At 64.9% G+C, this 54,133-nt stretch carries 68 protein-coding genes and 1 pseudogene (1 of these 69 cut by a window edge); 49 read left to right on the forward strand and 20 right to left on the reverse strand.

The window, feature by feature from the left end:
• Positions 1-308 precede the first annotated feature (308 nt).
• From AC2VON_RS21030 to AC2VON_RS21045, 4 genes are all read right to left on the reverse strand, one after another.
• Entirely contained in the window at positions 309-1,136 is an 828-nt protein-coding gene (locus AC2VON_RS21030) for a hypothetical protein (RefSeq protein WP_225337324.1), read from the reverse strand.
• 38 nt (positions 1,137-1,174) lie between these two features.
• Positions 1,175-1,534 (reverse strand): hypothetical protein, encoded by a 360-nt coding sequence (locus AC2VON_RS21035; RefSeq protein ID WP_036473420.1) that lies wholly within the window; start codon positions 1,532-1,534, stop codon positions 1,175-1,177.
• Positions 1,535-2,001: 467 nt separating this feature from the next.
• A complete protein-coding gene (locus AC2VON_RS21040) occupies positions 2,002-2,247 on the reverse strand; it encodes a hypothetical protein (RefSeq protein ID WP_036474016.1) in 246 nt (81 codons plus the stop codon).
• 92 nt (positions 2,248-2,339) lie between these two features.
• Positions 2,340-2,486 (reverse strand): hypothetical protein, encoded by a 147-nt coding sequence (locus AC2VON_RS21045; RefSeq protein WP_156959195.1) that lies wholly within the window; start codon positions 2,484-2,486, stop codon positions 2,340-2,342.
• A 17-nt stretch (positions 2,487-2,503) separates the two neighbouring features.
• On the opposite strand from AC2VON_RS21045, the gene AC2VON_RS21050 reads away from it, so the two are divergent.
• The 3 genes from AC2VON_RS21050 to AC2VON_RS21060 are packed head-to-tail and all read left to right on the forward strand — an operon-like array spanning position 2,504 to position 3,459.
• Positions 2,504-2,710, forward strand: a complete 207-nt coding sequence (locus tag AC2VON_RS21050) for a hypothetical protein (RefSeq protein WP_139813875.1) — start codon at positions 2,504-2,506, stop codon at positions 2,708-2,710.
• Between the two features lie 8 nt (positions 2,711-2,718).
• Positions 2,719-3,021 (forward strand): type II toxin-antitoxin system PemK/MazF family toxin, encoded by a 303-nt coding sequence (locus AC2VON_RS21055; RefSeq protein WP_225337325.1) that lies wholly within the window; start codon positions 2,719-2,721, stop codon positions 3,019-3,021.
• A gap of 24 nt (positions 3,022-3,045) precedes the next feature.
• Positions 3,046-3,459, forward strand: a complete 414-nt coding sequence (locus tag AC2VON_RS21060; protein ID WP_036473418.1) for a hypothetical protein — start codon at positions 3,046-3,048, stop codon at positions 3,457-3,459.
• On the opposite strand, the gene AC2VON_RS21065 is transcribed toward AC2VON_RS21060, so the two are convergent.
• Both AC2VON_RS21065 and AC2VON_RS21070 read right to left on the reverse strand, forming a co-directional pair.
• The gene (locus tag AC2VON_RS21065; protein WP_225337326.1) at positions 3,456-3,845 is read right to left on the reverse strand and encodes a nuclear transport factor 2 family protein; all 390 of its coding nucleotides are present in this window, start codon (positions 3,843-3,845) and stop codon (positions 3,456-3,458) included. The genes AC2VON_RS21060 and AC2VON_RS21065 overlap by 4 nt on opposite strands.
• Positions 3,842-4,612, reverse strand: a complete 771-nt coding sequence (locus AC2VON_RS21070; RefSeq protein ID WP_225337327.1) for a hypothetical protein — start codon at positions 4,610-4,612, stop codon at positions 3,842-3,844. Before AC2VON_RS21070 ends, AC2VON_RS21065 begins: the two co-directional genes overlap by 4 nt.
• 169 nt (positions 4,613-4,781) lie before the next feature.
• Between AC2VON_RS21070 and AC2VON_RS21075 the strand changes: the two genes are divergently transcribed.
• The 16 genes from AC2VON_RS21075 (at position 4,782) to AC2VON_RS21150 (ending at position 21,516) form a co-directional block, all read left to right on the forward strand.
• Positions 4,782-5,375, forward strand: a complete 594-nt coding sequence (locus tag AC2VON_RS21075) for a MarR family transcriptional regulator (RefSeq protein WP_036473413.1) — start codon at positions 4,782-4,784, stop codon at positions 5,373-5,375.
• Positions 5,372-5,833 carry a hypothetical protein gene (locus AC2VON_RS21080; RefSeq protein WP_036473412.1) on the forward strand — a complete coding sequence of 154 codons (462 nt, stop codon included), beginning with the start codon at positions 5,372-5,374 and terminating at the stop codon, positions 5,831-5,833. Before AC2VON_RS21075 ends, AC2VON_RS21080 begins: the two co-directional genes overlap by 4 nt.
• 68 nt (positions 5,834-5,901) lie before the next feature.
• On the forward strand, positions 5,902-6,255 hold the full coding sequence (locus AC2VON_RS21085) for a hypothetical protein (protein WP_051641671.1): 354 nt from the start codon (positions 5,902-5,904) through the stop codon (positions 6,253-6,255).
• A 15-nt stretch (positions 6,256-6,270) separates the two neighbouring features.
• Positions 6,271-6,870, forward strand: a complete 600-nt coding sequence (locus AC2VON_RS21090; protein WP_036473410.1) for a hypothetical protein — start codon at positions 6,271-6,273, stop codon at positions 6,868-6,870.
• 161 nt (positions 6,871-7,031) lie between these two features.
• A complete protein-coding gene (locus AC2VON_RS21095) occupies positions 7,032-7,538 on the forward strand; it encodes a hypothetical protein (protein ID WP_081284880.1) in 507 nt (168 codons plus the stop codon).
• A 15-nt stretch (positions 7,539-7,553) separates the two neighbouring features.
• Positions 7,554-9,974 carry a hypothetical protein gene (locus AC2VON_RS21100; protein WP_036473408.1) on the forward strand — a complete coding sequence of 807 codons (2,421 nt, stop codon included), beginning with the start codon at positions 7,554-7,556 and terminating at the stop codon, positions 9,972-9,974.
• Between the two features lie 188 nt (positions 9,975-10,162).
• The gene (locus tag AC2VON_RS21105; protein ID WP_142279400.1) at positions 10,163-10,597 is read left to right on the forward strand and encodes a hypothetical protein; all 435 of its coding nucleotides are present in this window, start codon (positions 10,163-10,165) and stop codon (positions 10,595-10,597) included.
• Between the two features lie 326 nt (positions 10,598-10,923).
• On the forward strand, positions 10,924-12,171 hold the full coding sequence (locus AC2VON_RS21110; RefSeq protein WP_139813873.1) for a hypothetical protein: 1,248 nt from the start codon (positions 10,924-10,926) through the stop codon (positions 12,169-12,171).
• Entirely contained in the window at positions 12,162-12,596 is a 435-nt protein-coding gene (locus AC2VON_RS21115; protein WP_225337328.1) for a type II toxin-antitoxin system VapC family toxin, read from the forward strand. The genes AC2VON_RS21110 and AC2VON_RS21115 overlap by 10 nt, the downstream gene beginning before the upstream one ends.
• Positions 12,597-12,793: 197 nt before the next feature.
• Positions 12,794-13,888 carry a biotin synthase BioB gene (bioB, locus tag AC2VON_RS21120; RefSeq protein ID WP_244904178.1) on the forward strand — a complete coding sequence of 365 codons (1,095 nt, stop codon included), beginning with the start codon at positions 12,794-12,796 and terminating at the stop codon, positions 13,886-13,888.
• Between the two features lie 37 nt (positions 13,889-13,925).
• Positions 13,926-15,587 carry an FAD-dependent monooxygenase gene (locus AC2VON_RS21125; protein WP_158085874.1) on the forward strand — a complete coding sequence of 554 codons (1,662 nt, stop codon included), beginning with the start codon at positions 13,926-13,928 and terminating at the stop codon, positions 15,585-15,587.
• 39 nt (positions 15,588-15,626) lie between these two features.
• Complete coding sequence (locus AC2VON_RS21130) at positions 15,627-17,090, forward strand: FAD-dependent monooxygenase (RefSeq protein WP_036473399.1); 1,464 nt, start codon at positions 15,627-15,629, stop codon at positions 17,088-17,090.
• 220 nt (positions 17,091-17,310) lie between these two features.
• Positions 17,311-18,507: a C2 family cysteine protease gene (locus tag AC2VON_RS21135; protein WP_051641670.1), complete on the forward strand. Its 1,197-nt coding sequence runs from the start codon at positions 17,311-17,313 to the stop codon at positions 18,505-18,507.
• The gene (locus AC2VON_RS21140; protein ID WP_084954312.1) at positions 18,504-19,034 is read left to right on the forward strand and encodes a hypothetical protein; all 531 of its coding nucleotides are present in this window, start codon (positions 18,504-18,506) and stop codon (positions 19,032-19,034) included. The genes AC2VON_RS21135 and AC2VON_RS21140 overlap by 4 nt, the downstream gene beginning before the upstream one ends.
• Positions 19,031-20,560, forward strand: a complete 1,530-nt coding sequence (locus tag AC2VON_RS21145; protein ID WP_036473396.1) for a hypothetical protein — start codon at positions 19,031-19,033, stop codon at positions 20,558-20,560. The genes AC2VON_RS21140 and AC2VON_RS21145 overlap by 4 nt, the downstream gene beginning before the upstream one ends.
• A gap of 80 nt (positions 20,561-20,640) precedes the next feature.
• Complete coding sequence (locus AC2VON_RS21150) at positions 20,641-21,516, forward strand: DUF1444 domain-containing protein (RefSeq protein ID WP_155766721.1); 876 nt, start codon at positions 20,641-20,643, stop codon at positions 21,514-21,516.
• 110 nt (positions 21,517-21,626) lie between these two features.
• Here the strand turns inward: AC2VON_RS21150 and AC2VON_RS21155 are convergent, their stop codons facing one another.
• Positions 21,627-21,938: a hypothetical protein gene (locus AC2VON_RS21155; protein WP_139813872.1), complete on the reverse strand. Its 312-nt coding sequence runs from the start codon at positions 21,936-21,938 to the stop codon at positions 21,627-21,629.
• Between the two features lie 153 nt (positions 21,939-22,091).
• On the opposite strand from AC2VON_RS21155, the gene AC2VON_RS21160 reads away from it, so the two are divergent.
• The 4 genes from AC2VON_RS21160 to AC2VON_RS21175 all read left to right on the forward strand — a co-directional run bounded on the left by AC2VON_RS21160 (position 22,092) and on the right by AC2VON_RS21175 (position 23,299).
• Positions 22,092-22,265: a hypothetical protein gene (locus tag AC2VON_RS21160; protein WP_486954650.1), complete on the forward strand. Its 174-nt coding sequence runs from the start codon at positions 22,092-22,094 to the stop codon at positions 22,263-22,265.
• 227 nt (positions 22,266-22,492) lie between these two features.
• Entirely contained in the window at positions 22,493-22,690 is a 198-nt protein-coding gene (locus AC2VON_RS21165) for a hypothetical protein (protein ID WP_036473391.1), read from the forward strand.
• 46 nt (positions 22,691-22,736) lie between these two features.
• On the forward strand, positions 22,737-22,979 hold the full coding sequence (locus tag AC2VON_RS21170) for a hypothetical protein (RefSeq protein ID WP_036473390.1): 243 nt from the start codon (positions 22,737-22,739) through the stop codon (positions 22,977-22,979).
• Positions 22,976-23,299, forward strand: coding sequence for a type II toxin-antitoxin system PemK/MazF family toxin (locus tag AC2VON_RS21175; RefSeq protein WP_036473389.1), 324 nt, complete (start codon positions 22,976-22,978; stop codon positions 23,297-23,299). The genes AC2VON_RS21170 and AC2VON_RS21175 overlap by 4 nt, the downstream gene beginning before the upstream one ends.
• Before the next feature lies 1 nt (position 23,300).
• Here the strand turns inward: AC2VON_RS21175 and AC2VON_RS21180 are convergent, their stop codons facing one another.
• Positions 23,301-23,615: a hypothetical protein gene (locus AC2VON_RS21180; RefSeq protein ID WP_036473388.1), complete on the reverse strand. Its 315-nt coding sequence runs from the start codon at positions 23,613-23,615 to the stop codon at positions 23,301-23,303.
• Here AC2VON_RS21180 and AC2VON_RS21185 point away from each other — a divergent pair.
• Positions 23,614-23,930, forward strand: a pseudogene (locus tag AC2VON_RS21185) (type II toxin-antitoxin system PemK/MazF family toxin). The gene AC2VON_RS21180 and the pseudogene AC2VON_RS21185 overlap by 2 nt on opposite strands.
• 100 nt (positions 23,931-24,030) lie before the next feature.
• A complete protein-coding gene (locus AC2VON_RS21190) occupies positions 24,031-24,849 on the forward strand; it encodes a type VII secretion target (protein WP_051641669.1) in 819 nt (272 codons plus the stop codon).
• A gap of 42 nt (positions 24,850-24,891) precedes the next feature.
• On the opposite strand, the gene AC2VON_RS21195 is transcribed toward AC2VON_RS21190, so the two are convergent.
• On the reverse strand, positions 24,892-25,359 hold the full coding sequence (locus AC2VON_RS21195) for a hypothetical protein (protein WP_051641668.1): 468 nt from the start codon (positions 25,357-25,359) through the stop codon (positions 24,892-24,894).
• 297 nt (positions 25,360-25,656) lie between these two features.
• On the opposite strand from AC2VON_RS21195, the gene AC2VON_RS21200 reads away from it, so the two are divergent.
• Together AC2VON_RS21200 and AC2VON_RS21205 are read left to right on the forward strand one after the other, a co-directional pair.
• Entirely contained in the window at positions 25,657-26,448 is a 792-nt protein-coding gene (locus tag AC2VON_RS21200; protein WP_139813871.1) for a hypothetical protein, read from the forward strand.
• On the forward strand, positions 26,445-27,002 hold the full coding sequence (locus AC2VON_RS21205; RefSeq protein WP_036473380.1) for a hypothetical protein: 558 nt from the start codon (positions 26,445-26,447) through the stop codon (positions 27,000-27,002). Before AC2VON_RS21200 ends, AC2VON_RS21205 begins: the two co-directional genes overlap by 4 nt.
• Before the next feature lie 146 nt (positions 27,003-27,148).
• On the opposite strand, the gene AC2VON_RS21210 is transcribed toward AC2VON_RS21205, so the two are convergent.
• The 5 genes from AC2VON_RS21210 to AC2VON_RS21230 all read right to left on the reverse strand — a co-directional run bounded on the left by AC2VON_RS21210 (position 27,149) and on the right by AC2VON_RS21230 (position 31,335).
• Positions 27,149-27,916, reverse strand: coding sequence for an HIRAN domain-containing protein (locus AC2VON_RS21210; protein ID WP_051641667.1), 768 nt, complete (start codon positions 27,914-27,916; stop codon positions 27,149-27,151).
• Entirely contained in the window at positions 27,906-28,856 is a 951-nt protein-coding gene (locus tag AC2VON_RS21215; RefSeq protein WP_036473378.1) for a HipA domain-containing protein, read from the reverse strand. Before AC2VON_RS21215 ends, AC2VON_RS21210 begins: the two co-directional genes overlap by 11 nt.
• A gap of 107 nt (positions 28,857-28,963) precedes the next feature.
• The gene (locus AC2VON_RS21220; protein ID WP_036473376.1) at positions 28,964-29,425 is read right to left on the reverse strand and encodes a MerR family transcriptional regulator; all 462 of its coding nucleotides are present in this window, start codon (positions 29,423-29,425) and stop codon (positions 28,964-28,966) included.
• A gap of 3 nt (positions 29,426-29,428) precedes the next feature.
• A complete protein-coding gene (locus tag AC2VON_RS21225; RefSeq protein ID WP_036473372.1) occupies positions 29,429-30,484 on the reverse strand; it encodes a hypothetical protein in 1,056 nt (351 codons plus the stop codon).
• A gap of 161 nt (positions 30,485-30,645) precedes the next feature.
• The gene (locus AC2VON_RS21230) at positions 30,646-31,335 is read right to left on the reverse strand and encodes an HNH endonuclease family protein (protein ID WP_051641665.1); all 690 of its coding nucleotides are present in this window, start codon (positions 31,333-31,335) and stop codon (positions 30,646-30,648) included.
• A gap of 342 nt (positions 31,336-31,677) precedes the next feature.
• On the opposite strand from AC2VON_RS21230, the gene AC2VON_RS21235 reads away from it, so the two are divergent.
• Both AC2VON_RS21235 and AC2VON_RS21240 read left to right on the forward strand, forming a co-directional pair.
• A complete protein-coding gene (locus AC2VON_RS21235; RefSeq protein WP_084954308.1) occupies positions 31,678-32,199 on the forward strand; it encodes a hypothetical protein in 522 nt (173 codons plus the stop codon).
• A 137-nt stretch (positions 32,200-32,336) separates the two neighbouring features.
• Entirely contained in the window at positions 32,337-32,522 is a 186-nt protein-coding gene (locus AC2VON_RS21240) for a hypothetical protein (RefSeq protein ID WP_036473362.1), read from the forward strand.
• Positions 32,523-32,548: 26 nt separating this feature from the next.
• Here AC2VON_RS21240 and AC2VON_RS21245 read toward each other — a convergent pair whose 3' ends face one another.
• Genes AC2VON_RS21245 through AC2VON_RS21255 form a run of 3 tightly spaced genes read right to left on the reverse strand, consistent with a single transcriptional unit; the run spans position 32,549 to position 35,852 of the window.
• Complete coding sequence (locus AC2VON_RS21245; RefSeq protein ID WP_051641664.1) at positions 32,549-34,429, reverse strand: ATP-binding protein; 1,881 nt, start codon at positions 34,427-34,429, stop codon at positions 32,549-32,551.
• A gap of 49 nt (positions 34,430-34,478) precedes the next feature.
• Entirely contained in the window at positions 34,479-35,129 is a 651-nt protein-coding gene (locus tag AC2VON_RS21250) for a phosphoribosylanthranilate isomerase (RefSeq protein ID WP_051641663.1), read from the reverse strand.
• A gap of 24 nt (positions 35,130-35,153) precedes the next feature.
• Complete coding sequence (locus AC2VON_RS21255) at positions 35,154-35,852, reverse strand: class I SAM-dependent methyltransferase (protein WP_176234870.1); 699 nt, start codon at positions 35,850-35,852, stop codon at positions 35,154-35,156.
• Positions 35,853-35,989: 137 nt separating this feature from the next.
• Between AC2VON_RS21255 and AC2VON_RS21260 the strand changes: the two genes are divergently transcribed.
• A complete protein-coding gene (locus AC2VON_RS21260) occupies positions 35,990-36,775 on the forward strand; it encodes a hypothetical protein (protein ID WP_036473359.1) in 786 nt (261 codons plus the stop codon).
• A gap of 800 nt (positions 36,776-37,575) precedes the next feature.
• Here the strand turns inward: AC2VON_RS21260 and AC2VON_RS21265 are convergent.
• Positions 37,576-38,022 carry a helix-turn-helix domain-containing protein gene (locus AC2VON_RS21265; protein WP_064939214.1) on the reverse strand — a complete coding sequence of 149 codons (447 nt, stop codon included), beginning with the start codon at positions 38,020-38,022 and terminating at the stop codon, positions 37,576-37,578.
• Positions 38,023-38,201: 179 nt separating this feature from the next.
• Here AC2VON_RS21265 and AC2VON_RS21270 point away from each other — a divergent pair, with 179 nt between their 5' ends.
• From AC2VON_RS21270 to AC2VON_RS21360, 19 genes are all read left to right on the forward strand, one after another.
• Complete coding sequence (locus tag AC2VON_RS21270) at positions 38,202-38,891, forward strand: hypothetical protein (RefSeq protein ID WP_245845398.1); 690 nt, start codon at positions 38,202-38,204, stop codon at positions 38,889-38,891.
• A gap of 288 nt (positions 38,892-39,179) precedes the next feature.
• Positions 39,180-39,449: a hypothetical protein gene (locus AC2VON_RS21275; RefSeq protein WP_240631779.1), complete on the forward strand. Its 270-nt coding sequence runs from the start codon at positions 39,180-39,182 to the stop codon at positions 39,447-39,449.
• Entirely contained in the window at positions 39,446-40,006 is a 561-nt protein-coding gene (locus AC2VON_RS21280; RefSeq protein ID WP_225337332.1) for a hypothetical protein, read from the forward strand. Before AC2VON_RS21275 ends, AC2VON_RS21280 begins: the two co-directional genes overlap by 4 nt.
• The gene (locus AC2VON_RS21285) at positions 40,003-40,332 is read left to right on the forward strand and encodes a WhiB family transcriptional regulator (protein WP_051641662.1); all 330 of its coding nucleotides are present in this window, start codon (positions 40,003-40,005) and stop codon (positions 40,330-40,332) included. The genes AC2VON_RS21280 and AC2VON_RS21285 overlap by 4 nt, the downstream gene beginning before the upstream one ends.
• Positions 40,329-40,958 carry a hypothetical protein gene (locus AC2VON_RS21290; RefSeq protein ID WP_036473348.1) on the forward strand — a complete coding sequence of 210 codons (630 nt, stop codon included), beginning with the start codon at positions 40,329-40,331 and terminating at the stop codon, positions 40,956-40,958. Before AC2VON_RS21285 ends, AC2VON_RS21290 begins: the two co-directional genes overlap by 4 nt.
• The gene (locus AC2VON_RS21295) at positions 40,955-41,413 is read left to right on the forward strand and encodes a WhiB family transcriptional regulator (RefSeq protein ID WP_225337334.1); all 459 of its coding nucleotides are present in this window, start codon (positions 40,955-40,957) and stop codon (positions 41,411-41,413) included. The genes AC2VON_RS21290 and AC2VON_RS21295 overlap by 4 nt, the downstream gene beginning before the upstream one ends.
• A 214-nt stretch (positions 41,414-41,627) precedes the next feature.
• A complete protein-coding gene (locus tag AC2VON_RS21300; RefSeq protein ID WP_036473344.1) occupies positions 41,628-42,503 on the forward strand; it encodes a DUF6551 family protein in 876 nt (291 codons plus the stop codon).
• 42 nt (positions 42,504-42,545) lie between these two features.
• Positions 42,546-43,178, forward strand: coding sequence for a DUF1643 domain-containing protein (locus AC2VON_RS21305; RefSeq protein WP_225337344.1), 633 nt, complete (start codon positions 42,546-42,548; stop codon positions 43,176-43,178).
• Positions 43,175-43,588 (forward strand): hypothetical protein, encoded by a 414-nt coding sequence (locus AC2VON_RS21310; RefSeq protein WP_051641661.1) that lies wholly within the window; start codon positions 43,175-43,177, stop codon positions 43,586-43,588. The genes AC2VON_RS21305 and AC2VON_RS21310 overlap by 4 nt, the downstream gene beginning before the upstream one ends.
• On the forward strand, positions 43,585-45,324 hold the full coding sequence (locus AC2VON_RS21315) for an SNF2-related protein (protein WP_051641660.1): 1,740 nt from the start codon (positions 43,585-43,587) through the stop codon (positions 45,322-45,324). Before AC2VON_RS21310 ends, AC2VON_RS21315 begins: the two co-directional genes overlap by 4 nt.
• The gene (locus AC2VON_RS21320) at positions 45,321-45,497 is read left to right on the forward strand and encodes a hypothetical protein (RefSeq protein WP_176234869.1); all 177 of its coding nucleotides are present in this window, start codon (positions 45,321-45,323) and stop codon (positions 45,495-45,497) included. Before AC2VON_RS21315 ends, AC2VON_RS21320 begins: the two co-directional genes overlap by 4 nt.
• Positions 45,494-46,231: a hypothetical protein gene (locus AC2VON_RS21325; protein ID WP_051641659.1), complete on the forward strand. Its 738-nt coding sequence runs from the start codon at positions 45,494-45,496 to the stop codon at positions 46,229-46,231. Before AC2VON_RS21320 ends, AC2VON_RS21325 begins: the two co-directional genes overlap by 4 nt.
• A 48-nt stretch (positions 46,232-46,279) precedes the next feature.
• Complete coding sequence (locus tag AC2VON_RS21330; protein WP_084954305.1) at positions 46,280-46,540, forward strand: hypothetical protein; 261 nt, start codon at positions 46,280-46,282, stop codon at positions 46,538-46,540.
• A gap of 758 nt (positions 46,541-47,298) precedes the next feature.
• On the forward strand, positions 47,299-48,540 hold the full coding sequence (locus AC2VON_RS21335) for an oxygenase MpaB family protein (protein WP_036473337.1): 1,242 nt from the start codon (positions 47,299-47,301) through the stop codon (positions 48,538-48,540).
• 11 nt (positions 48,541-48,551) lie between these two features.
• Positions 48,552-49,931: a replicative DNA helicase gene (gene dnaB, locus AC2VON_RS21340; RefSeq protein WP_051641719.1), complete on the forward strand. Its 1,380-nt coding sequence runs from the start codon at positions 48,552-48,554 to the stop codon at positions 49,929-49,931.
• A gap of 299 nt (positions 49,932-50,230) precedes the next feature.
• Entirely contained in the window at positions 50,231-51,160 is a 930-nt protein-coding gene (locus AC2VON_RS21345) for a DUF2637 domain-containing protein (RefSeq protein ID WP_036473331.1), read from the forward strand.
• A gap of 178 nt (positions 51,161-51,338) precedes the next feature.
• Positions 51,339-52,316, forward strand: coding sequence for a type VII secretion target (locus AC2VON_RS21350; RefSeq protein WP_081284056.1), 978 nt, complete (start codon positions 51,339-51,341; stop codon positions 52,314-52,316).
• Between the two features lie 10 nt (positions 52,317-52,326).
• Positions 52,327-52,632: a hypothetical protein gene (locus AC2VON_RS21355; protein WP_036474318.1), complete on the forward strand. Its 306-nt coding sequence runs from the start codon at positions 52,327-52,329 to the stop codon at positions 52,630-52,632.
• Positions 52,633-52,694: 62 nt separating this feature from the next.
• Entirely contained in the window at positions 52,695-53,093 is a 399-nt protein-coding gene (locus AC2VON_RS21360) for a hypothetical protein (protein WP_139830093.1), read from the forward strand.
• On the opposite strand, the gene AC2VON_RS21365 is transcribed toward AC2VON_RS21360, so the two are convergent.
• Positions 53,090-53,485 (reverse strand): hypothetical protein, encoded by a 396-nt coding sequence (locus AC2VON_RS21365; RefSeq protein WP_486954651.1) that lies wholly within the window; start codon positions 53,483-53,485, stop codon positions 53,090-53,092. The two genes, AC2VON_RS21360 and AC2VON_RS21365, sit on opposite strands and share 4 nt — an antisense overlap.
• A 114-nt stretch (positions 53,486-53,599) precedes the next feature.
• A protein-coding gene (locus tag AC2VON_RS21370; RefSeq protein ID WP_232232275.1) for a hypothetical protein crosses the window boundary here: on the reverse strand, positions 53,600-54,133 show its 3' portion. It continues 48 nt past the right edge of the window; only the last 534 of its 582 coding nucleotides appear in the window; its start codon lies beyond the right edge, outside the window — the gene reads right to left on this strand; it ends in the stop codon at positions 53,600-53,602.

Below are 54,133 nucleotides of genomic sequence, written 5' to 3' on the forward strand. Positions count from 1 at the left end.
GGCGAGTAAACATGTCAAAACCCGAAAATACTGAATGCACAAGCCAATCCGCGGCCAACCCGCACCCCGGCCTACCGGTATGCAAAATCGAGGTTAGCTGACAGCGGATCCAGCGCCGGCTACGACCGAGGCTCTTTTCCCCGCCCGCTAAACCGAACTGCCCTCAATCACGTTGAAGCGCAACGAAGCTGCTACAAGCCGGACGTTGGGATGGTGGTGACCCCACCATCACGCGGTGGTTGGTCAGCGACCCTTACGCTCGCGAGGCCCACGATTTATAGCCACGTATAGGCGCGTATAGCAATCGGCTATACCGCGCTGGGGGCCGGCCATCCGGGAGATGCCGGTTGGGTAGGAAAGTCGCCGCGAGGATATCGGCCGCCGCGTTTGAGATCGGGGTGTTGAGGCGCCTTGGCGATACAGGTGTTTTCGTCTTCGATGACATTTGGCCATTCGTCGCCGATCCCGGTCTGCGCGAAGTAGCCGCCTTGATGGCTGGTGATCCGCCAGCCGTTGAAGACGTCGGCCGACGGTGCGCGAGCCGGTCCCTGCTGGGGGAATTGGGGTGCCGGCTTTGCGGGAGCCGTCATGGTGATCCGCATGGATGTAATGCCTGAATGCGGTGGCGGCAGAGCGATGTTGGGTTCGTACCCGTCTCGGGCTAGTTGAGCTGTGCCAAACGTGTATTCGCAAGCCAGCACCGTCACGTCGCGGCCGGACGTCGTTACAGAGGAGATGTGCACCTGGTCAGTGCCCACCCACGGGTGTTCGCGTTCGTAGTGCTTCGGCCAGAGGTATTGCGTGCCGGTGGGATGGTCGATGGATTGGTTGGGATCGACGGACTGCTGGAAGCCGGGATACAGGTAGCGATTGTCTCCTGTGATGGAGGCGAGTAGGTAGGACTCGGCGTAGGCGCGTACCGCTACCACGGGCCCGGTCGTGACGTCGATGCCGGGTTCAGCGGTCCAGACCACCGTGAAGTCGTTCAGGGTTGTCGGCCAGCCGGAGGCGCGGGCCGTCGGCGTTGGACTTCCCTGAGCGTGACGCGTTGAATCGCAGCTCGCGGTGGCACAAAGGGTCGCGATGATGGTCGAGACCGCGGCGAACCTGGGCAACGCGCGATGGGTGGCGGTCATCCTTGGTCCTTGTCTGGCCCGCGCAACCGAGCCGTACATCAAAATTGGCTCGACGAGCGGGAGATGCGCCAGAATCCCGGATCGAGTTCTTCAGCCAGGTCTGCCAGCTCGTCGACGAACTGCGCGGCAGACGGACCCTCGATCACCAGCGTCACGTAGTCACTGCCTCCTCGAGAGGAGGTCATGTGTGCGCCTTCACGCCCGGCCCAGGCCGTAGCGGTGAGCTGCTCGACCCGCGCCACGTCATCACTGGTCTCCAAATCTCCTGTGGCAACAGACAAATAGTGCTTCCCGTGCGCCGCATCCTCTGCTTCGGCGACCAGCTCAGCCTGCCGAAGCTGTTCGAGATATGCCTCAACCGCGTTGCGCGGCCGCCCAGCGTTCCCATCCTGCCGCATCCCTGGATTATGCGGTCCACCGCTGACAAGGTGATGCAGCCTGCATCACGTGACGATTGAGGGAACAAATCCACCTATCTGGCTCGTACCTTCAGCGGGCCTCTTGCGATAGCTTCCGCTGGGCCGGGGCGAGGATATGCGTCTCTTTCTTCTCGGGCAGGTCGCCGGCGCAGGTGCTGATCCCTTCAATGGTGGGGGAGGGCTGCTCGTTGATCTGCCGCCTCACGGGGATCGCCAGCCGACCGGGCCACCGGTATATCCGCTGCTGTCGCTTCGCGGACTTACAGTCCCACCAACGAAAGGCGGAAGACACATGACTCACCTCGCGAGCGCACACCACACCGGTCACGGATTTTTCAACACGCTGGTACACGGATTCGCTTGGCGCACTGGCAGTGACGCGGCCGGCGCTCTCTTCCGCCTAGCGCCAGGACTCGTCATCCTCACGGTGGTCGCGGTGGTGATTTTCATCGGCGCGCGTTGGCTGCGTCGCCGCAACCTTTGACCGACTGAAGGTCGGTGCGAGCGCCTTGTCCTGGCCGCTGCCAGTTGTCGACGGTGTCTGGGAGCCAGCCTGGGTGGCGGATGTCGGCGCCGTCGGTCAGTTCTCCATCGGGCTGCGGGAGTCGGCCTTCGACGTGGTAGCGGCGCACGGTCCCGTGTGCGAGGCCGCGGCGGTTGGCGAAGCCACGCAGGGACAGCAGCTCGATCACACGCACGACTTTACAACACAATTGACCTTACAGCGTGTTCGCTGTAAGGTTCGTGGTATGCCCACCCCCACGGTGCCTTTCAAGGCCGGCGACTATCTCAGCGCCGGCGAAGCATGCCAGGACGCCGTCAGCCGGCTCGATGCCTTCGACGACGTCGCAAAGATCGTGGCCAGAAACGCCGTCGTCGAACTCATCAACCTCCAAAACGGCACCATCAACTGCCACCAGGTCGCGGTCATCGCCAGCATTACGCCAGTTGGCCAGCCTTCATGGCGAAGGCGACATCAAATCAGAAGCCGGCGCGCTTCGCGCGTTGCTCCACGCCGGCGCGGAAGCGGTGGGGGAGCGCGTGCTCGACGTCGGGTACGCCGAACTGGCGGCCGAGTTCAACAGTGAACCCGCCAGCGTTGAGCGGCGAACTGCGCGCAACCTGCACGTCCGTAGGAGCAGGGCCGAGCGGTGAATCGCGGGGTGCGGAGCAACGTATACCGCGTCGATTTTGGACACGGACCCGAATCCTGGGTGGTCCTGAGCAACAACTCTCGCAACAGGAACCTCGACACTGTGTTGGCGGCGCGGGTCACCACGACGACCATGAGTGAACGCCGCCTACCCACCGTTGTCTCGTTGACCGACGCTGACCCGCTCGACGGCTTTGTGCTTGTCGACGACATCGTGCAGCTCTATCACGACGAACTCATCGAATCGCTCGGCAGCCTTTCGCTACCGACAATGCGGGAGATCAGCGCAGGGCTGCGGATATCTCTGCCCTAGGGGATGGAATCGGAGGGGATCTGAATGCTCACCATGTCACTGGACCGGGATACCGCGATCGCGTTGATTGTCCGAGCGCGCCAGCTCCCGGCCGCGGACTTGGATGCCCTCGACGACCGCGAGTTGCAGGACCGACTCCGAAGTGTCGATATCCGCCGCATGCTTGCGATCACTGACGGCTCGACAGAGGAGCCCGCTGCACATACAGTGCGGCACAACGGAATCGGGCTCGACATGCAACTCACCCCGCCTGAGGCGCGAGTTGTCGCCGACGAGTTGGTGCTGGTTGGGGATAACCTGATCCGCAAAGCGCTCGCCCAGCTCGACCGCGGCGCGGTGCTCGATGAGCTGATGCGGGCGGCGAACGGCCTGCTGCAGCGCGGGAACGAACTCCTTCTTGCCGCGGAACGGGCTGAGAACGGGCAGGCGGCGCTCTAAGCGTCTATCGGTTTCGACGCCCAGTATTCGCGCAAGCTGGCGATCCGATCGCCGTCGAGCTCGAGGATGGCCACCTCTCGCATCAGTTTGCGGTGGCCTTTGACGAGGTCGTCGAATCGGGCTTCCCATTCCGCGATGACGGTGGATCCGTCGACGTACAAGGTGATGAGCCGCGCGTCGATGTTGGCCTGCTCGCGCGCAACTTTGGTTTCCCAGTACCGTCGAATCTCGGCGGTGGTGCGCATCGGCTCGTCGAGGACGCGTTCGTGATACGTCGCCCCGGGCGTGAAGATCGTGACGATCAGGTCGGGGTCTTGCGTTGTCCATGCGCGCAGATAGGTGTCGATGAGTTGGCGCACGTGCTGGTGGCGTGTGGGTGCGTTCACGGGTGCTCCGTTACCTGGGCGAGCGGGATTGGCCCGTCGAAACGTGTTCGGTCGCTGAGGATTTGGAAGATCGTTTTGGGTTCTGCCAGCTTCACGGTCGTTAGATCCACGCCCGCGCGGGATCCAGGATCTACTCGAGCCCATCGCCATCGCTCCGAAGTGACCTCGGTGTCGGTTAGGACTGCGGTGTAGTAGCCGTCCATTGACGTTTCGCCGGGCAAGACGGCCAGATGGATGGAGCCATAGAAGTAGCGGTCGTTGACATTGCGCCACTTTCCGATGATGTGGCGGCCGAAGACTTCGGCTTCGATGTCGTTGGCATAGCCGCGTTCGTGGTCTTCGAGTCGTGGGCTCGGTGGGTAGTTGGTCGCTGTTATGCCGCCTTTGGTGACGTCGACCTGTGATAGATCGGCGTGATGCAGCCCGTCGACCATGTAGCTCGTCACCCATAGGCCGGCGAGGTCGGTCGGTTCAATGCCGGGCCGGACACCGGTCAGCAAATCGCCCCGGTGCGGGGTGTCGGGGTGTCCAAACAGTTCTTTGGCGGACCAGCCGGGGAACATCCGCTCTAACACGGCGCAATGGTAGCCGCGTGGGAGATTCTGGATTTCGCCTCCGAGCCAGCGGTAGTACTGCGCCTTCGTGGGGGGTGCTGCTTGGCGTGAGACGCCCAATTCCTTTGCGGTCCGGTTGTATTCGGCGACGAACTCTGAATAGGCGTGCAGGTGGCGTTCCTCGAGGAGGGATTTCAGAGCTATCACACGCACGTTGATCAGCCTACCTATCAACGAGACTGAACGAGACGCAGAGAGACTTACCGCGCACTCCACGCGCCCCTTCGAAGGGCTAGACGCCTACGGCTTTAGGTCGTCTTTCCCTAGGCTATATGTCCATATTATATTGACTGTCGGTTTTATCCGGACATATGATCGGTTTATGCGTACTGCGGCGCCGGCGTTGCTTCCGGTCTTTCGGTCCCAGCACCAGGGCGAACTCCTGGCGCAGCTGCTGCTCAATCCCGACCGGGAGTACACGGTCACCGACCTCGCGCGCACACTTGGCGTTTCGAAGCAAACCGCCCAACAAGAGGTCGAACGCCTCGTCACCGCCCACGTGTTGCGCGATCGCCGCCAGGGCCGCAACCGACTGATCAGCGCCAACACCAGTCATCCTGCCTACACGCCACTGACCCAGCTCGCGCTGCTGACTTTCGGTCCGCACACGGTCATTGCCGAGGAATTCGGCGCCATCCCCGCTGTGGAGCAAGTCCTGATCTTCGGGTCCTGGGCCGCGCGCTACACCGGGCAGCCCGGGCCGCCGGCCAATGACATCGATGTCCTCGTCATCGGCCAACCCACGCGTACCGATCTGTTTGATGGGGCCGACCGCGCCCAGAAGCGCATCGGCATTCCGGTCAATCCCGAGCAGGCCACACCGGCGCAATGGGCCGACCCCAGCCAGTGGGCTCTACTTGCCGAGATTCAGCGGCGACCCTATGTCCAAGTCTTTCCCACACAGGACGCAGCATGAGCGGTTGGAAGACGGGCCGAGCGGAGATCTCTGCGCTGGTTGAGCGCGGGCACCTTGAGCGGGTCAGCGGGGACGCCGCCAACGGCGCTTACCTGCTTCAACAGGCTCGACAGCGGTTGGCCGGTGCACGCGCCGCCCTCGCTGCAGATCACATCGGGGCTTTTGAGCTGGCCTACGACGCTACCCGCCAGGCGCTCACCGCGCTCCTGGTGCAGCAGGGCCTGCGTCCGACGACTGCAGGGGGCCACATCGCTGTCGCCGATGCGGCCGAAGCACAGTTCGGCGCATCGTTTCGGGCGTTCAACCGAATGCGCAGAATCCGTAACCAGCTCGAATACCCACGCAGCACAACCGATCTCGATCTTCCTGCCGCAGACACCGACCATGCGCTCGCTGACGCCGAACAGATCATCGACGCCGCCGACAAACTTCTCCCCGAACTGGGGATGTGGCCATGACCTCGACAAGGCGCAGGTCAGCGTTCAAAGCGGTTTCCATTGTCGGCAGATGCTGGGACAATGCACCCATGGGGACCAAATCGAAGCTGCAGATCGACACCCAAGAGTTGGCGTCTGCGGGCGGTAAAGCAACGCAGACGCTGACCGGTAGCGCCGCGCCGACGTTCGCCCCGCCACCGCCTGCCGCCGCATCCAAACTCGACGCAGCATTGGTTGGCGTGATCGCGAAAACCGAAGCTGTACGCACGAACGTGGACACCCAAGACTCGCTGTGGGCCACCAAGCAGCAAGCGGCACTCACCCAGTCACCACCGGTGCTGGCCCAACAGGATCAGCACGCCGCCCAGGACTACAACCAGGTCCAGTTCCCGATGCCGGTCATGAAACCAGGCAGCGGACCCAACCTGCCAAAAGCTACTTAACCAGGAGTTTTCACCATGTCGATCGCCCCACCGGCCCAACCCGCGTGGCCGCCGCCCCCACCGCTGCAGCGGCTGCGCCGCTGGCCGGCGATCGCGGCAGCCGCAGGCGTCGGGGCAGTCATCGCCGGAGTCATCACCACACTGGTCACCATCGCCGCCACACCCCGCGTGGCCAATAACAGCACGCCAGCCCAGGCACCGACGGTCACCGTGACCGCCGCACCCCCAGCACCAACCGCTCCACTGCCGGCCGCTGAGGCCGACAAGAAGACCTGCCAAGCGTGGGCGATCACCGACGACCTGGTCACCACCGCGGCCTCGGGCCTCAACGTCATCCCGCAGAACATGCCGTTCACCGACCCCGCCGTACAGGCCAACCCCACCTGGAAGGCAGCAGTGGACCGCGCCAGCCAGCTCTACGGCCAGGCCGCCGAAACCCTGGCAGGCCAGATCGCGCCCGGCACCAGCCCAATGCTGGCTGGGTTCGCTGACAGCACCGTCAGCGCGCTACGCACCCTCGCGGTGGCCTACAAGACCTTCGACCCCACCTCAGGAAAAGTTGTCGACATGTTCACCGCCGGCCGTGACTCCCTCGATTGGGTGTGCGGACGATGACTCAGCACCACACCGTCGACATCGCTTTCCCGCCGCCGCTGCCTCCGCCGCCGGATCCAGGGAAGTGGCCGCCCCCGCCCGGGCCGCCGCCACCTCCTCCTCCTGGCGGGTCGCGGCGGAGCTGGCCCGCACTCGCCGCCGCAGCAGCGGCGGGCGCGGTTGTGGCCGCGATCATCGCCGCGGTGATCACCATGCAGGTCCGCGACACCACGCCGGCCGCCGCGCCGACGCACGCGCCCGTGACGAAGACCGTTCAGCCGCCGGCGCCGGCGTCCCCGGCGCCTCTGCCGAGCGCGCAAGCAGACCACCAGACCTGCTACCAAGGCTGGGACTCCGCCGACCACTACGCCAACATGGCGCACGATGCACTGCCGGTATTGCCGAAGGACGTCAAGATCGGCGACCCCGCGATCCAGTCCAATCCGGATTGGACAGCCGCCTTGCAAAAGTCTGGCAGCCTTTACCAGCAGGCTAGCGATGCCTTGCGCTCACAGATTGCGCCGGGCACGACGCCGGTTCTGCTTGAAGCGTCAAACACCGCAGTCAAAGCACTGCAGACGTTAGGAACCGCTATCGCCACCGGCTCGCCTGCCAATGGCAACGCGTTCGGCATCGCCGACGCCGCCGCCAAGGAAGTTGGCACTCTGTGCAATCGCTTGGCACCTTAGGCCGAAAGGACTGGAATGGCTTCTGGCGCTGGCGATCCCGCAAAACCTACTACTGAGCACTCGCAGGCGATCTTGGGGACGTCCTGGCCGTTGCAGATGGCCTCCGCGTGGTCGGCTTATGCGGAGAGCTTCATGGGCGCGGCAAACAAGTTATTCCCTGAACTCCATACGCAGCACGACATCCGCAGCATCGTCGCGCCGATGGAGGGCGCCTTTATCGATGCGGCCCGCAGACTCGTCGACGGTCGTCAGACGACGCTGGAGAATCGTATTGAGGGCTACCGTTACCTCGCCAAGAGAGCGTTGTGGGCCTCGGGCGAGATCCATGCCACGAAGGCCGATTTGGTCGAAATCGTCAATAAGGCCGAAGAGGACATCAAAGCCGCACGCGAGGCCGCCGAAAAGGCCAAGCAGGCGGCCGCGGCCGTCCCGGGTGCTGCTGCAGCGATCGACGCTCAGCTCAAGGCGGACATCGCTTCAATCGTTGCCGGCGCCGCGGGTCTGGCCCAGGCGCGCGATGCCGAGGGTGCAGGGAAGATAGCGACATTGGCGGCCGATGTCGGCAAGTGGGCGGTGCCGTACGGCAACCCAACACTGCCCGAATCCGGCGGCGTCCCCGGCGTCGGCGCTCCCGCGCCTGCCGCACCAGCTCTACCTGCGCCTCAAGGCGGTGGCCCTAAGGTCGAGTCCGTTCATAACGGCACCGGGCTAAAAGATAGCCCGGATACAACCCAGTTCAACAAGGGTGACACTCCGCAGTCCCAGCAGCAGAATCAGGTGCAGCAGACCGCCTTTCACAAGCCGGATGGAACTGATCAGAACGGGACTAACCCGAAGCAGGCACCGGCTGCTCCGCAGATGGGATCGGGCGGTAGCAATCCGAGTTCGGTGATCGGACAGATGATGAAACCGATCTCGTCGGGCGCCGGGGGAGGCGGATCGCCCGCGTCGATGGGATCGATGATGTCGCCCGGATCGGCAGGTGCTGGCAACGGTATGGGTAACCCGGGTGGGATGAATCCTGCTGGGACACAAGCCGGGCAGTTCCCCAACGCTACCGGCGCGGGCACTGGAGTCGGGACCGGCACCGGCGCGGGCGCGGGGGCCGGTCGTGCGCCGGGGTTGGCGGGTTTGGGGTCCGGTATTGCTGAGACATCGGCGCGGATGGCGACTGGAGCGGTCAGCGGTGTCGCGAATGGTCTTGGCGCGGCAGCCAATGTGGGTCACCAGGTCGCGCAGAATGTTGCCGCGGCGGCGGTGCCGGCTGCTACCACTGTCAGTTCGTCCGCGGTAACAACTCCTGCGGCTGCCGCACCCGGCGTTGGTGGTGCCCCGATGGCGATGATGCCGTCGGCCGCCGCGGGTGCGACACCGGTGACTCCGGTGAGTAGCACGGGGCCGGCCGGGCCTGTGACGCCGTCAACGCCCGCGGGCGGTCCGCCAGGGGGTAGTGGGCCGCCCCCGGCGGCGGGCGGCGCGCCGAATGGGGCGCAGGTGGCGCCGTTGGCGATGCCCCAGCAGCATGCCCGTATTCAGGCCATCGGTGCCGACGGTGCCAGCGGTGAGGTGTTGTTCCAGCAGGCCATGGACGCCGGCCATGACGTCATCGAGGCCATGCTGGCCCAGACCCTGGCCCAGGGCTATATCCAGACTCACTACGCGGTCTCGCTGATTTACGAACGCACCGGGGGAGTTACGGCGTGGCTGGCGACAAGCGAGGGCCCCTCGAGCATCCCGCTGGGGGTACGGGTGCCGCAGGATGTGCGGCTAGCGGTCACCGATCCGGTCGTGGGTCGCGAGCTGTGGGAGGCCAGCGCCGCCGTCGGCGGGATCAATCCCCTTGATGTGGTGGTGCGTCACGCCCAAGCCCGAGAGATGGCCGCTCCAGGTGCACGCGTGTTGGCGATCGCCTCATCACTGCCTATGCAGCAGATGACCGACTGGACCCATCAAGTCAATGCGCGGGCTGTCGAGGTCAACCCTCGCGACGTCTCGCCGACCACCAACCCAGGCGGGCATTTTGTGCATCGCTGCCAAGTCGCGATGCCGTGGGAGTGGCGGCAGGCCAACGCTTTTGATGAGCAACAGCGGTTGCAGATCGCGGCCCGGCACATGCACATGGCGGCCCTTTCTGGTCACCTGCACGGGGCTGCGAGCGAGAAGGTTATGCGGCTGTTCGAGGAACGCAAACCGATCGGGGACGAGTTATGGGCGCAGGTTCGCCAAGAGCGGTTCATGGCGCTGATCGAATACGAACAGGCCATAGGCGGCCAGGGCCATGGCGGATCAGAGCCAGCGTTGTCCTTGGCGACGGTGCGGGCCGCTGAAGTAATTGAGTCGTTGCGTCACTACGACACCGCGGAGGGGTGTGCGGACTTGTTGTATGCGACGCGGTTGGCCGGCGCCCCGTTGAGTCCCGCGGCCGCCGTCGCCTGAGCAGGGGCGTGTGGCGGGTGGAGTACGGCAGTGAGTGTTGGCAGAAGGCGGCAACCGTCACCTACGTCGAACGGCGCCGCAGCTGCGCGGAATCGATTCTCGATCGGTCGCGGCGGGGCGCGTTGGAGGTTGATTGGCGCGACCAACTCGTCGACGCGGCTTTGCTGCGCGTCGCCGCGGTTCCCATCATGCAAACCTACGTCGACATCGATGTGATGGTGGCGATGGAGGTGGCCGGCTGGCCCTGTCGGCCGTGGGAGCCGTATGCCGCCAACGGCGACTGGCGGCTCGCGCTCGAGACGTGGTATGAGGATCGGTTGGCCGTCGAGGAAGCTTACGAGGCGGCCGGGCGGACCGGGCTGATCAACCTTGCCCGTGCAAGAGAGAGCAGCTGGTGGCGCGACCAGCAGCGCGGCCGAGACTTCATTGGCGCGTGGTATCGCGCCGGACTTGCCGCCGGCGGCGAGCCGTGCGACTGGAGGAGCTGGTTCAAACAGCGGATCAGATTGCGTGAGGAGACCGATCCGCTGCGGATCCGCGGCCGCGATCGCAGCTTAGCGGGCGTCGACGCGAACAGCTGGATGGAGGTTCTTCCCGAATGTTGGACCCGCACTCAGCCTTGACGTCAGGCGGCGCTCGCCTTGCATGCCACGCCGATCCTGCTGCGGCAGTGTTGAATTCGCCGAGGAGTCGTTGAGTGCCGCCCACTTCATTGCTTGACGCGGCACTGCCGGCGACTCCGGTAGTCCCTGCGGTCGATGAGCGTTGGGTTGCACCACCAGCTAGCAGCGTGCGTCGACAGCAGACCGTCTCGACGCCGGCGGCCACAACGACGATGGCGGGCGCCCGCCACGCGTTCTGGCTCAACCCTGATGATCGCAACGCTCATCAGGCGCAATTCCGTGTCCGACGGCCCGATAACACCGCAGGCCCGAGCGTGCTGCTTTCAGTGACCGTTGAAAGCACGAAAACCGTTGTCACCCAGCGCGGATCTGATAAGTCCGGTTTCTTGTCGTTCGAGCTGCGTAGCGACACCGCGATGATGACGGGAACATTCACTTTCACACGGGCCGGCATCGTAGGGGCCAAAGTTGTTGACGCGCTACCGAGCATCGAGCTACTTCAGGACTTTCGGGCGCCGAACGTGTTACAGGTGTCCTGGGCGTCGGGGGAGTTCGTCGACTTCCAGGAGCTCCCGCCTTCGGACGAAATGTTCCCGGAATCGCTGATGGAGTACTTGCGCGCGTTGGCGAGCCTGCAGCCATACGCGGGTACGCCGGTGGTGATTCCCGACTTGAGCAGGGTGAGCCGCCGGGACGCGCGAGCTGTCAAAGACGCTGCCCGCCTAGTCGGAGGCGACACAGTCGAGGGCGAATGGGAAGCCTTCACTCTGGCGCCGGGAACAGCCATCGACCCCAGGGCGCACTACGAACTGATCATCGTTGAGCCGCTAATCGTGCCCGTCGGCACACACACCTACACGCTGGGCGCCATGCACACACACTTGCCGTCGGTACGGTTCGTCGTCGACGACGAACGCCTGCGGGCCCAGCCCTTCCTCAACGACACGATGCGGCGGACATTCGCGCCAGGGGAGCCGGTACCGAAGCGTTCCCATCGCCCCGTGAAAGGCAGACCGGTCGGCTTCATCGACCACCCCGAGGCGAGCGCGGCGTCGGCAGAAGCTGAGAGGCCTGAAACGTTGCCTGAGCGCGACAGCGTCGCGGTGCATGCGGCGCTGCGTACACGCGTCTTGGTCGATGCGCTGGCCGAACCGGTGTCACTGCGGCAGGCGTTGTGGCATGCCGTCGACGAAAGCCCCTTCGCGACACGGCAGCAAGCGTGGGCTGATGCCGCGGCGGCGGTGCGGTCGCTGGCCGCCGACGGCCTGATCACCCTCGCAGACGAGACCACCGGCGACGCGACGCCGCTGGCCGACGAACAGGAACACCTCAACGCCGTTTTGGACACAGTCACCGCGGAGGTTGAACAGGGCGGGCGGCCAGCGTGGACCGAGGGTCCCTGGCTCACCTTGACCGGCAACGGTCAACAGGCGGCCTCGCAGTTAGCGCCACATCCTGAGCGGCCCTCGGCGAGGCGCCGGCGGCGTTTGCATGCCGCGGCCGCCGGGCGCAGCGCGCGCAGTGATAGCTCCGAGCGTGTCGACGAAATCCTGGCCAATGAGGTGTGGAAATAACCGCGGTCATCGTCGACGCCGGGCCGTTGATCGCCTACGGCAACGCCGGCGATAAACATCACGAGACGTTCCTCGATTTTCTCGAAACCCATTCGGGCCCTTTCATTGTGCCCATGCTCGTCATCGCGGAAGTCACTCATGTTCTGTGTCGCGACCTAGGTGTAGTGGCCGAGCAGAAGTTCCTCAACGACCTCGATGAGGACGACTTCCAGGTGGAGCCCGTCGTCGATGAGGACTGGCCGCGGATCCGCGAACTGGTCGCCCAGTACCGAGGATTTCCGCTCGGCACGGTGGACGCATCGGTCGTTGCGACTGCTGAACGCCTCGAAATCACCCAGGTCGCGACCGTCGACCTAAGGCACTTTCGGAACGTGGAACCTCGCCACTGCCCAGCGTTCACGCTTCTGCCTTACGACGACACCTAGCCGTGTCCACACCCCCTTAATGTTACCTTAAGATACTCTTATTTTTCTTAAATTTGGTGTACGGTCGCTCGTCATGGGCTTGAGAGGCCAGCAACACGCCTTTGCGTTCGGGGCCGGTCAAACAACCCGTTTCGGGTCGACATCCCGCACGCCCGAGGGCCCACCGCGTTGATCGGCAACCAGAAAAGGAGAAGCCTATGCACGACTCAGCCGGGACGAATACGGACTTTGAGCAGCGGTTGTCAGTGATGACCGCCGCAGCGTTGCAGCGACGATGCGTGGTTCGTGACGACTTGCTCGCCGTGCTGGCAAGCAGTGACGATGACCTGCTCGATGTGATCGCCGCGGCGGCACGGGTGCGGCGCAAGTTTTTCGGTCGGCGGGTCAAGCTCAATTACCTGGTGAACATGAAATCCGGTATGTGCCCGGAGGATTGCGGGTACTGCTCGCAACGACGCGGCTCAAGCGCTGAGATCCTCAAGTACTCCTGGATCAACCCCGATGAGGCCGCCGGCCACGCGCGCTGCGCGATCGACGCCGGCGCCAAACGCATCTGCCTGGTCGCCGCCGGCCGCGGGCCCGCCGATCGCGATATCGAGCGCGTCGCCGACACGATCGCCGCGATTAAAAGCTCCGCCCCAGAAGTGGAGGTGTGCGCCTGCCTGGGATTACTGAAACAGGGGCAAGCCGAGCGGCTGCGTGGGGCCGGCGCCGACGCGTACAACCACAACCTGAACACCAGCGCAGAGAACTACGCGCGGATCTGCTCAACCCACACCTTCAACGATCGGGCCGCCACCGTCGCCGCTGCCAAATCCGCTGGTCTGTCGCCATGCTCAGGGGCCATCGTTGGAATGGGCGAATCCGACGACGACATCGTCGACGTCGCGCTGGCATTGCGCGAGCTCCAGCCGGATTCGGTGCCGGTGAACTTTCTGATCCCGTTTGAGGGCACCCCGCTGGGTGGGCATTGGGAATTGACCCCGCAACGCTGTCTGCGCATCCTGGCGATGTTCCGGTTCGCCTTCCCTGACGTCGAAGTGCGCATCGCCGGTGGACGCGAAATACATTTGCGCACACTGCAACCGCTGGCCTTGCACCTGGCCAATTCGATGTTCCTCGGCGATTACCTCACCAGCCAAGGACAGCCAGGCCAGGACGATCGGGCGATGATTGCCGAAGCCGGTTTCGTGATCGAAGGCCTCGAGGAACCCGCGCTGCCAGTCGAGCGCCACGACCTGGTCATCACCCGCCAGCGCGGTGCCGGCACCACCACTCCGGCCAACACCTAAGCCGTTGATGACTTCGCACAACGAGGTGAACTCAATCGTGTCGCACAAACCGGTGATCATCGTCGGTGGCGGCCCCGTCGGATTGGCCGCCGCCCTGGAACTCGCCAGGTTCTCGGTTCCCAGCGTTGTTGTCGAGCGCCATGATTCGACGTCGTGGCATCCCAAGGCGCGCAATCTGAATGCGCGGACGATGGAGATCGCCCGAGGGTGGGGAAGTGTGGTGTATCAACGGCTGCGCGGCATCGATACCCCGCCGGGCTGGAAGAGCCCGATGAGGTATATGGACACGATTGTCGGCCAGCAGGTGGGTCAGATCGAGACGGGAGGTTTCGAAGGGCCCGGGCCGGCGATCAGCCCGGTGCTGCCGATCATGTCGTCGCAGGATCTGACCGAAGCCATCCTGCGCGACGCGGCACGGGCCACGGGCATCGTCGACCTTCGGTTCGGTCACCAGGTCACCGACATTCTGTCCGGGTCACGCGAGCACGACGTCGAGGCGGCCGTGGCGGTGCGCGTCACCGCCACGGGAGACACCTACACCCTGGCCGGGGATGCGCTGGTGGCCGCCGACGGTGCCGACAGCACGGTACGTCGCCAGCTGGGCATCGCCTTGAACGGCGAGCAGGGCATCCATCATTTCGTCAACTGCTACTTCCGCGCCGATATCGAACACCACGTCGGAGACCGCCGGGGAGTCGTGTTTTTCGTCGCCAACCCCGACGCCGCCGGTCTGCTGCAACCACTGGACGCGCGCGGGCGCTGGCTGTGTCAGATCGGTGTGTCGCCTGACCAGTGGGTGCTCGAGCTCTGGGACGCCGAGCGGGTGAGGAGCTGGGTCCGCGGCGCGGTCGGGGTTCCAGATCTCGAGGTTGAGGTGAAAGGCGTTGGGCTGTGGCAGATGAACGCCGCGGTCGCCGATCGTTGGGTCCAAGGGCGCGTGGTGTTGTGTGGCGATGCCGCTCACCAGTTTCCGCCCACCGGGGGACTGGGCGTCAATACCGGCCTGCAGGGCATGCACAACGCCATGTGGAAGTTGGCCCTGTGCGTGCGTGGGCTGGCTGGGTGGTCGTTGCTCGAGACCTATGAGCACGAGCGGCGAGAACCCGCGATCACCACCATCGAACAGTGTTTGCAGAATCACGGCAATCTCGCGCGGCTTGCCGCGGCTTACTACTATCCGGCCAGCAGTGACCTAAGTGCCCAGGAGGCCGAGCGGGCCAGTCGACGCTTCGGTAATCATTTCGGCGTCGAGTTCGGCACCGCGTATCGCTCGACCGCCGTCATCTCCGATGGCACACCGGCTCCCGACGTCGACGACGACTACAGCGACTACGCGCCCTGCGCGACACCGGGCTGCCGGGCCCCACATGTCTGGCTCGGCGCCGAGTCTGAACCGGTCTCCACACTCGATCTCTTTGGCGCCGGGTTCACGGTGCTTACCGGTCCAGGCGGGACGATCTGGCGAAAAGCAGCCGCGGTTGCAGCTCGAGAGCTCGGCGTGCCTATCGCCAGCTACGCGATCGGCGATCCGGGATTGGCCGACCACACCAACACGTTCTTCGACCTTTATGGAATCGGCTGCGACGGGGCGGTCCTCGTGCGTCCCGACGGGTATGTCGCCTGGCGCAGCTCGGCCGGCTGCTGCGACGGCGCGCCGCTCATTCAAGCCGTCGAACAGATCCTGGATCGCCGCACGTAACTGGACTTTCCGGGGACCAGCGAACACGAAAGGTTGCATGTGGCAGACCATGCGGTAGTTGTTGCCGGCGCGGGCCCGACCGGGCTGATGCTGGCCGGTGAGTTGGCGCTGGCAGGAATCGACGTTGCGATCGTCGAGCGCCGCGGCAACAGCGATGAGTTGATCGGCTCGCGCGCGGGCGGGATGACGTCGCGCACGATTGAGGTTCTCGATCAGCGCGGGATTGCTGATCGATTCCTGTCGCAAGGATGGACGGGCCAGATCGGGCACTACTCAGGGATTTCGATCGACATCAGCGACTTGCCCACCCGGCATAACTATGGGTTGGGGCTGCCGCAGTACCGCATCGAGGGCATCCTGGCCGACTGGGTGAGCGAGTTGGGGGTGCCGATCTATCGCGGCCGCGAGGTGAAAAGTTTCACCCAAGACGACGCTCGTGTCGACGTCGAGATCTGCGACGGCCCGCCGCTACGGGCCGCATATCTTGTCGGGTGCGACGGAGGACGCAGCGTCATCCGCAAAGTCGCCGGCATCGAATTCCCGGGGTGGGATCCATCGATGAGTTGCCTGCTCGCTGATGTCGAGATGGACGATCACCCGCCGTGGGGCATGCACCGACACGGCGGATTTCATTCATTCTTCAAACTCGAGGATGGCGGGCCGGTTCGGGTCATGGTCGCCGAACCGCATCTCGAGCAAACCGGTGAGCCTACCTTGCGTGAACTCAGGGATGCGCTTATCGCCGTTCGCGGAACCGATTACGGAATACGCAGTGCCATCTGGGTTTCCCGGTTCACCGATGTGACGCGACAAGCGGCGTACTACCGGGACAGGCGCGTGCTTTTAGCCGGCGACGCCGCGCACGTGCACTTCCCGGTCGGCGGGCAAGGCCTCAACACCGGTATCCAGGACGCGGCGAACCTGGGCTGGAAGCTGGCCCAGGTCATCAACACGACCTCGCCGGAACGCCTGCTGGACACCTACCAAGACGAGCGGCACCCGGTCGCCGCTGGTGTGCTACGCAACACCATGGCCCAAACCGCGCTCATCGCCCCCGGCGAACGTCTCGACGCGTTGCGCGACACCGTATCTGAGCTGCTGAACATGGACGAGCCGCGCAAGCGAATCGCCGCGATGATGACTGGTCTCGACATTCAGTACGACCTCGGCAACGGACACCCACTACTCGGGCACCGGATGCCTGATCTCGACCTCCTCACCCCCACTGGTCCACTGCGACTATTCACACTTCTCCACGACGCCCGTGCGGTGCTGCTCAACCTCGGCACGCCTTGGGATTTCGACATCTCTTCGTGGGCACATCGGGTGAAAGCCATCGACGCCGAGTACGCCGGGCCGTGGGAAATTCCCGTTCTGGGCGAAGTAACAGCCCCCGAAGCCGTATTGGTTCGACCCGATGGATACATCGCCTGGGTGGGAGATGGCACCGATACGGGCCTGCACGCGGCCCTGACTACGCGGCTCGGGCTCAAGGAAAATTGAGAGTCAATCGATGGTGGGCGGCATAACTGCTTCGCCGGCCCCCGGGTCATAACCGGGGAAGACTTCATTTCTGCGAGAACTCGGGGGAGTCGCGCGGCGATCTGTAGTGGCGGGGTCTCCGCCAGCGCCGAGCCGGACCGGCGCAGCCGTTCAGCGCGCGATGTCGCTGTCGTCGGCGACAATCAACGGCAGTCGAAACAACAGGTAGGAGGACGGGGTCGTGGGTGCACTCGATGCCAACCCAGCTGACCTGTTGCGGTTCGCCGACGCCTATTCCGAGCTGGCCACGCGTGCGGCACAGATTTCCCCGCAGGCAGCCCAGGAGGTGCAGCGCATCGCCGACACCCACGGCCTGATGGGTTATCCCACCGCGGTCGGGATCGCTGCGGGACTCGCGAAGGCGGAAGGTCCGCTGCAGGCGAAGGTCGACGACTTCGACGCGTATGCGCAGCGGTTGACTGAACACGCCGCCACCTACACCACCGCCGACGGCAGCGGGACCGCGAAACTCGACGGTCTTGACTTCGATCCCAGCAACCCTCCACCCAACGGACACACCGGCGATGTCCATGAAGCGGGCTTCGGAGAGCGCGGGCCCGGCATCGACGGAGGACCGGTTCCCCTGGACACCGGTGGTGGCATCGAGTTTCACCGGCGCTGGACCGATAAAGATCTGTTCCCTCACCCGCCCTCGGCGGCCGACATCAAGCAGGACAGCGTTGGTGACTGCTACTTTGACGCCACGATCGGGGCGATCGCGGAGGCCAACCCTCAGTGGATCAAAGACCGGGTCCATTTCGACGAGGACAACAACTCCTTTGATGTGACGTTGTGGAACGGCCATGCGTGGCAACACATTACGGTCACCCAAGACGACATCCAGACCGATATCGACCATCACGGAGCCAGTTGGTTGGATAACGGGCAGCCCAATGCGCCGTTGTGGCCCAGCGTGATGGAGTCGGCGTACGCGAAAATGCAATGCCCTGGCGATGACCTCGGACATGCACTCGATTACGGGATCGGGCGCGGCGGCTCAGCCCCAGATGCGTTGCAGGCGTTGACCGGTAACCGCGGGGTGAGTATCGACCCGCGGGAGGTGTGGTGGACCAATCAGCACATCGATCAGTCGATTTCAGGGGCGCTGGCAAGTCATCAACCGGTGACGATCTCGACCACCCCCACCGGTGGCCCACTGCTGAACACTCACGTCTACATCGTCGAAGGCATCAGCGGCAGCGGCAGCGACGCCCAGCTGACGCTGCGTAACCCCTGGGGAAACAACCCCAACGATCCGGGGAACCCTCTGATTCAGGTTCGGCTTGGCGATGTCATCGGCTCCGGACCGACCGGCAAGTTCGGCGGGCTAGGAACCCATCCAACGTTCAATGTCAACATTGGAGAACTGGGGAAATGAACCGTTCAACAAAGCTATGGGCTTTGGCGGCAACCACATTGGTCATCATCGCGGCCGCAGCATATATCGGGGCGCAGTATGTGTTCGCGCACAAGCCGTCCTCGCTGGCCAGCCTGCCCGAGTATCCGTTCGTCGGCTCCGCCTACCCACTCGATGCCGTGCCCGGGCCCGAGCGTGCCCGTGCCGAAGCGGCGTTGCGTCAATTCGCCGCCGGTGTTGAGCCCGGCTACCGGCCGACCGCGGAACGGTTTCTGGCGAGCAAGGGCGACTTCATCTGGGACGCAGTGCGTAACAGCGTTGGCGGCTACCTGTCCGCAACGAGCTTGCGGGTTCACAACGCGGGGCAAACCAGGCCCAATGGTGAGGACCTTGCATTCGTGGTGTGGTCGCGCACCAACCGGTTACAGCGGTGGTTTAACCCCACCCAGATCCTGGCCGTCGGCTCTCAAGACGCCCTGCAGCCCGCAGCGCCCGGCGACCAAGTCCACGTCTACGCCTACTTCGACCTCACACCGGAGCGCGCATGAGCATCGACCAAGATCGGATTGACCAGGACGACGCCTACTGGCTTCGCATGATGGGCACCCGGTGGTCACAGCCGGAGCTGTCTGCCGGCGACGTCGCCGAGCTACTCGATATCGGTGACCCCGCAGACTTGCCGCGGCGCGCACCCCGGCTGCCCAGCCCGCAGCGTGAGCCTGGCGGTGCTCAACGGTGGTCGCACGCAACGATTTACAACTACATTCTGCTGCACCAACCAGAACTGCGGGACCGGGTCCCTCGGCTGTATCCGTTCACCGCGGCACTGGCCCCGGCCGCGTTCCTGTTCGGTCAGGTTGTCGACGGGATGGCCGTGCACGCGTGGCAGCCCGGCGATGGACGGGGCCCGATCGCGGTGGCCTATGCCGGACACGAGCAGCACGAAAACGAGCTCTATCCGCTCGCCGCACCGTTGTTGGCGCGCCTGCCGTGGGCCACGGCGGTCTACCTACCGGAAATGTCGACCCACAGGGCCAACGACGGCGGTTCAGCGCCCTACGTCGCCGTGGCAGACCGCCATCATCGCGTGGCCACCTGCGGCTGGTTCGAGGTGGCCGGGCTCCTACGGGTCGACCTCCCGTGGTGGCCGCCGGCGTTGCGGAACGTCGACGCGATCGCGGCCTGGCAGCCGGGTGCCCCGGTACAGCGCATCCGAGCCCGGGTGGGAGATGGCCCGGATCCGCGACGGCTGGCAGCTCTTGTCACCACCGACACGACGGAATACGTGAGCTCTCTGGTGGGCCGTGCGATCGAGTACCTCAACCGGGACGCGGCATCGGGATGCATCGGTGATCAGGATCGCCAGCAGATACCCGCCCGGCCCGGTCTGCTGCATGCCGCGGTAGCCGATGTCGACCTCAGCCGCCCGGCAGTGCAGATCACCAAGGCGGAGGTGGCGGTGCTGCTGCACCAAGTCTGCGACGATCCCGCGATCGCCGAGGACATGCTCAAGCTGCTTGTGGGTCATAGCCCGATCTCCGACGTTCTTGCGATCCCCATCGCTTCCAATCCGTTGGCACAGGAATGGATCACCCGCCTCGAGCCTGCTGATGGCCGCGAGCTCGGGTTCTGGCGGGCGCGGGCCAACCGCGCCGCCGCGGCGGACATGATGACCTACCGGGACCCGTTCAATCCCCACTGCTGGGTCATGGCGAGCCGGGACACCATCTACTCGACGGTGGGGCGATCGGTCCCGGCGACTGGCCAACTGACCGAATTGTTCTACGAGCGCGACGGCGGTATGTTCCGCGACTCACGGGGCGCGGTGTGGCCTTTGCCCGCAACAGGTTTCGGAGTGACAGACACCGGGCCTAGCGGCGGCAGAGCAGGCAAGCAGACGTTGGTGCAGATCCTGACGAACTTGATTCTGGACGCCAGCGGCGACATCACACGCTACGAGGTGCCCTACAGTCCCACCTCGCCGTTGGCGCAGCTGGTCGCTGGCACGAAGCCGCCGTTGGTGATCAGACCGGGCGACCCGGTCCTGGCGATCGAGAATTGGGGACGACACTGATGCTGCCTGAGCCACCGCAAACCTGGGAGGAAGCCAGGCCGTTGTTGCGGTCCATCTTGCGGCCGTCAACCTACGCCAGCTTGCGCCGACCTGGTGAGGCGGTCGCGTGGCGGCAGCCGGTGTCGGCGTTCGCACATGAGTTGGTGGCGCTGGACTTCCCGCAGGCGCGCCTCATCGTCACCGTCGCGAACACCAAGCAGTGGGGTGTGAGTTGGCGGGAGGCTTTCGCCGCCGGCCGAGACAATGTTGCAGCGCTTCACCCGGTGAGCACCGAGGTGTCGTGCACCGAGGCGCCGGCCTTCTACGACGTCGAGCAGGCGACCTACATCAGCTCGGCGATTCTGACGCCCGGGTGGCTGGCAGGGTTCGGCCGGCCTGAGGGTCCGCGCCCGGTGGCGTTTGTGCCCAGCGAAGACGTCTTGATCATCGGCAGCGACGACCCTGATGAGGGGGCGAAGTTCTTCGAGGTCGCCGAGAAGATGTATTGCGAGGCCGAAAGACCGGTCTCCCCAGAGGGATTCACCGTCCACGGCGGGCGGCTGGTCCCCTTCGACAAGGCCGGTCCGCATCCGTTAAGACGGTTGGCAGTGCGGGCGCGCACGTGCGCGGCGTTTCGCCAATACGAGGAACAGACCGAGTTCTTGAAGCAGGCCTACGAGGATGACCTGGTCGCGGTGTATGTGGCGGCCGCGCAAGTCATCGAAACCGGGCACGGCCTGGCCTCGGCCACCGTGTGGGGTGAAGGCGTGACCTACGACTTACCCGAGGTCGACTACATCGTGTTCATCGACAACAACCACGAGCAGTTCCTGGTGCCCTTCTCGGTGGTCGTCGACGTGGTCGGGATCGCGCCAACCTCGGCGGTGTTCCCGCGGCGCTATCGGGTCTCCGGGTGGCCCGAACCAGCACTGATGGAGTACCTGCGCCTGCACGCCGTGCCGCTGAATGCGCCCTGAGCGCCGCGTCGGCCGACGACGGTTCTACCGGCCACGGTCACCGATAGGTGATCCGGGAAGCCCGGGCGGCTGGTGGGTCAGCGCGCCGTGCGGTCGTCCGAGTAACGGCATCAGAAGTGGCGGCGAACCACTGCCCAAAATCCAGTTAAACCAAGCAAGCACACCGACACCGCGCTAAACAATGCGCCGAAAAAAATTCCGGCAACGATCTCACCGGCCGCGTAGCCGACCATACCTCCGGTCGCACAACGGATCACAGAAGCTACGACAGTGCTGACGCCAAGCAGTCCCGCAGTCAGCCATAGCCCATAGACGACACCACGCCGTCGCTGGCCCTCCGACGTCGCAGCCGCACGGTAAATAAACGAACCGAGCAACATACACACCGCCGAAGAAGCCATCAGAAGCTCAAAGACAGTCATGCCAAGCATCATCCTCTCGCGGTACGACATTCATCCTCGAAGGCGGCCGGCGACGCAGCACGCTGTGGTTGATGCCGCGCATCGGGCTAGGTGGGCGCCCGCGGGGCCGGTAGCATCGAATCCGCTGGTCGAGTCGTCAAGGAGGTGTGCCCCGTGGAACGTAGAACGCCGAAGAAGGTCGTGGTCTCGAAGGCTGCGGTGAAACGCTCTGCGATGCGCGCTGTGAAGGCGTCGGCCAAGTTGGAGGGACGGGTCGTTCCGGCCGGCCACCAACGATCGGCCGCAGCGCAGGCCTACCTCGCAAAGCAGCAGCCGCCGACGCGCTGATGCCCCTTCCGCTCATCGAGGGCCTGGGCGCGGCGCTGGAGGATCTGCGACGCCTATCCAGAAGACGCTGGCTCCGGTGTGGGTAGCCACACCTGGGGTCTGAGCGGGTGGATTCCGACTAAAATTCGTCCGGATCGTTCCGACGGAAACGGTCGCTCGGGTCGGTACTTCGTAGGTAGGTGCCTAAGAAGGGGCACCGTTGATCTCATGGAAGGACCACACAGCCGATGACCGAGCATCAGGACACCACCCCCGAACCGACATCCGAACGGCGTGGCCGGGTGGGCGCGATCACCCGCGCGGCTATGGCCGTGGCCGTCGGCATCGGCTACGGGTATTGCACCCACGATGTCGGCCAGGCCCTCACCGCTACCGGTGTGGCGCTGAGCTTGCTGCGCGAGACCTTCGGGCGGCCGTCGCGGTGAGCGCGGACTCCTGCCTGGTGTCCCGCGTGCGTGCCACACTTATGCCATGCCCGGCAATCGCACCAGGGTGAGCACAACGGTGGACGCCGATCTGCTCGCCAGCGCGCGCACACTGCGGGCCGGCGCCAAGGACCACGCCTTGTTCGATGAGGCCCTGGGGGCGCTCCTGGCCGCCAACCGGGCCGCCGAGGTCGACGCGAGCTACGCCGCCTACGACGAGCACCCGGCCGACGAGCCCGACCAGTGGGGCGAGGTCGCCGACTGGCGCCGGTCTGCGGGTCGAATATGACCCTGCCGGCGCGCGGTGAGCTGTGGTGGTGCGAGATCCCCGGCTCGGGCGCGCGGCCTGTCGTGGTGCTGTCCCGTGATGCGGCGATTCCGAAGTTGCGGCGTGTGCTCGTGGCGCCATGCACGACGACGGTGCGGGGACTGGCCAGCGAGGTGGTGCTCGACCCGAGTGGCGATCCGGTGCCCCAGCGTGCGGCGGTGAATCTGGATCTGGTGGAAAGTGTGCCGGTGGCGGCGCTGGGGACGCGGCTGGGTCGGCTAGCGGATTCGAGGATGGCGGCGGTGTGCGCCGCGTTGATCGTGGCGGTGGGCGGCCGTTGATTCAGCGGCGCCGGCGGCGTTCGGTGTCGAGGTCGACGACGTGCTGATGCTCGATGCCCCCGGCTGCGGTGGCGGTCTGGTGTTCGGCGACGGCGGCGGCGATGCGGTCAGCCATCTTGCTGATCATGTCGTCGGTGATGTAGACCTTGGCAGCCTGGCGGCCGATGCGCACGAGGCGGGCGACGTGGTCGAGGTCGTCAGAGATGTCCTGGCGGGCGGTGTCCTCGCTGACGGTGAGTCCGTGCCGGTCGGCGAGCAGGGAGACCAGCAGCGCGGCGCGGTCGTCGAGCCAGGGGGAGCGGCGTGCTTTCGTCATCGTGGCTGAACCGTACCGGCCGAGGGCGGCGCCGCGCGCCGTTCGGGTACTAGCAGTGCTCGCGCGTGATGGAGGCCATCGCACGGTTGCAGCGGGTCCTGGTGGCGCCGTGCACGACGACGGTGCGCGGGCTGTGCCAGCGAAGTGGTGTTGCAGCCCGAGGATGAGCCCGTGTCCCGTCCCGGGGCGGTGAACCTGGATCTGGTCGACTGCGTTCCCGTCGTCGCGCTGCATGCCCGCCTGGGGCGACTGGCTGAGGAGCCGATGCGGACGGTGTGCGCGGCGCTGGCTGTCGCTGTGGACTGGCGGGCTTGAGAAAAGGACGCTGCAATCGGCGCGCAAGTGTCGCCTGGTGTCACAGTTATCGGGGAGAATCGGGGCTAGTTGTTGGATTGATCCAGGTAGGAGACGTGGTGTGGCTGAGTTAGACGCCAATCCGGCTGATTTGGTGCGCTTCGCTGACGCCTATTCGCAGTTGGCGCACCGTGCGGCGCAGATTTCGCCGCAGGCCGCCGACGAGGTGCAGAAGGTGATCGACACCCACGGACCGATGGGCTATCCCACCGCGGTCGGGATCGCGGCCGGTCTGGCCAAGGCTGAAGGGCCGGTGCAGGCCAAGGTTGCTGATTTCAACACCTACGCCCAGCGGCTCACTGAGCACGCCGACACCTACACCCGGGTCGACGGCCAGGACGCACAGCGGTACAAGGCAGCGGACTTCTCCACCGATCTGCCCGGTACTGGGCAAGGCAAAGACTCCCCGGCCACGCCGTTGGACTCCAAGACGTGGAAGCCCGGCGACAAACGCCACATGCCTTACATCGCAGGCAAAGGCGGAAAGGGGCCGCCGAACACTGCCGATGCGCCGCCGTGGGTTGATATCTACGACAGGACCAAAGATCCTGATCAAGTTCCGCACAGTTTCGTGCGCTCCGATGAGATCCCCGGGGTGAAAGTCCTGCCGCCCAATCAATTAGGCCCGGCGCCGTTCTATGACGAACATGGCAACGAGATCCAATACGTTGAGCTGACCCCGAAGTCGGGGGTGTGGGTGCCGCAATCGGATTTCCCTGGCGCCAAGATGTATTCGCCGGGTGTTACGCCAAACCCTTTGCCGCCCTACGGGTATGACGAATGGCTGCCGGGCTCAGGGATCTATCTGTGGCATGGAGATATGGTTCCCGAGCCGTATAACCCGCATAGCATGCTGCCCGGGCAGACCACACCGCAATAACGCGCGCCCCTTCCAACCCTCCTGGGGGCGGGGAGGTTTTTGTCAGCTACGGCCCTGGGTGTGCGTTCGCCCAAAAGCACGCCCCAGTAGCGATTTTCGGGCGGCGGCCTCGGCGGCGGCACGAGTACGGCGTTGCGCGCGAAGGTCTCGGTCGAAGCGGCGGCGCAGGATGCGTTCTTCGCGCCAGCTGTGTTCGCTGTTGATCAGCCGGCTCATCTGAGTGTCGGTGAGGCTGGCAAGATCGCCGGCGCTATCGTGGGCGGCGATGACGATGTCGCCGCGCAGCAGGGGCACCTCGTGGGCGGTGAAGCGGGTGGTGGCCAGCAGCAACCCCGTCGCCTGACGGTTGACCCGCAGCCACGGGCTGTGACTGAACCAGAAATCGAGCACGCCGTCGCTACTGGTGAGCACTTGCAGTCGATCGCCGCGGACCAGGTCGGCGATGTCGGCCACACACCAAGGCTCGATCTTGTACAGCTCTTCGTTATGGCTGGCCAGAAGCGTAATCATGATCTTGGATCCTTCGCTACTTTCCTTCAGGTCGAACCTCGGACGGGGAGCGGTAGACAACAGATCGGCCGGAAAGAATTGCGGCGCAGACTAATCGCATTCGTCTAAATTCGGATGGTAACAACCCGAGCGGACACCGTCGGTCGATCAATGACCGATGGCTGCAGAGGCCCTATAAGGTACTCGTTTGCCCGGTGAGTTTTGGTGACGCGAGTGCGGGCCGGGCCGCCGCCAATGCCATGGCTCGATAGCCGGATACGACTGCGCGGTCTCCCGCTTTCCGCTTAGATCGGGTCCATGGATCTTGATCGGCTCCGTGACGGAGATGTCACAAGTCATCGCCGTATTGACGCTGATCTTGGGGTACTCGGGCGCCACCTCGTCGTCATCTCAGGGATAGCTTGTCCGAACTGGAAGATCAACGACGATAACCGCCATGCGGACAAGTGCGTTCTTCATCTGCGCGAGCGGGTCGACGACATAGAAGGCACGCCCGCGGTGTTCGTCGGATTGGCGAGCGTCGCCAATGGGGAATCGGAATACACCTTCGCCACCGACGCCGCGACCGTCGACGTGGACGACGCCGGCGAGCTTGTGCTCCATACTGACCTCGTCCTCATCGGTGAGTGGTCGGCGCTTTCCCGTTTCAGCTACCAGATCGTGCTGACCACACGCAAAGTGGTCGCGGAGATCTCAGGCACCATCTCGTGGCCGACACAGTGGTTCCGGCCGCCTACACCGGATCCCGCTGGCGTTTCGGGAATCTTCACCGTGGTGGCCAATAGGCGGGAGATTACCGAAAAAAATAGTGGCCCCGGGCAATTCGGTGAATTCACTGAGGTGCTCACACCGATTACGCCTGGGGAGATTGTTTCTGTGAGCATCGATGAAGAAACCACCCGGGCTGTATATCGAATCGTCGAACCTCCCAAGGGGCTCGAACTGAAAGTCACCGTGGCACAAGATGGCAGCCTCGGCGACGGTGTCCTATTCGATGCACCACATGGCGACCTCGTGACCCTCACCGTCGCCCAGCCGACGCGCTCCGACATCGACTTCACCGCTTCTTTGAAGAAGAAGCTGGGATGACTGCACCGCTTATCCCGCCAGAATCGCAGGTCCTGCGCATACCAGTCGCCGGCCCCTACCCGTATAACACTCTCGCGTACGTCCAGTATCTCGTGACGAGGGAAGATCTTGAGAGCCTTACGATTTCCATCGCGGCCGGCCAGATTGTGCGCGAGACTTTTCGTTCTCCCAGCCCACTCATACTGCACGGATTTGACTCGACAGACCAGCGCCAAAAGCGCGTAGAGCACTCCTCGACGGCAGTCTTGACGTCCCTGGCGGCCAGCGACGCCGAACCCTTCACCGCCGCAGTCGACAGCATTGGGATTGACGCGCAAGTTGATGACGAGAGCGGCCAGGTGTTCTTCACGTTCTCGCAGGCGAAGCGGTATGTCTACAGCAGCCCTTTTTTCGACAAGCAACTTAACTTCGCGATCCGGTTCAGCAGCTGGGTGCTGCTCTACGAGCCGCGCCCCGAGGGGCCCGACGAACGGGACAAAGCGCGCAACCTACACGCCCGTGTGCCCGTTGGGCCGCCCCCTGTGAAGCACTTTGGCGACGTCGGCGGGCAATGACATCGCCGTTATCGAATCAGCTGGCCGGCCGTAGGCTCGACCCTGCACAACTGTCCGTTGTGCCTAGCCAGAAGCGTGATCATGCTTCTCTTCTGCGTTGGTAGGTGTGACCCGAGCGCGCCGCGTCTACCCGAACGTATCGCCTGTTAGGCCGCTGTGCGCCATTGTGGGCCATCGAACGGCGAAGGCCCGCGGAGTACTCCATCCAGGCGCAGCAGGAGCCGCAAATGCGGGTTGGTCTCCGGAGGGTTTGCCTGCACGACGCTTAGACGCGCTTGGCCGCCGGAGATCACTGCGCTGACGTAGTCGATCAGGGGGTCGGGCACGTACCCCAAGTGCAGGTCGCGGTGAGTGATCCTGATGGCCGATGGGTTCACCGGGTTGTCGGGTACACGCTGTAGTCCCAGCACGGTGTCGCGTGTCAGCGCCGAAATTGCGCGGCTGGCCTCATCAGTGCAGTAACGGATGCCGTGCGCCAAGAACCGCGCCTCGGTGCGCCCCCTGGCCTGGTCAATCTGTGGTAGCGCAATGAGTTCGATCGTGTCGCCCTCTCGATATCCGCCCGAGGCGGTGAGAATCTCCCACGAATCAGCGTCTTCAGCCAGGTTCAGGCTCGCCAAGTACTGTGGCCTGTCGGCTCGCTTGGCGCCGATGACGCGCTCGGCGAACGCGGAAAACAGGTGGGCGCGACGATAGCGGCGGCCGACGTCGCTGAAGCCGATCAGCGGCACAAACGACGGATGCCGCACTGCCGCCTGCAAATACGCGAACTCGAAGGTTCCGTCGACGAGTTTGTCGAGGAAGCCTATTGCCCGATACGTGCCGTCAGGGTCGCGTCGGGTCACGATGAGCCGCGCCACCGTTGCGGGAGTCCGGATCCCGTTGGTGCGAATCAGAAGACCGCTATGCGCCATCGATCAGCCGCCTCCGATTCACTGCGAGAACTTCGGTAACAAACCTACGGGTTACCTCTGACATGTCGGGTATTGATTGCACGATATCTTCGCATGCATGGTCGCTGACCTGCGATATTTGCCGCATCCAGTGGGCGCGCGCCGGTGGGCTTGCCGCCTGAAGCGCATGCAACCCCAGCTCGACCAGTGTCAGCGGGCCTGAGTCAGGAAACCGAGAGGCTTTCCCGCGTCGGGACCATGTTTCGATGCCCTCCTCGAGCGCCCGCGCGTGCAGGGCTTCGCCGTACCCGCTGCCCAGGGCACTGCCGTGATCGAAGCTGTGGGCCAGGCGCATGACGCCGCTCGGCGCCTGGACCAGCGCCCAGTTGTAGGCGTGACGGTCGGTATTGACGATCCAGGCGTCCAACACGAGGTAGCCGACGAATACGTCGAACGCCGGCCACGCCTCGTACGGGGTTTCCGGTGGCCCGCTCAGCCCGGCGAGCGCCTGCGCGATCGCGTCCATGGTGTGTCCGTGGCCAGTGTCGGCGTCGAAGGCGTCGTCGAATTCCTCAAGCCGACTCGCTCCTGCGCTGAGCACCCACCCACTCGGCCGCACATCGCGGCTGATCGAGCCCCGGACCGGTCGGTGATCGCTGAGCTGCACCGACAGGGCCAATTCCGTTGTCGCGGCCGGCACCGTCATGAGGTGGGCCAGTTCGAATGAGATCTTCTCCGCCCAGTCGTCCCCTCGGACCAGCACGTCGGGCGTGTCTCCACGCTGTTGGCGCTGTGTGGAGAGCAACAACTCCTTGGTTCGGCGCGGCTTGAACAACCACTCTCGGCCCGCGTACGGGCTGCGTTCGGGGGGAATGAACCACCGCTTGCTTTCATCACCACCAGGTTCGCGTTCACCACGCACCCATCCCGCCCCGGCGAGGTCGACGACGGTAAATGCCACAACCCAGCGTAAACACCCATACGAGCGGGCAGGGTCAACAACGCCGGCGACAAGCACGGGGGTCTCCAACCGTGGGCCGCGGCTCAAATGAACCCCCGCGAGCGCTTTTAGCCGCGGTCCTTGTCGGTAATCGCCTGCAACGCAGAGTGATAACGGACGATCTGCATGCGCACCAGGTCGAGTTGCTGCAGTGTGGCCGCCAGCGTAGTGGTGGTGTTCCCGTAGGTCGCATAGCTCGTGGCGCCGAGGAGATCGACGCCAAGGGGCTCAGCCGGGTGGTCGCGGGCCTCGGTGATGTCGTTGCGGATCGCCTCGAGCTCGACCTCGACGCGCGCGATCAAATCCGCCGCGCGTTGCAGGTGTCGGTCGCGCTGCCGCAGCACGAGCTGTCGGCAGTGCTGCCAGGTGGGCACATTGGCCGCGGGCAGGTAGGCGTGTCCGCGGGCAGATCTCAGCGCTTGCGGCAGCAGCTCATCAGCGATCAGCAACTGCAGCGTGTCAGCGCTGATACCGCAGAGTTTCGCGGCCTCGGAGAGCTTGAGGCCTTGCGGCTCTTGAGGATTGGTCACTGGTCAGCGGCCTTTGCGTAGTACGTGCACCCGGGTTTTCGGGGCGATCAGCGGAGCACCTTTGGGGCCCTTGATGTAGTCGCCGATGTACTTGGGTTTGCGCCAGCTGTGGTTGGGGCCCCAGGCCTGCTGGCGCCAGTGGCCCGCGACGGGGAAGCGGTGGTTGTAGGTGCGGCCGGGCTCGGCGCCGGGTTCATAGGTGGCTGCTCGGGCACGCAGGTCGACGATCGTCACGGTTGAGGGTTCTCGCGGCGGTCGCTCTGGGGGCTGGTGATCATCTTCGATGTCAGCCGGTTGGGGCTCCGGGGGTCGAGGAGATCCGATGGTGCGGGTTTCGGCGACGTTGGCTTGGGCCATGAGTAACCAGGCCGCTCCTACGACGCTGACGAAGGGGTGCGCGCTTTCGGTGTTGTTGGCTTCCTCAGTACGCGGGACGTCGGGTTTGGCCATGATGGTTTGCGCTGCCCAGACCGGGGAGGTGGTGTCGGCGAGCCGTAACACCTCAGGGTTTTGGTCCTCGCGTGAGAACGGCACCAATTGGAGCAGGCCATCTGGTCTGCTCCACCACCACACGCCGTCCCAGGAGATGTCGATGATGGTGGCGACGTCTGGGGTGAGGCCTTGGGCGATGTAGGCCGGGTTGTTCAGCCCGGCCTCCACCGCGTCGGGTTTGAGTGTTCCCGAAGGGACGGTGCCCGCGGATTTCGCCCAGCACAGCATGCCGGTGGGAGCCGGTAACGCGGCTGCCGGTGTCCATTCCGGTAGGGATTGGGCAGCATCCAAAACGACGTCGACCATGTCGCGGGCGACCCAGTAGAGCTCCGCGGTGCGCAGGGCCTGGGCTTCGGCTCTGATGATGGGGGCGGTGTCGGCGAATCTCGCGATCAGACGTTGGATCCTTTTCGCCGTGGCGATGTCGTGCGCTGAGGCATCCGGCGGTGGTGGGACCTTGTACTGGTCGAATGAGATCTCCGCTGTGGCCTCGAGCGCGCTGCACCACTGCCGGCGGATGATCGGAACGCTCGTCGCCGCCCAGGGCGCGCCGCGCCGCCGGCTCATGGCAGCTCGGGGACTGAGTCGATGCGCCTGCTTTCCGCGGCGCTGACGATCAGGCACTTGATGTGGGCGAGCCGCATGCCAAATATTCTGCGACACCATCCGCCCCGGCCGGGCGGCACCTATCGACATTGTGTGGCACGGACGGCGAAGAGATCGCGCGCTCAGTCGCTCTGGCAGGCCGCAGCCGCGGCCGCGCGGTCTTTGACGGTGATCGGCAGCTGGTACTTGACGGTGACGGTGAGATAGCGGATGACGTAGGGGCATTTGTCGATCGCGGGTAGCCATTCGGACAGGGTGGAGTCGCCTTTGCTGCTGTTGGCTGAGCTGGATACCGCGACGAGTTCGGTCATGTCGTTGGCGAAGATCCGGCGCTGCTGCAAATCCCATTGGGCCGCACCTGCATTCCAGGAAGCCCGCAGCGGCACGATGTGATCGACCGCCACGTGTTTGAGGTCGACGATTTGCCCGGTGTAGGGATCGGGCTCTAGCCGGCCCGCGATGACCTTGCAGTTCCGCGTTCCCGGCTTGTATTCGATGTCGTGTAACGCGGTGTGCAGCAGGCGGTTGCGGGTGTCGCAGCCGGTGTGATCGAGGGGATCGTTCCAGGCGGGGCCGAACACGCAGCCGTGTCCTTTTCCGCATCCGCGGTCATACCCGGGTGCGGGGTTTATCTGGTCGACGATGCGTACCTGTGCGAGTAGGCCGGCCACGGAGCCAGTCGCCCGCGGCGGCGCCGCTGGGCCGGCTTGGCTGACACCGAGGTGGGCGCAGCCGACAGTGATCGCCGCGGCCGCAGCCACGGCCCACCGGCTGGCGCGGTGCCTTCGGGTTGTGGTCTCGGTGGCGTGCACGTTGCCGACCGTAACGCCGTCTCATGACAGGGCGATCAATTCGTCCGTCGGCACAGCGCGGTTGCCCCTTGGGGCGTCGAGCTGTTGCGTCGGTGATGTCGGTTCGGTCGTCGATAATGGGCTGGTGTCTGAGCCTTTGCACAGTAGTCGGCAGGCGCCGAAACTGCCTCCCGCGCGAATCCAAGATCTGACGATGTTGGTTCGAGTTCCTGGCCGGCCCGAGGCGATCCGCGCGTTCACTGATGCCGAGCACGCTCTCGCCGAGCACTATGCCTCCCAAGAAGGGGGCGTGATTACCACGCTCGGGAGTGACTGACACTGCTATACGCGGCGGACGCCACGATGGGTGAGCATGAAAGAGGTGGGCGGTGGATCGATTTCAGCCGCGCGGTGTTCGAGTTCGCGTGCGTTCTGGCTGCCACGAAGTCCGACGGCTGGCCGGATGATCCGTGGGAATTCTGGGAGAAGCCGTGGCATTGGGACAACGCGCATGCGCTGTGGGAAAGGCTCGGCAAGCCGCGGCGGCCCCACCCGAGGTGGGCCCGTTTCGTTCACGCGGTGGACACCCATGGCGAGGTTGCGGCACTTGCTGAGCTGGAGGAGTCCGGCGCGCTCACTCCGCTGTGGTGGGAGAACGACAGTGAGTGGTCGGCCTTCGCGGCTGCTTTTGCAGCGGCGGGTCACCGCTACGTCGCCGCGGCGCCGTTCCTGGGCGAGGGCGACACCGGCCTGGTGTTTCGCTGGGTCTTCGACGAACCACATAGAGCCTGGGTGGAGCTCGGCCGGCCCCGGCCACATGCGCGTGGCTGGGCCGAATTCGTGATCGGGTGGAGGTTCGTTGAGCCGACATCTCGAAATGACTGACGGGAGGTGGCGCCGGTACGATCGACGCGAGCGGTTCTTCCGAGGCGGCGATGACGCCCCGCGGAGCGCTCGGCGATGGCTATCTTGTAATGGCGCTCGAAAGCTCCCCTTCAGCATCAACTTTCGTGAGGATTGCTGTGCGCGACGAATTGTTTTCCGGCTTCAGCGAAACCGGGTGGGATGAGGCACCCTGGGATGCCGAACCCAGGTTCACTGCCGACGAGCTGCAGATTCTGCTCAATCCGACGCTATCGGCCGCGGAGGCCGCCGAGCGCGTCGGCTGCGTGGTGCGCGACGTTCTTCGGCTGCGCCGAACAGCCTAAAAGCAACAGGCTGACACCCGTGACTTTCAGCGCTGTTCTGAATCCCTGTGTGGCAGTGAGTCGCTTGCGCCTGATGCTGCGCGCATGAGGACGTCGGTGGCAACGACGAGGTCACCGCGTTGTTCGACGAGGCCGTTGCGGCGCAGCTGGCCGAGGTAGGTCGAAAAGGTGCCGCCACTGACGCTCACATCGGCTGCCTGGGCGATCTGATCTCTGGTCAACCCGTTCGGGTAGGCGTCGATGGCTGCTTGGAGCATTCGCGCCGCTCCGGCGCGCAGGATGCCGAGGTAGTGCTGCTGGAGCTCTTGGGCGGTCATGGGTTTGGGCCGGTGGCCGACGTATTGCCAGCCGGCCTCGGTCAAGGTGAACCCGGTGGCGTTTTCATCGATGAGTCCTGCGCGGCGCAGTTGTCCGAGGTAGGTCGACCAGGTGCCGCCGGTGTGCTTCATTCGCGCGACCGTGGCCCACTGGGATTTGGTGAGTCGCAGCGGGGCCATTCGAGCCAGCGCGGTGATCATGCGGTGCGCTCCGGAGCGAAACCGCAACGGCGCGTCACTGTTTGGTTCGGCCGGTTGGCCGAGGGTGGTGGGGGAGCATGGGTCGCCGTTGTGCTGTGCGGTGGCAGCGTTGGTGGGGCGTGGTTGGCTCGGGTGCTTGGGCTCGGCAGGCCGTGTCGAGGATGTGGTCTCGTGCGCTGGTGCGGTAGGCGGTGCCGGCGCGGTGGTGAGGGTGTGCAGTGCCGAGTTGATCAGTTCGGCCGCTGATCGCAGTGACTTGACGACGTGGGGGTCTTCGTGACGTCGTGTCTGAAGGTCGGTCAGTTGTGCGCGCAGTGTGGCGATTTCACTCTCGCGCTGCTCGAGGAGCTGCGCGGCGGCGGACGCCTGCTGGGTCGCCTGGTCTGCGCGTGCGCTGGCGGCGGCGAGTTGGCTGCGCAGGGACTGTATTTCGGCGTGAAGAGTGTGTGGGTCGTTGTGGTGGGCGCGTTCTCGTGTTGCGGCGATCTCTGCGCCGAGTTTGTCGAGGTCGATGTCGGCGCGTTTCTTCGGGACCACCCGTGTTTGTCCTGGCTTGGGTGTGGCGTGCGAATCGAAGGTGCTGAACATCGGAAACGTTGTGCGCTTGAGGATTCGGAGGAACCCGGGGCTCCACACCCATCCTTCGCCTACGGCCAGTGATGGCAGGGATGCTATGACTTGGCGGGCGGTGGTGTCGTCGTGGTCGGCGTTGACGTTGATCCAGTCTTGGACGGCTTTGATCGAGCGGGGTCCGGTCATGCGGAGCAGGATCACCGTCTCCATCAGTTCCAGTACGGATTTTGCGGTTTCTTGTGCGCGCTGACTGACCACTGTGAGGCCCAGGCCGCGGTGGCGGCCGCGTTTGGCGAGGTCTTCCATTGCACCCAAAAGTCGCGCGGTGTCGGCTGATACGCGCTGGGGGATGAGGACGTCGGCTTCTTCGATCACCACGTGGAGGGGGTCGCGGTTGCGGTGGTAGAGCCGTTCGGCGAATGCGGTGGCAAATGTGCGTGCTTGTGCCTTGCTCATGTGTGATAGGTCCAGCACGGCGGGGATCCGGTCGTCGACGATGAGGTCTGCGAGTAACTGGCCGGCGGTTGGTTCCAGGGGTACGTCGTGGTGGTCTCCGCCGAAGATGACGAAGGGCAGGCCTGGGCCCTTGCCGTCGGCGCTGGAGCGGATGCCCCACCAGTCGCCTTTGACGTCGAGTACGACCACTGGCAGGCCGGCGGTGTGCATGAGTTCGACGAGTCGGTGTGTGACGGCGGATTTTCCGCCGCCGCGGTTGGCTAGTACCGCGACACCGGCGGTCACGATTTCAGGTGGCAGCTGGACGCCAGGCGCGAGGTCGATTGCGCCTGGTCTTGTGGTGTCGGCCTGGGTGCTCATGCTGGCCTCATGGGGCGACGATAGCGCCGTAGAGCGACGTTGCGGCTTTTTACCTGACGCGGGTGGTGGCGGCTGCGACGAAGGCTGTGCAGGCGGCGGGGTCTTTGCGGCCGGTCGCGGATTTGAGGCGGCTGTTGGCGTCGACGCCGAATGGGTGGACGGTGTCGATGGCTTGGCCGACGTTGTCTGCGGCCAGGCCGCCGGCGAGGATGACCGGCAGCGGGTGGAGGCGTTCGACGATGCGACGGCTGGTGGTCCAGTCGTGCGTGAGGCCGGTGCCGCCCAAACGGGTTTCGGTGCGGCTATCGAGCAGGAGCGCGTGGGCGGCGGTGGCTGCTTCGTCGGCTTCGTCGATGCTCTGCGAGCCGGTGATGTGCACGGTGCGAATAATGCGGCGGTGTGCGCGGTGGCGCCAGAGTTCGCGCGCGGCAGTGGCGGTCAGCTCGCCGTGGACTTGGATGGTGTCGACGCCGAGGAGGTCTGCCACTTCGCAGATGCGGGAGGCCTCCGTGAGGTGGGTGACCAGCACCGTGGAAACGAACACCGGGGTGGCCGCGGCGAGGTGTTGGGCTTGTTCGATGTCGAGTTCATCTTCGCTGAGGTGTGTGGTGCCAACGATCAGTCCTATTGCGTCGGCGCCGGCGGTGACCGCGGCCGCCAGGTCGTCAGTGGTGCCGATGCCGCAAATCTTCACGCGCACAGCAGGATTCATGGCGGCGGGTAGTTAGTCGCGTTGGGCGCGTATGTAGAGGAAGAACGGTTGGGTGTTCAGTGCGTGGAGCAGCTCGGCGTCGATGTCAGCGGTGGGCTGGATCTGTGGTTCTTCGACGGTGTCGATGCTGAAGCCTGCGCGTCGGAGTTCACCGAAGATGCTCGATAGGGGCCGGCGGTATGACTGGGCTGTCACCTCGAGGCCACCCCAGTTCCACACCTCGCTGACCAGCTGCGTGCGGTGGTAATCCGCGCGATCTGACAACAGCCATCCGGTGATGGGGTGGTGCATGGAGAAGACCAGCGTTCCGCCGGGCTTGAGGCAGCGGTGAAGCTCTCGCATCAGCGGAGCCCAGTCTTGGATGTAGTGCAGGACTAGCGAGGCCACGACGACGTCCACGCTGGCGGGTGGGGCGATGTCGGTGGGCTGGTCGAGGTCGACGAGTTCGAACTGGGCCGCAGTGCCGAGCCGTTGACGGGCGAGCTCGATCATTTGCGGCTCGGCGTCAACGGCGAGGACCTCGGCGGCTCGTTGGACCAGATGGGTGGTCAGGCCGCCGGCGGCGCATCCCAGTTCGAGAACGTGTTTTCCGCTCAAATCGCCGGCCAGTTCAAGGATGGTGGGCCGGTCGTATTGGTTGTTGACCGGATTCTTCACCGACCAGGCGGCGTAGGCGCTGGCGTGGTCTTTGAACAGCGAGGTGGCGGTCATTGGCTTCATCGTAAGCACCGCGGGCACCCAGTTTGCGCCAAGCGATGTCGCTTCCGGGCCTCTTCTCGTCTTTCGGAGTCGCGTCGAGTCGCGTGGTGAAGTCGCATAGAGTCGCTTTTGGCTTCTAGGCTGGCTTTGTGGCGAATTTGTTGAAGGCGCTTCTCGACGAACGTCACATGCACGCTTACTCCGAATTCATCGCTGAATATAAGCGCGTGGCCCGGGAATTAGACCTGCCCCGCAATGCCGTTCCGCCCACGAAATCGCAGTATTACCGCTGGGTCGGAGGTCAGGTGCGGACCCTTCCCCAAGGGCATCACTGTGTGGTGCTCGAGCAGATGTTCTCGGGCTGGACGGCCAAAGAGCTGTTCGGCCACGGACAGCCTCGCGGCCCATCAGTTGCAGTGGATGACGATGTGCTCGCCGGGATCGGGCCAGGCCTAGATCCTGCGCTGTTGGGAGGGCTCTGGGCGACGGGCTACCTGATCAGTGGCGGCTACCGGCACGTCGATCTGTCGACGGTCACCGTGCGGGGAGCGGGGATCGTGTCCCGCAACTATCCGCCGGCGCCGCGCTTTGAAGGTCATTCGGCCGGGCACGAAACCGATGTGACCGCACGGCTGTTCGGTCGACACCTGATGGGTCATTTCCGTAATCACAACGACCGCTACTTCTTTGGCTCGCTGCATCTTGTGATGCTGCCCGGTGAAACGATTCTCGACGGCTACTACACCGGTTTTCTCAATGACGCTGCGGTAGTGGCCCATCCGTGGCGGTGGGTGCGGGTCGATCCACACTCAGTCGAGGGCGTCGACCTCGATGCGGTCACCTTGGACGATCCCGGCGCTGTCTATGACACCCTCGCCGGGCGTAACCAGTTCGACGGGCCGCTCGCGCTCTCAGACATCGTCGACTCTGCCTGAACGCAGGCCGCAAGACGCGTTAGCCGAGTCGCGTCGAGTCGCGCGATGTGGCGGGACGAAATACGACTTGGTACGCGACCAAACGGGTCTGCAAGACGTCGCGGAACGACCGCCCGATCGCGCATTGTGTCGCTATGTCACCGATATCGAGTAGTGGTGCGGTAGGGGCCGGGACCTGTCCAAGCCAAGGGGTGAAGCCCTCGGGCGCTGCCGTGCTGCCCTGCATGCTTTGGACTACACCCCAGCAAAAAACCTAGCGCAATGTTTCAAACCATTGCACCGCTGTGTTTTTGTTGGTAGCGTCTGCACCCATACCCACCAGGCCCAGGCAAGGAGACCGCGCCCCGTGAGCGCCTCAGAACCACCCCCAAGGACGCCGGAAAACAGCGCGCCAAAGCACAGCGCCCGTGCATCACGGCCCACTGCCGCAGTCCGCTGGGCACCCCTCGGCGCCACCGCCCTGTGCCTGCTGCTCACCGGCTGGCCCCATTCGCCGACCCGACTCCGCCCCCAGCGATTGTTATCGAATCGTTATTGGCGAGTTGTCGTTTTTTCCTTTGCTCACTTTCGTGACTTTCCGCGTTTGACCTGTTGGAATTTTTCTGTACCCAGCCTCGGTGCCGGGGCAAAGGCATAGGGCGTTCGGAGGACCGATGGGAATGGAAAGGCTCGCCAGCAGGCCCGTTGTGGCTGTGGCTGCTGGTTGCGCGCCGGCCCTGCCCCACACGCAGCTCAGCTGCGCGGCGCGTACCGATCGAGGCTATGTCGACCGCAGGGATTTGCTGGGAGTTGCGACGCCGTTACACCGGGGCGCCGGGAGGCCGTTGGCGGGCGCGCTGGTAGGCCGCTTGGTATTCCTCGACGCTGATTCCGAGCCGTTGTGCGAGCTTGGCCGCGTTGGTGTCAGTGAGTGCCGCGTCGGCGCGTTCGATGCCGCGCAGCGTGGTGGTGGCGATCTTGGCGGCCGCGGCCAGCTCGGGCTGGGTCAGCCCTTTGAGGACACGCCAGTCACCGGGGTAGCGCTCGTCGGCGGGGATGGTCACAACCTGCTCGATCGGAGTGTCGAGGATGCGCATAACGCGGGCAAGCAGATCCACCTGAGGGGTTCCCTTGCCGCCTTCCCAGTTGAAGATGGTCGCCGGCGAGACGTCGGCGACCCGGGCGAGGTCGCTGACGCTGATGCCGTTGTGACGGCGGATCTCGGCGAAGGTCTGTGCGTTGAAGCCACGCAGCACACGGCGCGTCATACGAGGTCTACGGCCTGGCGCGTCATAGCTAGACAGGTTCACCGAGGGCTCCCGAAAATTGTTAATCCTAGTGTCTTACTTTATCGTCTTAGTTTAGAGTATGGTGTGCGTAAGACCGGCTTAATGAGGAGGATTTGGTGAAACTGCCTCACGCACTTGGGCATCGCCCAACGCCTCAGATGCCCTCCCTTGCCGGGTTCGAGCCATGCTTCGCCCCCATTCCCACCTCGCGGATCAAGCAGCCCGCCCAGGCCGTGCGTCCCGTGTACTGGTGGACCACTGAACTGCGCCGGCGCGGCGATCTGCTGCTTGGCGTGCACTTCGATGCCAATCAGCTGGCGGCGCGCGTGAGTGTGCGACTGGCCTCGTATCGCCTCGTCGAGGTGGTGCGCAGCAACGACCACAACCCTGCGCTTCCCCATGACGTGCCCACCCTGCTCGCCGAAGCGGTGTGGCGCCTGGGTGCCCTCGGGTGGACTGAGCAGCTCGACGAGCTCCTGGACCTGCTGCGCGGGCTCGGCTTGATGAACGCGCCGGCGCCGATCCGTAAGTGCGTGGCGCCGATTCCGGGGCGGGTGTGCCAACCCGACCGCGGGGTGCGTATCGCGTACTGGTGGGCGCTGGCGTTGCTGCGCCAGGGGTGGCAGCTGCACGCCTGCGGCGAAGATGTTGCTCGGTTTGGGTTCGTTGCCGAGATTCCGGCCCCGGACGGCGAGCCGAGGCTGGTCGTCTACCCCGGGGATATGGCGCCGGACGGCACCGAGGCCGCGGCGCTGGCCAACCACCTTGTCCGGCTTAGCACCCGCCAACGCCAGCTGGTGCGGCAAGCCATCGCCGACCCTGCGGCAGGGGAAGGACGGATCTTGTGATGTTTCTTGGCGCGCAGGGCTTTTCGAAGGTGGTGGTACGGCTGCTGAGCTAGCTGCGCCCGCCGCGGACGCGGCGCTTTTCGCACATGTCAATAGCGATGACCCTGTCCCAGAAAACAGAGAACCCCCCGAAGGGGGCTAACTCTGGGATTTGGACGACGAAGGTACCAGCTTCGCGCCCAAGGGTCTTCCCCCCTGAAGGAGGAGATGACTTTGCTGAGTCAATCTCAGGGTAGAGGCTACCCATCAGCGGAATCAAGCCTTTCTGCCCTCAATGTCCGTTCCACGGTGCTGACGTGCACCAACACCGGCCTAGACGCGGCCGCAGGGGCCGTCGCCGCCTCCTTGGGCCTCAGTCGGCCCGCATCCGCGGCCTTCGCTGACTGCCCGCTGTGCGGCAAGGAGCCGATCGAGCCAGTCCGGGTGGACGGCCAATGGGCCTGCCGTAGTTGCACCAGCTCCTGCCTGCTGTGCAGCTGGCCGTGCGTGCCTGGCGACGAGGCGTGCGCCGAGTGCATCCGGCACCTGGGCCTGGACCGGCAGGCGGTGCTGGTATGAGCACACCAGCGCTGTTCGTCGAGGCGAGCACCATCGAAGACCTCTCAACACCCGCCGAGCTGATGGCGGCCCCCGCGGGCCCTTACCAGTGCGCCGAGCTGGCTATCTGGGAGGAGTTGACCCGAAGCCTGACCGCCTATCCGCGCATCTGGGGATCGGTCGAAGAGGGCGCGATGCTGCTGGGCGAGGAGGTCGACGAGCTCTGGGAGGACGTACGCGCCAACCGCATCGACCACGCCCGCATTGAGGCTACGCAGGCCGGCGCGATGGCCGTCCGGTTCATCGCCGACCTCTACAACCCCATTGGGCCCGCCGGCGACCGGTGTCGTGCCGCACTGGCCGAGCAGCGCGCCGTGCGCGCGGCCGTGGGCCCCAGGCGCGCCTTGTCGTCGAGCCACGAGGGATTCGGCTTCCTGCGACGCGAATACGACGCGCTGTGGTCAGCGATTCGTTTCGACGATCCCGCCCGGCCCGCTGCCGCGCGAGTAGCCGGCATGGCGGTGCGGTTTATCGCTGAAATTACGAGCACACCAATGGTATTGGGGCGTGCGCGATGATGATGGTGATCCGTGAGCAGCAGTGGCGCAAGCAGGCCGTGTGCTACCTGGAGACCTCGGATGCCCCGGAGTTGTGGACCCCTGAGCATCGGCCCAAGCAGGATGTGCGGGTCCACCTCGAGCAGATGTGCCGGCGCTGCCCCGTGGGGCGGCAATGCGCGGGTGACGCAGTCGCCTCTGGGGCCGAGAGCGGGCTGTATGCCGGCGTGTGGGTGCCCGAGCGCCGCAAGAAAACTCAGTGGGCTCTAGCGATGGCCAGGTTGGGTGAGATCGCTGGCCTGCAGGCGGGTTCAGGTGAGCTCACCGGGCTGGGGGTCTCGGCATGAACGCGACCAAATGTGCACCCCCGCGGCGGCCGCGGCCGCAGTCGCAGGATTTCGCTTCGTTCGTGTCTGCGGTCCGGTTGCATCTGTGCGCTGTGGGTGAGGATCCCGAGACGCGTACGCGTCACGTCGCGGCGGTGTTGGCGTTCACACCCATCGAGCGTGTCGGTCAACGGATGCGGATTCACTTCGAGGACGGGCCCACCGCCTTATGGATGGCGCAGGCTCTGGCGCACAAGGATGTCGAGTTGATCGACGTCGGCGCCGACGGCGGCACGATCGTCATCGCCAATCCGCAAACCGTGTTGGGCCGCTATGGCTTTCGTGATGGTCGGTGGCTGTTCGGGCAGGGCATGCCCGCAGCGGTGGGAGTCAGCCGCGGGGCGGTGCATGCCGCGGCGCATTTCAATCGACAAGGGATGAAGGTGGCGTGCCCGAGCGCGTCGATGATGCTGACGCTCACCGCGGTGATGTCGCGGTTAGGAATCCACGCGAAGCCCACTGACGGGCGCCCGCGCGCCGCGGTCGGCCCGGGCCGTGTTCCTGAGGCGTTGGCGCGGCTGGGTATCGCCGACGTCGGCGCGCAGTATCGGCGGCTGCGTGAGAACACGTTGGGGGACCGATCATGAATGAGGTTGCGACAACACCGAATACGCGATCGATCAACCACCGAATCACCGCGCACCGGATGCGCAATCGTGGCCAGTCACCTGATGCGATCGCCGACTACTTGCGGGTCACTCCCCGCTCGGTGCACCGGTATTTGTCGTTGCCTTGTCCAGAACCGCCGCCGGCCAGCGAGGAAGTGGACTTGGTCAGCTTCGTCTCAAAGGGGGCGTGCGCTGCGTTTCCCGAGGTCGACTGGCTAAGCCGTAGTCCGTTGGTGCAGGCCGAAGCCAAGGCGATCTGCCAGTACTGCCCGGTGTTGGACGAGTGCCGCAGCTATGGGCTGAACAAGGGCCGTGATCAGCGCGGTGTCCTGGGCGGGATGACCATGGCCGAACGTGTCCGTGAGTTGCGTCGCCAACGGCGGCGCAGCGCGCAGCGGCCAGGAGTCGTCGCCGAAGACCAGGGGGCGGCATGAGGGCGGCCGGCGGCACGGCGAGACGAGCGCCGGCGGCGGCGGGCAGCGGGGCACCTGCCGATGGGCATGACGCGTACCGGCGTGGGTTGTGCGTGGACTGCAAAGCCACCTGGCACTCACCGGGCCGGACCCGATGCGATGCCTGCCACGACATCTATGCCGGCGGCGGCGTGGAGCGCACACCGGGTGCGCGGCGAGGAAGGACCACAGCAGCATGACGATGAGTGTGAGTGTCACCGCGGCGGCGGCCAACGCGGGCGGCTACATCGACGCGGTGCGCGTCGAGGAGTTGTTCGTCGATCCGTCCTATCAGCGCGCGGTCGATATGGGCCGGGCCCGCAAGCTGGCCGCCGGCTGGGATCGCCGGCTGGCCGGGGTGATCGAGGTCAGCGATCGCGGTCACGACCACAACCCGCGCTACGCGCTGGTTGATGGCCAACACCGTTGGGAGGCTGCGCGATTGCGTGACCCCCAGGCCACGATGGTGGCCCGCATCCATGAGGGTCTGACGGTAGCTGACGAAGCCCGGTTGTTTGATCGGCTCAACCGGGAACGGCGGCGCCCGTCCACCTGGGATCACTGGCAGGCCCGCAAGGCCAGCGGTGATCCTGACGTGCTGGCGATTGAACGCGTCGTGACCAGTTTGGAGCTGCAGATTCATCACGCACCCAAGGCCGGAAACGTGCGCTGCACCGCGACATTGGAGAAGCTTTTTGCCCTCGGCGGCGCCGATCTCATTCGCGACACCCTGGAATTGATTTTTCAGGTGTGGGACCTGCGCATGGATGCCTACGATGCGCCGCTTGTCCATGGCATCGGCTTGATCCAACACCATCTGGGCGACCGTATCGATCCGGAGCGGCTGGCCGACACCCTGCTGGGTGTGCTTCCGCCGGCCCTGCGCACCCACGCTGCCGCGTTGGGGGAGACCCTGACCGGCACCGCAGGTGTGCGGATGGCGATCACGATCATGGTGCTCTACAACAGGAACCGCCGCGTACCAGGACAGCGTGTCTTGGTCTGCGCGCGCACCTTCGGCGGCGGGGCGCGCAACGCGCGCTCACGTCCCCTGCCAGCCAAAAGCGCCTGAGTCGCAGGGCTTTTCACTCATAAGAGGTGTGTTGTGACATTGATGTTGGATCTTCACCTGCCGCACTGGCATCGCCCCGAGCGCCGAGCGCACTTCTCGTCGGATCGGCGCTACCGGTACTGGCTGAGCTGCCGGCGTGGGCCCGGGCCGGCACTGATGTTCATCTCCTTGAACCCGTCGGCCGCCGACGAGCACCGCGACGACCCCACATCGCGGCGTGACATCGGGTTTGCCGACGGTTTCGGCTACAGCGCGGTCACCTTGACCAACCTGTACGCCGCGCGGGCCACCAACCCCAAAGACCTTGGCGGCATGGATGATCCGATCGGGACCAGCGACGATCCGCAGTACGACAATGACGCTCAGCTCGACGCCCAGGCCGCCGCGCACGACGTGATCGTCTTGGCCTGGGGTGCTGACGCCGACCCGGCGCGGGCCCGGGCCGTGGCCAGCCGGATGTGGCGGATCTGTCAGGCCACCGGCGGCAGCCTCGCCGTACTGGGCTGGACCTGCAGCGGACAGCCGCGCCACCCGCTATATCTGCGCAAAGACACGCCGCTGCAATGCCTGACTGCACGAGCGCACCGCGACATGATCGACGTCGACCCGCGGTGGTCTGCACTGCTGACAGACAGCGATGCGCTCGCTGGGTTCGACAGCGTGGTGGCACAGTGAGCGCGCCGCACTACGCCACGCAAGACACCGCGGCGGATGCGGTGGCAATCGCTGACCATATTGTGGCGGTCCTGGGGCGGCGGATCTACCGTGCAGCGCGCGAGATCGCCCTGCAAGACGGTATCGAACAGGTCTTGCAGGAGCACGACTTTCGGGTTGAGCGGGAATTTCGGCTCACCCAGCGCGACCGGCCCGACTTCCTCGTTGATGGTTGCGTGGCTCTCGAGGTCAAGATGCGGGCCAGCGGTTCGTCGGTGCTGGCGCAGTTGGCCCGGTATGCCGCGCATGAGCGGGTGGGGGCGCTGGTGGTCGCGACGCCGCGGCTGTCCTCGCTGTCGGGGATGCCCGCCGAAATTTTCGGGGTGCCGGTGCGGATGGTCGCGCTGCCGGGGCCGGGGTTGGTGCTGTGACGGCGCGCGTCGTCGGTCAGTACCGGTGGGCCCCGGAAGGGGTGTGGGAGATCGAGGCAGAGCCCGACGTCATGATCCGCATCAAGCGGATCTTTCCGCGGGTTGCCGCCACCACCCGTGGCACGGTCACGCTGACGGGCACTCTCGAGGTCGCGCGGGATTTGGAATGGCTGACCGACCGGTGGCCCATGAAGGCCTCGTTGCAGGATCGCCAGCGGCTGCGGGCGATGGCCGGCGAGCATCGGCGCGCCGAAAGCGCTGTGCAGCATGTTCTTTCCGGCGGCGCGCTGTCGGTCGATGCGGGCCCTGGATGGGTGTCGCCGGCGGTGCCGCTGCGGGGCTATCAGCGCACCGCGCGGGATCTGGTGTGGGCGACCGGCGGGGTGCTGGTTGCCGACGAGCTCGGGATGGGCAAGACGTTCACCAGCCTGGCGCTGTTGGAGCGGCCGCAGGCGCGCCCGGCTCTCGCGGTCACGTTGACCGGCACGATGCCCAAGCAGTGGCGGCGCCAGCTGGCCACCTTCTACCCTCAGCTCACCTCGGTCGAGGTCAAGACCGGGCCGATTCATTCGCTGCGGCGCCGCGGGCGCACCGCGGATCTGATTGTGATGAGTTACTCGAAGCTGGCCAAGTGGCAGCACCACCTCAAAGGTGTTGTGAACACGGTGATTTTCGATGAGGTGCAGGAACTGCGCCGGGACCAATCCGACCGGTATAAGGCCGCGATGACCGTGGCCCGCGAGGCCACCTACCGTGTTGGTCTGTCGGGGACCCCGATCTACAACTACGGCGGGGAGATCTACAACGTCATCGACGTCCTGCGCCCGGGCGCGTTGGGCGACCGCTATGAGTTCGCGCGGGAGTGGTGCCACACCTCGGGGCTGGACACCAAAACCCAGGTGTATGACCCGACGGCGTTGAGATCATATTTGACCTCGCAGGGTCTGTTGCTGCGGCGCACGCTTGAAGAGGTCGGTATCGAGGTTCCGCCGATCATTCCGATCGAGCAGTCGGTGCCGTCGGATCCCAAGGTGCTCAGCGAGATAGAGGGTAATGCGGTTGCGCTGGCCCGGCTGATCTTGGACCAGTCTGCTAACCCTCGCGAACGCTGGACGGCGGCAGGTCAATTCGACTGGATGATGCGTCAGCACACCGGAATTGCCAAGGCGCCGTTTGTTGCCGACTTCGTGGAGCTGCTGTTGCAAAGCGAACAGCGGGTGATCCTGCTGGGGTGGCATCACGCCGTGCATGACATCTGGGCCGAACGGCTGCGCTCCTACCGGCCGGCGATGTACACCGGGCGCGAGACGGACAGGGAAAAAGAGCGGTCCTTAGACGATTTCATGGCCGGTCGGGCCCGAGTGCTGATCATGTCGCTGCGTTCGGGGGCTGGTATCGACGGGCTGCAAGAGGTGGTCAACACGCTGGTATTCGGGGAGCTGGATTGGTCCCCGGGCGTGCACAAGCAGGCCATGGGGCGGCCTGGGCGGCCCGGACAGACCAGGCCAGTGCGTGCCTATTTCGCGACCACCGATTTCGGGTCTGATCCGGTGATGCTCGAGACGCTCGACATCAAGACTTTGCAGGCCGATGCGCTCATCACCGGTTCTGGTGATGGCGTGCGCAAGCCGGCCCCGGATCGGATGACCCCGGAGCGCTACGCGCAGATCAGGCGATTGGCCGCCCATGTGGTGGAGCAGGCCGATCGGTTACCGGCAATGGAGAAAACAGCGTGAGACAGCACGATGGGGCTTCGGTGAATACGGTTGCCGCGCAGCGTCGTCGGCAATTGGTCACTGCGCGAGCTCAGCAGGGCGGGGTTGAGGTCGATCCGCGTTGGCTGTCGCCGCCGTCCGGTGCCGGCGCAGTTGCCGCCGATGCCGCCGACACTGCGACGGTGACCCGATGAGTGGCTATGGCGAATCGCGGTTTGCCATCGCGGCGGCCAGCGATGGATTTCAGTCGCGTTGGCACGCGGTGGATGTCGCCGTTTTCGGGCCTCGCGTCGCGGCAGGTGTCGAAGAATGCTACCGGCCCGAAATCTATGCAGTGTGTGGACAACGCTGCAACCACATCGCCACGCGGTTAGGCCCCTTCACCTACGGCAGCCGTTGGCTGGCCTCGCGGCGCTGCGAGCGGTGCGGCTGGGTGGTGGCGTTGAGCCGAGGCACAGTGGAACAAGAAATCGCGCACTACCTCCCTGATGGCGCGCATCGCGATGTCATCGCCGCCACCGCGGGTGGCTACCCCGATCTGCTGCGGCGCATCTTCGTGGCGATTCTGGCTGATGCCCCGCCCGGGCGAGCTGGTGAGCCTGGGCATCGTTCGGATCTGCTCGCACACGCGGCCCGGCACCGCCCCGTGGTCATGGTCTGCCAGGCCTGCAACGAGAGCTCGAGCGCTGCAACGGCCCATGGCGAGGAGACCCTGTGCTGTCCCGACTCTGCCGTGGTCTGCGCCGAGTGCACGTTCAGTGCTGGGCCGTGGGCGGGGGAGCGCGAGGGCGTGCCGACCGGTGAGTGTGTCGTCGGCGCCCCGTGTTCGGTGCTGATCACCCTGGCCCACCACTACGGCGTGGATGTTGCCGACGGCAGCGATGCCGAGCCGCCGGGGCGCGCATTGTCGATGCCCCCTCGGCTCTGAGGTTCCCGCACCCGGCAGGGGTGCAGCTGAAATCGGAAAGGAGTTCTCATGTCATCCGCCAAGAGCGCTGACGGTGCGGCCACCAAAGGACGACCGTCCGGCCATCGTGGCTGGGTCGTCTGTGATCCCGCTGGCTACCCGTACGCCTGGTATCGCAGTGATCAGGCTACAGAGCCCGCGACGGCCATGGCCCTGCTCGAACCCGACCCCCTTCTGCGACAGCAGATGACCGACGCCGGGTGGTCGGTACGCGTCGGCAGCGGCGTCGACCTAGCGCTCGGCGCCGAGCTGACCAAGGCCACCGCGTGATCTGCGCCCGACCCAACAGCGGGTGCTTGCAACAGTTAGCACCAGGCGGTTGGGGTCCCGGTTGTCCGGCCCGACAACCGGGGCCGACCTGGGCTTTTCCCCACGCCCATGGAGGGGCTAGCGCGCCAGCAAACACGGTTTCGAGGGCGTGGAGCCCTTCGGTGCCGCCGGTCGGCCGCCAGCAAACAATGCGTAGAAATGGTGCTCTACCAGCGGTTTTAATTGGCAAATCGTCGGTGGGGGCAGCTCAGCAAACACGATTTCAGCGACTCCGAGCCCCCGTATGACGCCGAGCTAGAGCCAGCAAACAGGAAAGTTCGTGTCGGTCCGCCTTCATCGGTCAAAGGCATGGTCGGATGAAGCCGACGACTCGGATCAGGAAGCCACGTCGGAAAGGAGGCAATAGCCGCCCAACATCCCCGAACACCAGGGGAGAGACGCCACAAAAAAATAGCGGGACCAGAAAACAGAAACCCCCCGGAAGGGGGATCTGGGAATCGATCAGAAGGTCGAATTCGGAGCGCCAACTCCGAGTTTCGTGAGGTCCGAAGCGCCAACTTCGAATCTCGGTCCCCGTGCTGAACAGGGAGAACTGCGTGACAAGTAGTTCCCAGGGTAGCTCTTACCCAGGACACAATTCAACGTATTCAGGCGAAGTGTCGCAGAAACACCGTCTGAACTGCTCAAAGACGCCACATGTCGGCGCGCGCCGGCGCGGCGGAGGCCGGCCGCAGGAAGTTTGCCGGCATCGACAGCGGGTGACGTTTTCCGACGCCGAAATGGTGCGCGGCCGCGTCGAAACACACGCTGCCCAGCTTGGCCTGCGAGGCGCCCGACGCCACGTCCTGACCGCGGTACTCAAGCTGCTGTGCGGCTGGAGCCGAATCACCGACGACCGGGTAGCACTCGGACAACTCGTCGAGCTCATCGCCGCCGGCGGCGGCCGACGCTACGACCTCAAAACCGTCGGGCGCGCGCTAGCGGCGTTGGCGGCCGACGGGCTGATCGTCTATCGGGCAGCCCAAGGCCGCAACACCCGCGCAATGGTGGCGATCAACGACCAATTCACCGGTGATATCGCCGTGCTCGCCCGGGATCGCGACGGCCGGGTCATCACCTCGGGCAGCCACTGCGAGCCCGATTCGGTCACCTTTTCGCGGCGCCTTCCTTATAAGAACCAATCTCTCTACCCCCCTACCCCCCGCAACGACGAGCAGCCCGACAGCTCCCGACCGGTTGAGGTCGAGGTATCCACCGACGAACTGCGCCAGGTGCTGGCCGGCTTGCCCGAGGTGCTGGCACGGCTGCCCAAGCACCTGAGGTTCATGCTGGGTGCGCAGATCCAAAACCGGCTGGCCGCAGGGTGGTTGCCCGATCAGATCCTCGACAAGCTGCACCGGCCGATGCCGGCGGACCTGCAGCGGCCCTGGCGCCTCGCGCTGTGGCGGCTGCACCACAACGTGCCCGGTGCCGGACCCCGGCTGCGCCCCTTGCAACGCGCCTGGGAGCAGCGGGCCCAACGCCAGGCCCGCCAGGAACAGGAACGCACCACTGCGCACTGGTATGCCCAAGTGGCCGCGGTCACCAGCCCCGCCGGCCGCGCCGAGCTCCTCAAGGCACACGAGGTGAAATTCGGCCGTCCCGTGGACCCGATCGCCGCGCTGGCCGCGGCGGGACGGCGGGCCCATCGGTTGTTCCCGCAGATGCCTTTGGCGGCGGCCTTGACCCGCTGGGCGCACGAAACCCTAGCCCAGTTGACAGCGGAACCCGTTGCGGTCGAAGACATTGCGGCTCCATCCGCTATCGACACCGACCTGCTGATGGACCTGGCGATCAGCGGAGGCTGCCAGTGCATGCTGTGCGGTTCACACCGCGCCACCATGCGCCCCGAACTGCCGCTGAAATCGATGGTGTGTGATCAGTGCTGGCCCGTGATCGCGGCCGAACTCGCCGGGGACCGCGACGAGGATCACGACGGCGCCCAGTGGGTGGCCGCATGACCGATCTCGAGATGCCCACACCGACCCGCGCCCGCCAGCGGCTGCAGGCTTACACCGAGCTCGACGATCGGCGCCAGCCCCCGCAGGACCTCGACGCCGAGCAGTCGGTGCTGGGCGGGATGCTGTTGAGCAAGGATGCGATCGCCGACGTGCTGGAAAGGCTGCGCCCGGTTGACTTCTACCGGCCAGCCCACCAGAGCATCTACGACGTGATCCTGGACCTGTACGGCCGCGGCGAGCCCGCCGACGCGGTAATGGTGGCCGCCGAGCTCGACCGGCGCAGCCTGCTAGCCCGGGTCGGCGGTGCGCCGTACCTGCACACGCTGATCTCCGCGGTGCCCACCGCGGCCAACGCCGGCTACTACGCCGGCATCGTCGCCGAAAAGGCCGTGCTGCGCCGCCTGGTGCAAGCCGGCACCCGGGTGGTGCAGTACGGCTACGCCGGCGCGGACGGCGCTGACATCGCCGAGGTAGTCGATCGGGCCCAAGCCGAGGTCTATGACGTCACCGAAGACCGCGCCTCCCAGGACTATGCGCCGCTGGGCGATCTCATCCAAGACACCATGGACGAGATCGACGCCATCCAGTCCCGCGGCGGACTGACCCGCGGTGTTCCCACTGGATTCGCCGAGCTCGACGACCTCACCACCGGTCTACACGGTGGACAGATGGTCATCGTGGCGGGCAGGCCCGGCCAAGGCAAATCCACTCTGGCAATGGATTTCATGCGATCCTGCTCCATCCACCACAACAGGGCCAGCGTCATCTTCAGCCTTGAGATGAGCAAGTCAGAGATCGTGATGCGGCTGCTGTCGGCCGAAGCGCGGATCAAGTTGGCCGACATGCGCTCTGGACGTCTCAGTGATGACGATTGGACCAAAATGGCGCGCCGCATGGGCGAAATCACCGACGCTCCACTGTATATCGATGATTCACCCAACCTGACCATGATGGAGATCCGCGCCAAAGCCCGCCGGCTCAAACAAAAGACCGAGCTACAGCTGATCGTGGTGGACTATCTGCAGCTGATGACCTCAGGCAAGCGTGTCGAATCCCGCCAGACCGAAGTGGCCGAATTTTCCCGCAGCCTCAAGCTGATGGCCAAAGAACTCGATGTGCCGGTCGTCGCCGTCAGCCAGCTCAACCGCGGGCCCGAACAACGCACCGACAAAATCCCCCAACTCTCTGACCTACGCGAGACCGGTCAATTGGAGCAGGACGCCGACATGGTCATCCTCATTCACAGGCCCGACGCCTACGATCGGGACAGCCCCCGAGGAGGCGAGGCGGACCTGATCGTCGCCAAACAACGAAATGGGCCCGCCCCAAGAACTTTGACAGTCGCGAGCACCCTGCACATGTCAAGTTTTCGCGACCTGGCCCGCAGCTGAGTTCGTGGTGGTGGTCTTCGACGACCACGACGGGCGAAAGGCTCATTGAAGGTGGTCACATCGAACTCCATCGCGGCCAGTGCAGGGCCGAAGCGGCACAGGACTGAGCCGCGTTATCCCCACCAGGTGCGCTATCCATCGACGGTGTCCGTTCGGGCTGTTACCATCCGGCCAGGCAAGGCTGCGGTCAACTAATCAGATTGTGCTACAGCTGATTCCGAGCGCGGACAATGTCGTCCGCGGCGTTGTACCCCTCAGGTGTCACCCCAGAGACGGAATAACGAGAACTGAGAAACCCCATGACAGTGCTTGATAACGATGCTCCGGCCCGTAACGGGGCAGACACCGCCGAGCACCTGCGGTCCGCTTCGTCGTGGCCAGGACCGGCGCCCGCGGAGCTTGCGCTCGAGGCGAAGCCGTCGCGGACCCTCGCCCAAAGCGATGTCGTCAAACCCGACGCCACCCGGCGCCACGCAGTGTGGTTTTTCTGGATGTGGTTGCTGTTCGCCACCGTGGTTTCCATCGGCGGCAACGTGATTCATGCGTGGATGACTGCGCCGGCTCCCCACTTGAAGCTGCTGGCCTCGATCGCGGCCGCCGTTCCGCCCGCGATCCTGCTCGGGTCGACGCATTCGGTGGCTCTACTGATCAAGAACCGTCGACACGGCTACCGCCGCGTCGACGCCGCCGTGCTGGGCGCTGCGCTGCTGCTGATGGCGGGTGTCGCCGGCTGTGCGTTCGCGATGTCGTTCGTGTCTCTGCGGAACCTCATGATCTTGGTCGGTATGAGCGCAGGTACGGCGTGGCTGTGGCCGATCGGGGTCGACATGTCGCTGATCTGCTCGACGTTGGCGTTGCTGACCCTGGCCTCCCCACGTAACGGCGGTGAGGGTATCGAGACGCCGGCTGGTGCGACAGTGCCGCTCTCGCCGGCCGCCGGCACTGTCAGCAGCGGCCCGCGATCCGAGGCCGAGCGGCGGCTCTGGTGGGAATCCATCGCCGCAGTCATACGCGAGCAGAACAGCGACGTGCGCAAGATCGGCGAGCTGCCCACCACGCAGCTCGCCGAGATCTTGCACCGTCTCTACGACAAGAGAGATTCCAAACGGGCGGTATGCGCCGACCACGACCTGCACCACCGCGACGTTCGCACCATCACACACACCGCAGACGACGTGCTGGCCCGGCTCGCTGCCATTCCGTCGACGGACGGGACCAACCAACTCTGACTCGGCGCGCTGCTGCAGGCAAAGGCAGTGCAGCACCGCATCTGCTGTGGGACGTGGCCCGCGACGTGCGCCTCAACCGCCGATGGTCAGCGGTTTACCCTGTCCAAAGCGCGCAGTAGGCTGAAGCCGGCCCGAGCGCAGACACGGCCGCGGGCAAAGACACCATGGGGGGGTGGACATGGCGGAGCTAAACGCCAACCCGGCTGACTTGTTGCGGTTCGCTGACGCCTACTCTGAGCTGGCCCAGCGTGCAGCGCAGATTTCACCGCAGGCCGTCACCGAACTACAGCGGGTCATGCAGACTCACGGGCCGATGGGCTACCCCACGGCGGTGGGCATCGCCGCCGGCCTGGCCAAGGCCGAGGGCCCGCTCCAGGCCAAGGTCGCCGACTTCAACACCTACTCGCAGCGCTTCACTGAGCACAGCGCCACCTACACCAAGGCCGACCAGACCGGCGCGCAGGCACTGGACAACGAGTTCCGCCCCGTCGACAACAAGGACGCTGCGAACGACCCCGACCAACCCCAGCCCGCGATCGACCCCAGGAATCCCTTTGTGGGAGACGAACGATTCGGTCACTGGCAAGACATCGTCCCGCCGCCCTACGTGGGGAAAACTCCGCCGCCGCCCTGGACTGGACACCGCCCCTGGAAAGGCCCTTCGCTTGAGGGCGGCCCCACAGGCTTCTATCCGCCCGGCGGCAAAACATGGGCCGATGACAACGCTCCGCCGTTCGCCTACCTGCAAGAACAATATCGCTTCCGCATCTCAGGTGAGGACTACACGCACTACACCCGCACTGACCCCGTTGACGGCCACCAGCAGCAATGGGTGCAGTACACCTACGAGGCTCAAAAATGGACGCAGGGCACAATCGCCGGGCCGGCATGGGCCCCTAAAGCCCCCAACGAGATCACCGGCGAGCTGGGCGGTACCAACACCGGCGGCCTCTCAGGCATCAGCCCGCCGGCATACCGAGGTCCATGGGAGCCGATAACTCTTCCGCAAATCGCGACACTGTCGGCAGCGAACCCCAGCATTCACTACTACATGCCCGACGACTGTGGTTTCCAGTTCTCCTTCCTCAACGGCACTGCTACAGGCGGAAATTCAGGACTTGGACCCATCATGCCCAGCATGATCGCCGGGCCCTAAGGACGTCTCGATGAAGAACGTGGGTGAGTATTGGTGGATTTTGCCAGTGCTGTTGTACTTCATTCTGCTTGCGGTCGTCATGCGTCGCGGAATGTGGGCAACAGTGGGACAGAACATCTACTGGGTCGCCACTTGTGTACTGGTTCTTCTGATTCCGACAAAGCCCTCGCCCTCGAGCTACGTTCTGGCGGTACTCGTCGTGCTCAACCTGTGGATCTACAGGTGGTCGCTACGCAAAGGAACTTTCGTACTCGAAAGAGCGTCGAACAACGTGGGACCAATGACTCATCAGACCTCCGAGTCGGATGAAGTGTGAGCGACGCGGCCGTGGCGAAATCTCCACTCGCACTGAGGAACTCAGGCAGTAGAATGACAGCATTGAACCGCATCCAATGGGTGGCCTTCCTGGGGACGGGCCTCGCCGCCGGAGTCGGATTCTGGTTCGTGGTGACTTTCACCCTCGCCGCCGCCGGATTGTATTTCTACGCCCTGCATATCGCCTCGTACGTCGCAGTAATCCTGTGGCTGAAGCCATCCGCACGCAGCCACCTACAGAATCGCGCCACTGCTGATCGGCGTCGGATTGATGGTGAGCTACTTCGCCGTCGCTTGGACTGCTGCTCACGCCTGAGCATCCACACCACCGGTTTGCCGCCCAGTAACCTCATCCGTGAGGCGAATGATGGTTGCGCGGCGGCAGCGGAAAGAACGCTGCCCGAACGGCATTCGACCCCCAGGCCGAGAGGAGCCAATGCAGGCCGCAGGAGCGTGCCCTAGGCGTGGGTACCTTGACTTTGTGCCGGCGGGTCGATCCAGGGATAGGTCACTGCGAGGTATTCGTCGCGCGACACAACGAGGGTGGGTGCAGGTGTCGACATATCGACGTAGTTATGGCCGGCGCGGCCCTTCTGGCTCAAAACCGTTAGGTCAAGGGAGATCTCGTCCGCTTTGGCCGGGTCAAGTTGCCAATTGACGTGCGTTGGGTCAAGGGTGATATCGGCTGCGCCGGCGCTGATGACGAATTCGTGGGTCACGCTGTCGTGCTCCAAACGCGACGACCCTCGCTGGATGGCGTCGTTGAGTGCGGCGCGGAAAGTGTCGAGCCCAGGGCCGTCCAGAGTCAGCAACACCGCATCGTGCCCGTAATCAAAGCGGGGCAGATAGTTCACGCGAATTATGTTCATGGGATTATCCAGGCACCTAGTTGAGTGTCGTTGTTGAATGATACCGAGGCGCAAAGACAAGACGGACGATGTGTGATTTCTTCATCGCGCAGCGCGGGCTCATAATCTCGGATCGTGCGGACGGTCGATGCTGGCAAGTAGCGAGCGGTACAGGTTTTCAGTCAATGCGGCGCACTCCGCGGCTAAGGCCGACTGGGCGTCGGCGCCAACGACAACGGCTTGCTCGATGAGTGCCCCGCCGCCAGCGCTGTTGACGACGTAGTTGTTGAAGTGACTGAGAACCTGGCGGTTACCGGTGGTTAGGCGGCCCGAGGCCCGGGTGGCGACGATTGCGTATTGCGGCGGTACGTCGACCGGGTGAGCGCTGATCTCGGTTGCCTGACTGTCGCGCAAGATGCGGTCGGCGTTACGTAGAACAAGTGCTTCTGGCACCGTGCCCGGTACCCGGTACAGGTTGAGGACCTCGCAGCCATCCCAGTGGTTGGTGCTGTTCACGCGGCGAAGCAGCAGACGCGTCACCGCGGGGGCGTCAGCGTCGGCGATAGCCCACGCGGAGGGGACGGCGAGTGCCGGCAACCAGAGGTGCAGGTGTGTGGAGGCCACATGTTGCAAGGGGCCGACGTGCTGGGCGAT

This window comes from Mycobacterium sp. TH-M82 (assembly GCF_057473605.1).

Excerpts from the sequence above, each read along its gene's own strand:
- AC2VON_RS21045 (WP_156959195.1), bottom strand. The coding sequence starts at position 2,486 with ATGACCGCGACCTGGTGGCAGTTGATGGTGCCGTTTTGGAGGTTGATG.
- AC2VON_RS21180 (WP_036473388.1), bottom strand. The coding sequence starts at position 23,615 with ATGACGAAAGCACGCCGCTCCCCCTGGCTCGACGACCGCGCCGCGCTG.
- AC2VON_RS21060 (WP_036473418.1), top strand. The coding sequence starts at position 3,046 with ATGCTCACCATGTCACTGGACCGGGATACCGCGATCGCGTTGATTGTC.
- AC2VON_RS21290 (WP_036473348.1), top strand. The coding sequence starts at position 40,329 with ATGAACGCGACCAAATGTGCACCCCCGCGGCGGCCGCGGCCGCAGTCG.
- AC2VON_RS21300 (WP_036473344.1), top strand. The coding sequence starts at position 41,628 with ATGACGATGAGTGTGAGTGTCACCGCGGCGGCGGCCAACGCGGGCGGC.
- AC2VON_RS21355 (WP_036474318.1), top strand. The coding sequence starts at position 52,327 with ATGAAGAACGTGGGTGAGTATTGGTGGATTTTGCCAGTGCTGTTGTAC.
- AC2VON_RS21100 (WP_036473408.1), top strand. The coding sequence starts at position 7,554 with ATGGCTTCTGGCGCTGGCGATCCCGCAAAACCTACTACTGAGCACTCG.
- AC2VON_RS21285 (WP_051641662.1), top strand. The coding sequence starts at position 40,003 with ATGATGATGGTGATCCGTGAGCAGCAGTGGCGCAAGCAGGCCGTGTGC.
- AC2VON_RS21265 (WP_064939214.1), bottom strand. The coding sequence starts at position 38,022 with ATGACGCGCCGTGTGCTGCGTGGCTTCAACGCACAGACCTTCGCCGAG.
- AC2VON_RS21075 (WP_036473413.1), top strand. The coding sequence starts at position 4,782 with ATGCGTACTGCGGCGCCGGCGTTGCTTCCGGTCTTTCGGTCCCAGCAC.
- AC2VON_RS21305 (WP_225337344.1), top strand. The coding sequence starts at position 42,546 with ATGTTGGATCTTCACCTGCCGCACTGGCATCGCCCCGAGCGCCGAGCG.
- dnaB (WP_051641719.1), top strand. The coding sequence starts at position 48,552 with ATGCCCACACCGACCCGCGCCCGCCAGCGGCTGCAGGCTTACACCGAG.
- AC2VON_RS21225 (WP_036473372.1), bottom strand. The coding sequence starts at position 30,484 with ATGAGCCGGCGGCGCGGCGCGCCCTGGGCGGCGACGAGCGTTCCGATC.
- AC2VON_RS21200 (WP_139813871.1), top strand. The coding sequence starts at position 25,657 with ATGGATCTTGATCGGCTCCGTGACGGAGATGTCACAAGTCATCGCCGT.
- AC2VON_RS21295 (WP_225337334.1), top strand. The coding sequence starts at position 40,955 with ATGAATGAGGTTGCGACAACACCGAATACGCGATCGATCAACCACCGA.
- AC2VON_RS21345 (WP_036473331.1), top strand. The coding sequence starts at position 50,231 with ATGACAGTGCTTGATAACGATGCTCCGGCCCGTAACGGGGCAGACACC.
- AC2VON_RS21350 (WP_081284056.1), top strand. The coding sequence starts at position 51,339 with ATGGCGGAGCTAAACGCCAACCCGGCTGACTTGTTGCGGTTCGCTGAC.
- AC2VON_RS21325 (WP_051641659.1), top strand. The coding sequence starts at position 45,494 with ATGAGTGGCTATGGCGAATCGCGGTTTGCCATCGCGGCGGCCAGCGAT.
- bioB (WP_244904178.1), top strand. The coding sequence starts at position 12,794 with ATGCACGACTCAGCCGGGACGAATACGGACTTTGAGCAGCGGTTGTCA.
- AC2VON_RS21035 (WP_036473420.1), bottom strand. The coding sequence starts at position 1,534 with ATGCGGCAGGATGGGAACGCTGGGCGGCCGCGCAACGCGGTTGAGGCA.
- AC2VON_RS21165 (WP_036473391.1), top strand. The coding sequence starts at position 22,493 with ATGACCGAGCATCAGGACACCACCCCCGAACCGACATCCGAACGGCGT.
- AC2VON_RS21080 (WP_036473412.1), top strand. The coding sequence starts at position 5,372 with ATGAGCGGTTGGAAGACGGGCCGAGCGGAGATCTCTGCGCTGGTTGAG.
- AC2VON_RS21145 (WP_036473396.1), top strand. The coding sequence starts at position 19,031 with ATGAGCATCGACCAAGATCGGATTGACCAGGACGACGCCTACTGGCTT.
- AC2VON_RS21245 (WP_051641664.1), bottom strand. The coding sequence starts at position 34,429 with ATGAGCACCCAGGCCGACACCACAAGACCAGGCGCAATCGACCTCGCG.
- AC2VON_RS21235 (WP_084954308.1), top strand. The coding sequence starts at position 31,678 with ATGGGTGAGCATGAAAGAGGTGGGCGGTGGATCGATTTCAGCCGCGCG.
- AC2VON_RS21210 (WP_051641667.1), bottom strand. The coding sequence starts at position 27,916 with ATGGCGCATAGCGGTCTTCTGATTCGCACCAACGGGATCCGGACTCCC.
- AC2VON_RS21280 (WP_225337332.1), top strand. The coding sequence starts at position 39,446 with ATGAGCACACCAGCGCTGTTCGTCGAGGCGAGCACCATCGAAGACCTC.
- AC2VON_RS21090 (WP_036473410.1), top strand. The coding sequence starts at position 6,271 with ATGTCGATCGCCCCACCGGCCCAACCCGCGTGGCCGCCGCCCCCACCG.
- AC2VON_RS21030 (WP_225337324.1), bottom strand. The coding sequence starts at position 1,136 with ATGACCGCCACCCATCGCGCGTTGCCCAGGTTCGCCGCGGTCTCGACC.
- AC2VON_RS21330 (WP_084954305.1), top strand. The coding sequence starts at position 46,280 with ATGTCATCCGCCAAGAGCGCTGACGGTGCGGCCACCAAAGGACGACCG.
- AC2VON_RS21175 (WP_036473389.1), top strand. The coding sequence starts at position 22,976 with ATGACCCTGCCGGCGCGCGGTGAGCTGTGGTGGTGCGAGATCCCCGGC.
- AC2VON_RS21170 (WP_036473390.1), top strand. The coding sequence starts at position 22,737 with ATGCCCGGCAATCGCACCAGGGTGAGCACAACGGTGGACGCCGATCTG.
- AC2VON_RS21270 (WP_245845398.1), top strand. The coding sequence starts at position 38,202 with ATGCCCTCCCTTGCCGGGTTCGAGCCATGCTTCGCCCCCATTCCCACC.
- AC2VON_RS21140 (WP_084954312.1), top strand. The coding sequence starts at position 18,504 with ATGAACCGTTCAACAAAGCTATGGGCTTTGGCGGCAACCACATTGGTC.
- AC2VON_RS21085 (WP_051641671.1), top strand. The coding sequence starts at position 5,902 with ATGGGGACCAAATCGAAGCTGCAGATCGACACCCAAGAGTTGGCGTCT.
- AC2VON_RS21195 (WP_051641668.1), bottom strand. The coding sequence starts at position 25,359 with ATGATTACGCTTCTGGCCAGCCATAACGAAGAGCTGTACAAGATCGAG.
- AC2VON_RS21105 (WP_142279400.1), top strand. The coding sequence starts at position 10,163 with ATGCAAACCTACGTCGACATCGATGTGATGGTGGCGATGGAGGTGGCC.
- AC2VON_RS21155 (WP_139813872.1), bottom strand. The coding sequence starts at position 21,938 with ATGACTGTCTTTGAGCTTCTGATGGCTTCTTCGGCGGTGTGTATGTTG.
- AC2VON_RS21255 (WP_176234870.1), bottom strand. The coding sequence starts at position 35,852 with ATGACCGCCACCTCGCTGTTCAAAGACCACGCCAGCGCCTACGCCGCC.
- AC2VON_RS21205 (WP_036473380.1), top strand. The coding sequence starts at position 26,445 with ATGACTGCACCGCTTATCCCGCCAGAATCGCAGGTCCTGCGCATACCA.